This window comes from Streptomyces sp. YGL11-2 (genome assembly GCF_050054615.1).
Taxonomy (GTDB): Bacteria; Actinomycetota; Actinomycetes; order Streptomycetales; family Streptomycetaceae; genus Streptomyces.
In genome coordinates this window covers 21,191-76,608 of the sequence record NZ_JBNHIN010000034.1, presented here as the reverse complement: position 1 = coordinate 76,608, position 55,418 = coordinate 21,191, and the positions used below count along the sequence as shown (strand labels likewise).

Below are 55,418 nucleotides of genomic sequence, written 5' to 3'. Positions count from 1 at the left end.
GGGCGGAATCCCGGTGACGGGTCCGTCGTTCCGCAACCGGTGGCCCCGTCCGGGCGCTGGTCCGGTCTGCGTCAGCCCCTGAACACCGCTGTGGTCACGGCTCGTTGGAGCGCTGCCACGGCCCGCGTCGTCGCCCTGTCACTCGCGGAGATCACCGAGCCAGCGCAGGGCGCTCAGGCTCGGCAGGAAGCAGTACTCGCCGCCCCGGGTGACGACGAACCGAGGCAGGGGCGCAAGGCGGCGGCGCAGTGGCCGCCGGGGAATGGTGTGACCGGTGTCGCCTTCATGGGATCCGGTGACGGGGTCCTTGACGTTGCCCGCACCGAAGAAGACGCCGTCGTTCATCCATTCCGACTGGACGAACTCGAACTGCCGCCCCAGATGGGCGCCGATGAACGCGAACATCAGTCCGCGGTCGGCTCCGTCGTCTTCCATGACCCCGTCGGGCAGCGGTGGGCCGTAAACGGCGCCACGTCTGATCATGCGGTGCAGCCGCACCTCTCCGGCCACCGAGGAGTCGCGGGGGTTGGCTCGCCGGATGTGACAGCCACCGGGCGTGACGAAGCCGGCCGGATCGTCCCGCTCGTACAGGAACGTATTGCGGCGGTGCGGGTCGGCCCCGAGCTCGGGGGCGTCGCTCTCCGGGGCGAGTGCCAGGGGGGCTCCGCTGCGCCAGCGGCCCATGATCTTCGCCGCGATCAGTTCTTCGTCCAGGGGGCCGGTGGAGTTGTCCCTCAGGTAGCGCCTGAATTCGGCGACCTTCTGGTGGAGTTTACGGAAGACCGCGTAACTGCCGTTGCGCCCGAGGGCGGTCGGCTGCGGAGTCTGTACGCCGCCGATCTCGTCCGGATAGCCGAGGACGAACTCACCGCCCTTCAGGGGTACTTCCAGCTGGTTGGATCCAGGGATGCCACTGCCCTCGACGGCCGGATGGCTGACACCGTCGCGATAGCCGAAGTGCTCGGTCTCGGTGGGCAACGCGTAGCAGTCCTGCCGCCAGATCGCGGTCACACCGGGAAGGCGGTCGTAGGCGGGCCGGGCGTGCTCCACGGCCGCCGCCAGGCGCAGGGGGTCGGGTGCGACCGCTGTGATCACCACGTGGACGTCGGGCGTGCCAAGCGGTGCTTCCCAGGTCTCCGGGCTGCTTTCGCCCACGTCGCGCAGCGCTGTGGCGCGCGCTGCCATGCCTTGCCGGAACTCCCACGCGAACGTGTCCAGCGAGGCGCGCGGCACTCCCAGGGCCTCCAGGCCCCAACAGGTGACGGCGGCACTGACCCAGGCGTCGCCGAGGGGGCTCGGCGGGTCGGCGGCAGAGGTCACCACCGCGCTCACCCGCCGCATCAACTCCCGCCCCTGAGACGGGTCGTCGATGCGGAAGACCAGGTACGTCGCCGCGTAGGGGGTCGGCCTCGGGCTGAGGACCCCACGCTGAATGTCGTCGAGTTCCAGTGTGACTTCCGTGGGCACGCTCACGGCCGGCCTCCCTGCGGCATGGCTACGAGACGAGGTTCCGCCAGAAATTCCGCAGGCTCTCGTCGGCGCCGAACAGCGCGCTGAAGATCGTCGAATCGGCGAGCAGTACGTCACCCGCCCGATCACCGCTCGGGGGCATCCACAGGAACATGTTGAACTCGGTGTTCCCGTCCTCGACGAAGGGATGCGGCCTGGACATGTCGATCGGCTGCCGCGCCAGTACGTGGATGCCCTTCGGCTCGTCGGTCGTCACGGCGTAGTGCGGCAGGTGCAGGTGGAAGTTGAAGTTCGTGACCCCTTGCAACCAGCGCTTCTCGTCCAGATCCCGGACCGTGGACAGCGGTGCGATCCGGTCGTCCGCACCCGTCGCGGGGCGCAGTCCGTAGCGATTGACGACCGGCACGCCCAGGCCCTTCATCACGTCCCGGACGTACGTGGCGAACCGCTGCTGACGAGGTACCAGCGGATCGCCGTGGTGGCGGTATTCCATGTCCCGCACCGACGGATCGTCCGATGCACCGACGTCGTGGTGGGGCCCGAGGACGAGGCGGGCGTTCTCCCGGGTGAGGAAGGCGCGCAGGGCCTCGACCTCGCCAGGCCGGGCCTCCTGCTCGGTGATCATGTGGTCCAGGCCGAACACGAACAGGACATCCGTGTCATCGAGTACCCGCTCGTCGAGCGGGGTGGGGAAACCGGCCTGGTCGATGCGCTGGTACACCGGGACCGGGTGCCCGGTGACCTCCTCGACGAAGTCCTGGAACGGGACCCAGGCCCAGAAGAACAGCTCCAGTGACCCCGCGATGCCCTGCTGGAACCGATACGGGTCGGACCACTTGGGGTCCTCGTAGGACGGCCACGCCACCCGCCGCACCTCGGTCATGGTGGAGAAGCGGTTGTCCAACTCCGCCGCGCTCCGGCCCGCTTCGGCCGGATAGCTCCACGAGACGTAGATGCTCACGCGCCGCCCGGCCGGGGTGTATGGGCGGGGGATGTGCCTCTGGTTGTAGGTCCGCGCCGTCCTGACCTCGCTCATCTCAGTCGTCTCCGATCCGCGGTGGAACCCGCGCGGCGGTCCGGTCCCACTGCAGGGCCGGCCCGGCCCTCACTGCATCTGGTCGAGCATCTCCGACAGCGCGCCCTTGATCCGCAACGCCTTCTTGATCTCGTCGGCCGTCACATACGGATACTCTCCGTACTCGATGAAACTCGGGCAGTGGTGTTCACGCACGAACCTGACGAAAGCCTCCGGGTTGGTCCGCCAGTCCTCAGGAAAGCCCTCCAGGTTCTCGAACGCCGTGCTCACGCCGGCCTTCGTGAAGAGTGCGACGGCGTCCTCGGTGTACTTGTCGAAGTCGGTGTCGAAGATCCCCTGGTACATGAAGCGCGTGTCGTCGTCGAAGAGCACCCAGCGCAGATAGTGCAACTTCAACGGGGCGAGAAGGTGGGGATCCTGCTCCAGCGCCTTGGCCAGCGCGTACCCGTACTCGCGCATCGCATCGGCCCGGCCCGGCTTGACCCGCGCGACGATGGTGAACCCGTAACACGCCGGAGTCCTGGGGAACACCGGCCCGTACTTCCCCTGCTCCAGATGGTCGGTCTCTTTGGGGATAACGGCGGCCTGCGGCTTGATCTCCATGTCCGCTCCTCCCGCCACCTGGTGGCCGAGACAGTTCCATCGTTCCACTCGACGACCGAACGTGCCCGCCGAGCAGGAGGGAGCCGATGTCCCGTCCCGAGGACCCTTCCGCCTACCTGCCTGGTCGACGCGAGGGACGTCCAGGGCCGAGGTCCGGACGGGACGGCAGCGGCAGGGCCGTCCGGTCCCTCGCGGCGCGCGGCTCGACGAGGGACATTGGAGAGGCGGTGCCTGAACGGGGAGCGAGGGCCATCGGCATCAGTCCGGAGGGGGTCCATCGGCATCAGTCCGGAGAGGTGACGAGCAATGTCCCCATGGCGGGTTCGTGCGCTGGAGGAAGGCGATCTGGACCAGGTGGTGCGCATCTGGGAGGAGGCACCGGATTCCACCGGGGACCTGGCGGTGAGCCTGGCGGAGGCGGTGAGCGCGCTGCACGCCGAGGCGCCCGCCGTGGTGGCGGTGGTGGGGGAGCAGGTCATCGGCGCCGCGGTGTCCCTGACGACGCAGGAGCGTGCCTGGATCCTGCGGATGGCAGTCGGCCGGGCGTGGCGCGGGCACGGTGTCGGACAGGCACTGCTGGCCGCCCTGGAGGAGCGGCTGGAGCACTCCGGCGTGCGCCGCATCGGGGCGCTGCTGCCGGGCGGGGAGGCCGGGCAACAGGCGTTCACGCGCGCCGGATACGTGAGCCGGCCGGACCTCTGCTACGCCGAGAAACTGCTGACCGCGGACTCCGCCGAAGCCACCTTGCTCGACCAACTCGGCGGCGCCGTGCCGGACGACGGCCTCTGGGACGGCATCGCGGGAATGAGCGCCGAGAAGACGCTGATCGAGCGTCGGCTGGTCCTCCCGCTGGAGCATCCCGAGGTCGCCGGCCAGTACCGGCTGGTGCCGCCCCGCGCGGTGGTGCTCTTCGGCCCGCCGGGCACCGGCAAGACCACCTTCGCGCGGGCGGTCGCCTCCCGCCTGCGCTGGCCGTTCATCGAGGTGTTCCCCTACCAACTCGCCGACGACGCACACGGCGTCGCGGCCGGGCTCCGCCGGCTGTTCGCCCGCGTCGAGCACCTGGAGCAGGCCGTGCTGTTCTTCGACGAGGCGGAAGAGATCGCCTCCGAGCGGCACGACCCGACGACTCTGGCACACCGGGTCACCAATGAACTCCTCAAGCTCATCCCGCAGTTCCGGCGCGGCGACCGCAGGCTCCTGATCTGCGCCACCAACGCGGTGCGCTCCCTCGACCCGGCCTTCCTGCGCCCCGGCCGCTTCGACTACCTCATCCCGGTCGGACCGCCCGACCCCCAGGCCAGACGAGCCATCTGGACCCGCTACATCGGGCCCGACCGCGCGGCCGACATCGAGTTGGAGGCGCTGGTCGAAGCCAGTGACCGCTTCACCCCGGCAGACATCGAGTACGCGGCGCGCACCGCAGCCCAGAGCGCCTTCGAACGCCACCTGGCCTCGGGCGGGCAGGAAGCCGCCGACCCGGCCCGGCTCACCGGCGACTACCTGCAGGCCATCGCGCACACCCGGACGTCCCTGACCGAGGAGGACATCCGGGCCTTCGACCGCGACCTCAGGACCGCCGCCCGGGTGTGAGGAACCCCGATGCGGCCCTGGCGCCGTGGAGGGGTGACCCCATGCGCCGCGCCCCCCGCGCGCGGGACGCCGAGGGCGAGGCGGCAGGGCGGTGCCCTACATGGTGGCCGGCAGCACGTGGTCGCCGAGCTTGTCCGTGCTCAGGCACAGGGAGCAGACGACCGAGTCGTGGGTGGGGCAGGCTGTCAAGTCCGGGCGCTCGTAGGGTTGGTGGCAGACGTGGCAGTCCAGGGTGACCGCGCTCGGGTTGCCGTCCGCGTCCAGCACGGGCTCGTCGATGCCGTCGTCGGTGCGACGGAGGTAGTACCTGCCCTTGGTGGCGATCGCCATCAGCGGGGTCAGGACGAAGGCGATCGCGGCCGCGGCCACGGGCGAGTACGGCTGCAGGGTGTCGCCCAGCAGATGGAAGTACATGGCGATCGACAGGCCGGAGGCCGCGACGAAGGACACGACACCGACCGGGTTGACGGCGTACAGCATGCCGCGACGGAACTCCGGCTGGAGCGGGGACAGTTTGAGCAGGTACTTGTTGACGCCGATGTCGGCGGCGACGGTGACCACCCAGGCGATCGCGCAGTTCGAGTAGAAGCTCAGGATGCTGTTGAGGAAGCTGAACATGTCGGCTTCCATCAGGGCGAGCGCGAAACCCAGGTTGACCAGGACGAAGAGCATACGACCGGGGTAGTGCCTGGAGACGCGGGTGAAGGAGTTGGTCCACGCCAGCGACCCGGAGTAGGCGTTCGTCACGTTGATCTTGATCTGGCTGATGACCACCAGCGCCACGGCCAGCGGGACGACCAGCCAGGACGGCATCATCGCGTCGAAGGCGCCGCGGAACTGCTGGATGGGCTCGGGCGCGGTGGCCGGGCCGACCTTGGCGAGGATGTAGACGGCGAGGAAGACACCGATGGTCTGTTTCAGCGCGCCCAGCACCACCCAGCCGGGGCCGGCCATGACCACGGCCGCCCACCAACTGCGCTTGTTCTCCTCGGTCCTGGGCGGCATGAACCGCAGGTAGTCGATCTGCTCGCCGATCTGCGCGATGAGGGAGAGGCACACGCCGGCGCCGAGCAGCACGGAGGCGGTGTTGACGCCGCCGTCGCCGTCCGTGCCGGCGTAGGAGAGGAAGCGGTCGACCGTGCCGGGGTCGGCGGCGATCAGGTAGACCAGCGGGCCGATCATCAGTAGCAGCCAGATCGGGGTGGTCCATACCTGGAGCTTGCTGAGCGCCTTCATGCCGTAGATCACCAGGGGGATGACCATGAGCGTGGAGGCCAAGTAGCCCAGCCACAAGGGCAGTCCGAGGCCGAGCTTGAGGCCCTGGGCCATGATCGAGCCTTCGAGGGCGAAGAAGATGAAGGTGAAGCTGGCGAAGATGACGCTGGTGAGGACCGAGCCGTAGTAGCCGAAACCGGAGCCGCGGGTGATCAGGTCGAGGTCGATGTTGTAGCGGGCGCCGTAGTAGGCGAGGGGGAGGCCGGTGAGGAAGATGACGACGGCCGCGACGGTGATCGCCACGAGTGCGTTGCCGGTGCCGTGCGCCAGGCCGATGCCGGCGCCGATGGAGAAGTCGGCCATGTAGGCGATTCCGCCGAGCGCCGTGGTCGCCACGACCACGGGGCGCCAGCGGCGGTAACTGCGGGGAGCGAAACGGAGGGTGTAGTCCTCCAGCGTCTCCTTGACGGCCTGGTCGGCCGCGGCCTTTGACGTGCCTGCCGTCTGCGGCCGTGACTCGGTGGTACTCATACCGCGCCTCCCGATGTGCTGGTGCGGGTGCCTCTGTGAAGGGAACCCCGCTTGGCGTCATCGGCAGGACGGGGGAGTCGACGGCTCGTCATGCGCCGCGTACCGCCGTGTCCACGGCTCTGATCCCATGGCCGGTGATGCTAGGAAGCGGTTGTTACCGTCGGCTCCCGCCGTCGTGAACGCGACGTTTCCGGGAACTCACCTGCCACCTCAGGGCCGTTGTCCAGTGCCGGCGGACGGACGCCACGCGGCTCGGCCCGCTCACTCCAGGACGGCGCCCGGCCGACCAGGGCGCCGCCCGAGCCGGCTTCGGTCGGCGTCGATGTCGAGGCGACGAGGCGACGAGGCGCCAGAACAACCGGTGAAGGGTCGAAACAAGCCGGTGAAGAAAGGCCAGTTACCGGGCTACACGCCCTCGTCGGCGAGGACGCGCCGGAGCAGGTCGAGCAAGGCGGCGCGGTCGGCTGCGGACAAGGCGGCGAAACACGAGGCCAGCACCTCGTCGGCCACTCGGTGCCCCTCCTTGAGGACGCGTTCCCCGGTGGGGGTGAGGTGGTGCTCGATCCGCCGCCCGTGTCCCTGCCGGCGCTCGACCAGACCCTGGGCGACGAGGCGGTTGGCGAGCGTGCCGAATGCCTGCTCGCTCTGGAACGTCGTGGCGGCCAGCGCGCGGGCGGACGCCCCGCGCGCGTTACCGATGGCGCGCAGCGCGTCCCACTGGGCCAGGGTCGTACCGACCGTCGCAAGGCGCCGTTCCAGGGCGCGATGCTGTCGGTACTGGGCCTGCTTGACCGCTCTGCCGAGGGTCTGAAGTTCGCCGTACATGGCTCCAGTTTAAGGCCACGACTAAGCTAGCTTATATCAAGAGGTTTAGTTACCGTGAGGGGCGTGTCCTCTCACCGCACGGTCACCGTGTATCCCTCTCCAGACCTGCCTCTCACCCTGTCCGAGGCCGGCACCGGCAGGCCCGTCCTCCTCCTTCACGGTGGCGGAGGCCCGGCCACGGTTGCCGGACTCGCGGAGCACCTGTCCCGCTCCGCGCTCACCCTCACGCCGACGCACCCCGGCTGGGACGGTACCCACCACCCTGGATGGCTGACCGGTGTCGACGACCTCGCCCTCACCTACCTCCATCATCTGCACGACCGCCGACTGCGCGACGTTCTCGTCATCGGGTCATCGTTCGGCGGCTGGGCCGCCGCCGAAATGGCCGTCCGGGACACCGCCGACCTCATCACCGGTCTCGTCCTGATCGACGCCGTGGGCGTGCACATCGAGAACGAGCCGATCCGCGACGTCTTCGCCCTGGACGCCCGGGGCCTCGCCGACCATGCCTGGCACCACTCCGACCGCTACCACGTCGACCCCGCGGACGCCTCCGCCGAGCAACTCGCCGCCTGGCAGGCCGACATGGCCACCCTGCGCACCCTCGCCGGCGACCCCTACATGCACGACCCCAAGCTGCTGCACCGCCTGGGGCGCGTGAGGGTCCCGACCCTCCTGCTCTGGGGAGAGAGCGACCGCATCGTCACCCCGGCCTATGGCGCGGCCTATGCCAACGCCTTTGCCAACGCCCACCTTGAGGTCATCCCCGAGGCCGGCCACCTGCCCCAGATCGAGCAGCCGAAGGCGACCTGCGCCATGATCGACGCGTATTTCCCGGCCTGGGCCGACGCCACCGGCTATGCCGATTGACGCCAGGAGCCGATCCGTGCCGTGGCCTGTCGTCGGTGTGCCTGGCTGAGGTCGGGTCGGCGACGGCCCGTGCAGCAGCCAGAGCGGAGGAGCCTTGCCCGGCACGGGACCCTGTGCCGCTTCCGATGTCTGATTCTCAGTCGGGTCGCCTGGCCATGACGACCACACCCGGCCCGGTGTGCTCGTCTGCGGGGAGCCGAAGTTCGGCGACCGGGTGCAGTCCAGCCTGCTCGATCAGGTCCACGAGTTGTTCCGGCCGCCATTTGTGCGTCGTCCAACGAACGGGTACGCCTCCGTACGCCTCGGTGCGCAGCGCGTCTTCGTCGCCGACGTGTGTTGCGGTGATGAGGTGTCCGCCCGGCTTCAGGGCGCGCGCGAACACGGCGAGCACCTGAGGCAGGACGTCACGGGGGAGGTTGAACAATGACCACCATCCGAGCACGCCGCCAAGGGACGCTTCACCAAGGTCGAGGTCGGTGGCCGAGGCGACGCTGAAGCGGCATCGCGGATGAAGACGGCGCGCGTTCTCGATCATGCGAGGGGAGAGATCGACCCCGGACACGTCGAGGCCGCGTTCGGCGAGGTAGGCGGTCACCGTTCCGGGGCCGCAGCCGACGTCGAGGACAGGCCCCAGCTCGCCCACGGTGTCGGCGAAGGCGTCGATTGACGCCTTGAGCCACGGATGCCTACGGATGTCGCCGATTCCCGTCGTCACCACCATGTGGGCGTAGTTGTCGGCCACGCGGTCATAGGACTCACGGACGACGTCGAGATCGGCTGGGCGGTCGATGTGGTGGGCGCGCATCAGCCAACGATATAGGGGCCCCGCGGGCGGATCGGGGCGACCAGGCTCGCGGTGGTCGGTATGCCGAGGGCGTTGGTCGGATCAGTCGACGGTCCGGGGCAACTCGCCCAGATGCAGGGCGGGTTCATGCCCCCGGCACCTCGTCCTCCGCCTGACGGCAGACGCCTCTCAGGCTCGCATGCCGCCGTCGACCCGGAGGACCGTCCCCGTGACGTAGGAGGAGCGGTCGCTGAGGAGCCAGGCGGCGGCCTGGGCGATCTCTTCCGGATCGGCGGCCCGGCCCAGCGGGGTCTGGGCGTTGAGCTGGTCGATGGTCCCGGGGGACTTCTCGTCCCACTCGTGCAGCATCTCGGTGAGTGTCGTGCCCGGCGCGATGGCGTTGACGCGGATACCTTCCGGGCCGTATGTGGCGGCTGCCGACGCGGTGAGGCTGTTGACCGCCCGCTTCGCAGCGCCGTACGCGGGCAGTTGGGGGTTGCCCATCAGGCTGCCGACACTGGAGGTGTTGACGATGGATCCGTGCTTCGCGGTGGCGCGGATCGCGGCGATCTCGGCGGTCATGGCCAGCCACGGTCCCTTGAGGTTGACGGCGCAGACATGGTCGAAGTCGGCCTCCGTCAGCTGGTCCATCGGGCCGGGCGGCTGGCCTGTCGCGCCGTTGTTGAAGGCCACGTCGAGCCGACCGTACAGTTCCACGCTCCGGTCGACGGCGGCACGGACGCCGACCGGGTCGGCCAGGTCGCACACCACGTAGTCCGCGGTGCCGCCGGCAGTCCGGATCTCCTCGGTCACTTCTTCGAGCTTGGCCTCCGTGCGGGCCGCGAGGAGAACCCGGGCGCCCTCCCGGGCGAACAGCCGCGCTGCCGCGGCGCCGATGCCTCGGCTGGCGCCAGTGATGAAGGCGACCTTGCCGGTCAGCAGCCCTGGGGTCGAGACGGACGTGATCGCTGTGTTGTTCATGCCGACGAGCCTGGGCCCGAACGCCCCGCTCATCCAGGCCCCGGCAGTACCTGGCTGGGCACCCCGGGGCTCGCGCACACTGGGGAGGTGGATCGACGAGTACGACGAGAGCTTGGTGACTTCCTGCGCAGCAGGCGCGAGCGGATCACCCCCGCCGACGTGGGGTTGCCCGCCGGGGCGCGCCGCCGCACCCCGGGCCTGCGCCGTGAGGAGGTGGCGCAGCTGGCGTTCATCTCGACCGAGTACTACACGCGACTGGAGCAGGCCCGCGCTCTCCACCCCTCCCGGGAGGTGCTGGCCCAACTCGCCCGCGCGCTACGCCTGTCCGACGCCGAGCGCGATCACCTCCACCTCCTCGCCGGTGTCCCGCCCTGCCCTCCCCCCGGGCCTTCGCGGGAAGTACGGCAGAGCATCATCGACCTGCTGCAGCGGCTTCCGGAGGCCGCGGCGATCGTCATGTCCGCCACGTACGAGGTCATTGCCTGGAACGACCTGGCCGCCGCCCTGTTGGAGGACTTCTCGGCCCTGTCGCGCCGGGACCGGAACCTCATCCGACGCGCCTTCCTCGGCCCGCACCGGCACGGCCGACGGCTGTACGGCGTCTCGGACGCGGACGAGTTCGCCTGGACCTCGGCCCAGCACCTGCGCGCGGTCGCCGCTCGCTACCCCAACGACCCGGAGGTGACCCGTCTGGTCGAGGAACTCCTCGCCGGCAGCGAGGAGTTCGCCCGGCTCTGGGCCGCCCACGACGTGACCACCCGACCCACCCTCTGCAAGACCTTCGAGCACCCCCTCGTCGGCCCCGTCGCCGTCAGCTGCGACGTCCTGGACATCGCCGACCGGGACCAGCGGGTCGTCATCTACACCGCTGTCCCCGGCTCGCCTTCGGCAGAGGCACTGCGGCTGCTGTCAGTCGTCGGCACTCAGCAGATGGACGTGCCCGGCCGCCGTAGTAGGTCGGGGCCTGATCCACGCTCCCATGGGTGAAGTCAGGCGTACAGGCCCTCGGTTGGAACCATGGGCAGCCCTGAGCGCCAAGTGATGATCTTGCACGGAGTGGGCCCCGCGTGGTGGCTTTTCCGCAGCTCGGGGACGACCGGTCGGTTGCACCGACGTCCCTCTGCCGGAATGGACCGACGACGATCTCAGGCCGTTGGGGCTGCCGGACCACGTCTTCCCGCACGTCCACCTCGCCGGTGCCGCGCACCCGTTGGGTGCTGGGAGCGGAAAGGTTCGCCGGCTCGCGACACCTCCACTCCGCCCCCACGGCTTCACCCAGGGCGAACGCCACTCCCTTCCCCCGGCGCCGCGGATCCCTAGGCTGAAGGGGTGAGCACTCATGCGCCGAACCAAGCCCGCGTCATCCCCCTGCGCCCGCAGACCGCGCCGCCCGGTTCCGGTGGGGCGATCCGCGCCCCGCAGCGACCGGAGGGAGCGCCACAGACACCCGCGCCCAGGGAACCCCTGTGGCGCAATCTGGTCGGCGATGTGCTGCGGCGCGAACGGCTCGCCCAGGAGCGCACGTTGAAGGACGTAGCGGAGGCGGCCCGGATCTCGATGCCGTACCTGTCGGAGCTGGAGCGCGGACGCAAGGAGGCATCCTCCGAGGTGCTCGCGGCCGCCGCCCAGGCCCTCGGGCTCGGCCTCTCCGACCTGCTCTCGCTCGCCCAGGACGAGCTGGCCCGGTACGCCCGGAGCCGGGTGGGCCGGGGCCGCACGTCGTCCACGGCGCAGTACGACGGCCTCTGCCTCGCCGCCTGAGCGAACCGACGGCCGGTACGACGGGGCGCACCACCGCCGTACCGGCCGGCTCGCCGGCCTTCGGCCACGGCCGCGCGGGGTCAGACGAGTGCGAGCCGTCGGCTCAGCACCTCGTCGGCGACCCCGTAGGCGACGGCCTCCTCGGCGGTGAGCACCTTGTCCCGGTCCAGGTCCGCGCGCAGCGTCGCCATGTCGTGATGTGTGTGCCGGGACAGGACCTCCTCCACCTGCGAGCGGATGCGGGCCATCTCCTTGGCCGCGAGGCTGAGGTCGGAGACCGTCCCCTGCCGGCCGCCGCTGGCCGGCTGGCCGAGCAGCACCCGCGCGTGCTGGAGCACGAACCGTCGCCCGGGATCTCCGCCGGCCAGCAGCACCGCCGCCGTCGACGCCGCCTGACCGACGCAGAACGTGGAGATCGGCGCCTGCACGAACGTCATCGTGTCGTAGATCGCCATCAGCGAAGTGAACGATCCGCCAGGCGAGTTGAGATAGATCGAGATCTCCTGCTCCGGGCTCGCCGACTCCAGATGCAGGAGTTGCGCGATGACCACGTTGGCGACCCCGTCGTCGATCTCGGTGCCGAGGAAGATGATCCGCTCGTTCAGCAGCCGGCTGAAGACGTCGTAGGACCGCTCACCCTGTGCGGTCCGCTCGATGACGTAGGGAACCGTGTACGACCCCATGTCACAACCCCATCCGTCGGCGCGACGCGGCCGGGCGGATGTCGGCGAGCGACTCCACCACCCGGTCCACGATCCCGTACTCCCTGGCCTGCTCGGCCGTGAACCAGCGGTCCCGGTCGCCGTCCCGCCTGATCGTCTCCTCGCTCTGTCCGGTGTGCTCGGCGGTGATCCGCTCGACGGCCTTCTTGGTGAACTGGAGGTTCTCCGCCTGGATTTCGATGTCCGCGGCGGTGCCACCGATGCCGGCTGAGGGCTGGTGCATCATGATCCGCGCGTTCGGCAGCGCGAACCGCTTGCCGGGCGCCCCCACGGTGAGCAGGAACTGGCCCATACTGGCGGCGAACCCCATCGCCAGCGTCGCGACGTCGTTCGGGATGAGCCGCATGGTGTCGTAGATGGCGAGACCCGCGGTGACCGACCCGCCGGGGCTGTTGATGTACAGGCTGATGTCGGTGCGCGGGTCCTCCGCCGAAAGCAGCAGCAGCTGTGCGCACACCCGGTTGGCCGACACGTCGTCGACCTGTGTGCCGAGGAGGACGATCCGCTGGGCGAGCAGCTGTGCCGCGAGATGGTCGTCGAAGCGGCTGGGCGGTGTGTCGCCCTCTTCCGCGCGGGGCGGGAGCGTGGTGAGTGGAGTCATCTGGTCTCCTGGTCTCCTTGTCGAGGCAGGGATGCTGTCGACTCCACTCTTGACCTCGGGAGATGCCCGGATGCGGTTTCTCTGCCCGCCGCAGATTCGCCACGGGCAGAGATGACGGCTCAGCCCTTCTCGCGCAGCTGCCGGAAGGACGCTCGTACGTCCCCCACCAGCGGGTCCGGCTCCGCCACGGCCGCGCAGTGCCCGTCCCGCTCGAACTCCGCCCGGCGCACGATGTTCTCCGTCACCGCGGCGGTGGAGCCGCCCCGCCGGAGGTGGCTCCACCGCGTATTTGGGCGGGCGTTTACGCGTGGGCGCTGATCACACCGCCGGTGCTGAGCACGATGTATACGCCGTTGGCGTCGAGCCCGACGTCGTGCTGGTTCGTCTCCAGCGTGGCATCCACCGAGCCCTCGTTGCCGAGGATCTGCGCGCGGTACCGCAGTTCGCCGATCTTCGTGACCTTGGCCGTCCAGCCGCCCGCGAGCTTGAACGTGCCCGGTCCCTGGTGTCCGCCGCCCATCCAGGAATGGACCTGGCCGTCCAGCGTGAGCGTGACGAACATGTCGTTGGCGTCGAGGCCGTCGTCGTGCCCCTTCGTCTCCAGGGTGGCCAGGACCGAACCGCGGCTGACGATCTCGGCGCGGTAGTGCTGGGCGCCGAGCTTGTAGATCTCGGCCTTGCTGCCGTCCGCCAGGGGCTGGGTGCGGGCCGGGGATGTCGTCTTGGCCGTGGCGGCGTGCGAGCTGCCCGACTGCTTGCCCGCAGCGCCCGCCTTGGCGCCGGGACCCGCCTTGGCATCGGAGCCCTGCGTTCCGGCGGAGGAGCCCGCGCCACCGGACTCCGCGGCGGCCGTGCCCATGTCCGTGTGGCCCGCGGACTTCGTGCCGGTGGCGTCCGAGCCGGAGCAGGCAGTCAGCACAAGGGCGGCGGCTGCGGTCAGGGCTGCGGCGGCAACGCGCAGGGTGCGGCGACGCGCGGTGCGGACTGTGGTGCTGGAGCTCATTTCGGGTCCCCCGGGGCAGTTGGTGTCGTGGTCTCCTCGGTACGTCACCCACTTTGATCGGGGCCGCTATCGCAAGGCTGCCGCTCCGCTAACACCCGGCTAACACGGGTGTAGAGGAGTGAAAGGACGCGAAGGAGAACCCGAAGAACCAGGTCGCGGCCGCCAGTTGGGGAAATCGCAGCTGCTTGAGGGAACCAGGGGCATTCCGGGAGGGCAAGGTCTGCTCTCCAGGCACCCCCTGTTTCTTCGCCTTCGGCAGCCTGGTCACCACCATCGCCGACGACCCACACCGCGCGAGGTCAGCGGTAGTGGGTCTCGCCTGCCAGAACTGCCCTGCCGGCACCGCCTGTTGCCGTGGGAGGCCGGTAGCGGAACGCCTTGCTGTGGCGCCCCCCCACGGCGCAACCGCTCTCAGTAACCACTGTTGCGTTCTCCGGCATGGCGCAAAGCGTGGGGTATCTGTCGTTGACGCCCTCCGGCCTGGACTGGAGGGTGGAGGGGTGGAGCAGCGCCGCATCGTTTTTGTGATCTTCGAGGGTTTCCAGCCCCTCGACCTCTTCGGCCCGTACGAGGTGTTCGACCATGCTCACAAGCACACCGGCGGGTACTCCTGCCAGATCACGGCACCGCAGCCGGGAACGGTCCGGTTCGGCAGTGGTCTTTCGGTACACGTTCCCTTCGGCGTGGCCGATGTGGACCCTGCGGGGATCGACACCGTGGTGGTCGCGGGCGGAGGCGGAGTCGACCAGGCCCGGCAGGATCCCGCGCTGACACGTTGGATCGCCGACGCCGGGGCCAGCGCCCGCAGGGTCACCTCGGTGTGCAGCGGGGTGTTCCTGCTGGCTGCCGCGGGATTGCTCCGCGGACGCAGGGTGACCACCCACTGGGCGCGTGAGCAGCAGCTCATACGGGAGCATCCCGAGGCGGTCGTCGACTGTGATCCGATCTTTCTCAGGGACGGGCGGGTGTGGACGTCGGCCGGGGTGACGGCGGGGATGGACCTCGCACTCGCCTTGGTGGAGGACGACTTGGGCCGGGAGGTGGCCCACGCCGTCGCGCAGGAGATGGTGCTGTTTCTGCGCCGCCCCGGCAGCCAGTCGCAGTTCAGCGTGCCGCTGTGGTCCACGCAGCCGACCACCGACCCCATCCGTGCCGTGGTCACGGCGATCCACGCCGATCCCGGCGCCGGCCACGGCATCACCGAACTCGCCTCGCGCGCCGGGCTGAGCCCCCGTCATCTCCAGCGCAGGTTCACGGCCGAACTCGGCGTCCCGCCCGCGACGTATGTCGAGGGCGTACGCATCGAGGCCGCGAAACGGGCGCTCGCCGAGAGCGACCACCCCGTGGAGACCCTCGCACGACGGTACGGCTTCGGCACCGCGGAGACGCTGCGCCGCGCGTTCCACCGGCACGTCGGCGTCGCACCGTCCGACTACCGCGACCGATTCCGATCCACCAGGGAGTACGCATGACCACCTACGGCCTGCTGACCTTCGACGGCGCCGAGGAGCTGGACTTCACCGGGCCGTGGGAGGTGTTCACCGCCTCCTCCATGCTGCGCGACCACATCGACACCGTGCTGCTCATCGCCGAACACCCCGGCGCCGTCCGCTGCAACAAGGGCATGCGGGTCCTGCCGGACCGCACCCTGGACGACCACCCTCCGCTGGACGTCCTGCTGGTCCCGGGTGGCAACGGGACCCGCCGTGAAGTGTCCAACCCCGTGCTCATCGACTGGATCCGCAAGACCGCCGCCGACGCCGCCTGGACCACCAGCGTGTGCACCGGAGCCCTGCTGCTGCACGAGGCAGGTCCGGCACGCGGCCGCCGGGTCGCGACCCACTACCTGTTCGAGGACACCCTGCAGGCCAGGGGCGACCTCACCGTGGTCCGCGACGCCCGCTATGTCGTCGACGGGAACTTGGTCACCAGCCAGGGCGTCTCGGCCGGAATCGACATGGCCCTGTGGCTCATCGGCCGCCTGCACGGCCGCGACCACGCCCGCGCCGTCCGCCGGTACATCCAGTACGAACCCGCCCCGCCCTACCTCGCCGACGAGCCGTTCGCCGCATGACGGTCAGGCCGCCGGAAGACCTGTGTCGGCCTGGCGGCCGCCACGGCTCAGGGGCCGAGGGCAGCGCCGGATGCCCCTCAGCGTGATGCCGGGTGGGCTGTCGACGTCAGCTGGTGGCGTCGTGCTGGCGAGGCTCTGCCGGCCATCCGAGGGCTCGGAAGACGGCGACGGGGTCGAGGTAGTCGCGCCAGTGCGCCACCTGGCGGTCCTTGACGGTGATCACGGAGACGAAGTGGTTGTCGTCGGCACGGCCCGTGTGGACCGCCCGCCCGTGCACGGCGTATTCCAGTACGACCACGGACGTGTGGGGGTCGTGGTGGACGGTCAACTCGTCCGCGCGTTCCAGGGACATGGCGTCGCCGTAGCCGCGGCACAGGTCGGCCACGGCGCGACGCCCCTGGACTCTGCGCGGGTAGCCGGGGACGGAAACCACGTACTCGATGACGATGTCCTCGGCCAGCAGGTCGAAGAAGTGCTCCCCGTCGACGAGGCCCGTGAGGCCCTTCCGGATGATCCGGAAGAACGGGTCCAGCGCGCGCCGTGGCGGGCCCCGGTGCGGGCGCTCAGCCCCCGCTCGGCGAGCCTCTTCGCCAGCAGTGCGGCATTCCCCCCAGCGCTGAACGATCACTGATCACTCATAATGTCCATTATGTGCGGGTTGATCGTGTGGTGCGGTACGCGCCCGCTGCCCCTCGCGGAGCCTGTCACCAATCAGGCCGGTAGCAGTGAGGGCATTCCCGGCGGAGCCTGGGCGGCTGCCGCCGGGGTGCGCAGACTCGCTGGTACGCACCCCGGGCCGGAGCGGGGACTTCCCGCACGGAAAGGGCCCCTCGCGGAGCCTGTCCCCACCAAGAGGGCGAGGCCACCGCGAGGGAGACGGCAGTGCCGACCCACCCCCGCACGGGCCCGTACCGGGGGCCAGGAATTTCAGCAGGGTGTGATCAGGAGGTGTCATCATGACCGAGCAGCAGCACTCCCGGCCGCTGGCCGGACGGACTGCGGTGATCACCGGCGCGGCCAGCGGCATCGGCGCCGCCACCGCCCGAAGACTCGCCGCCGACGGAGCGCGGGTGGCACTGCTGGCCCGTCGCGTGGACCGGCTCGAAGACCTGGCTCAGAAGATCGTGAAAGACGGCGGGGAAGCCCTGGCGGCGGCCGTGGACGTCACTGACTCCACGTCGCTCGACAGTGGCGCCCTCCAGGTGACCGAGACCTACGGCACCGTCGACCTGGTCGTGGCCGCCGCCGGCATCATGACCAACAAGCGGGTCCTGGAGGCCGATCCCGACAACTGGTGGCGCGAGATCGACACCAATTTCCAGGGGGTACTGCGCACCGTGCACGCCTTCCTGCCGTCCCTGGTGTCCGCTGCCGAGGCCGGTGGCCCCGCCGACCTGCTCGCCCTCTCGTCGGTCGCCGGCCGTGTCCCGTTCCCCGCGGCGAGCGTTTACGCCGCCACCAAGGCCGCCGTCGACCATTTCGCCCGCAATCTGCGCCAGGAGGTCGGGCCCCTCGGCGTACGGGTCACCACCGTCGCACCCGGCCTCGTGCAGACCGATATGTCAGGCCAGCAGCTCACCGACCCCGACGCCGTCCAGTGGCGCGACCGGCTCCTGGCCTCGAACCGGGTTCTGTCCGCCGACGACGTCGCCGACCTCATCGCCTACGTCACCAGCCGCCCCCCGCACGTCAGCCTCCCCGACATCGCCGTCATCCCCACCGGCCAGCCCTGAGCCACCGCGCCCAGGATCGTCGTAGGGCCGGCGCCGACGTCGCACCCGCGTACGACCAGCGCGCGGCCTGGCGCAGCGAAACCCTCCCGGACACCGTCCGCCGCCGCACCGCCGGCTGACCTGCCGGTCGTCGTCATCCGGCCAGCGGGACCAGTGGTGCCGGGCTGCCGTCCGTCCATCCGGGGGTGATCGCGGCGAGCGCGTCGCCGACGGCGGCTCCCTGGAGGAAGGCCGAGCGGTGCCCTCCGATGATCCGGGCCTCGGCCCCGTTCCAGGAGACGGGTACCAGTCGCGTGAGGTCCGGGGCGGGCTGCAGGCTCCCCCTGACGGGGGCGTGCGGTAGGGGACCGAGGCCGCGGCCGCACAGCCCGGCGATCAGCGGACCGAGGAGGGTGTGGGCGGCGACCAGAGCCGCGTACGGGTTCCCCGGCAACCCCACCAGCCAGTGCCCGGCGGGGAGTTCGGCCAGCAGCATCGGGTGTCCGGGCCGGCAGGCGACCGTGTCGACGACCATCCGGGCCCCGGCGTCGGCCAGCAGCCGGCGCAGCTGGTCGGTGGCCCCGACGGATGTGGAGCCCGTGACCACGACGATGTCCGTGTCCCGCATCGCGTGTACCGCCTCGGCCAGCAGCCCTGTCGGCCGGTCGGGGACGTGCCGCACCGGGCGGGTCTCGCCGCCGAGCGCGGTGACCAGGTCCGGAAGCAGTGGTCCGAGGGCGTCCCGCACCCGCCCGGGGCCTGGTTGGCCGGTGTGGTCCAGCTCGTCCCCGGTCACCAGTACCCCGACGCGGGGGCGCGTCCGCACCACCAGGTCGTCCTGGCCGCAGGACGCGGCCAGGCCGAGCAGTGCCGGACCGATCCGGGTGCCTGCCGGGGCCAGGGAACTGCCCGCCGGTGCGTCCTCGCCGGCTCGCCGGATGTGGCGGCCCGTCGGCAGGAGAGGGCCGGAGACCCGGTCGCCGTCGCATACCGCAAGTTCCAGCGGCAGCACCGCACTTGCCCCTGAGGGGACCTGACCCCCCGTGGATATCTCAACGCCTTCCCCGGCCCGCAGGCCGCCGCCCCAGGCACTGCCGGCACGGACGGTCCCGCGCACGCGCCAGGGCCCTGCACCTGCCACCGCGTAGCCGTCCATCGCGGCGGTGTCGAACGCCGGAAGCGGATGGCGGGTGCGGAGATCCTCGGCCAGTGCCAGCCCGACGGCATCGGCCAGCGCCACCGTACGGGCGGTCGAAGCCGTGGGCGCGGCGTGCGCCAGGACCCGGGCTCGCGCCCAGGACACCGCCCGCAGTGACTGTGCCGTTCGCGGCATCGGGGCGGGCGGGGCGACAGCGGTCGTCGGAGGCATGCACACGACTGTCGAACGGCGGCATTTCCGGCTGCTGCCGGGAGGGTTGCCGTTGCACTCCGATTCGCTCACGCACGGCGTCGGGTGCCTGTGAACCTCCCGTCCGCGCCGAGGGCCGCGCACGCACGGTGCGCGGCCCTCGTGTGTGACGTGGGGTAAAAAAGGGAGATCGTCAGCCAGAGGGGCGATGAGGCGACCGGGCCGATGCCTCCGCCTCCCTCGGCGGGCTGTCGTCGCTTACGGGGTCGGCCGCGCAACGATCGGGCGGATCACGCACGGGACCGCTTCGTCACCGGCGGCGTCAGGCACCCCGTCACGGCCGTCGCCCCGGATGGAGACAACCCGACTTCGCCGCGGTGCTCGATCACCACGGAACGGAGTCGGCAGGCACCTGGGCCTGTGTGGTGCCGACAGCTCGCCTACCAGCCGATTGCACCGGCCGTGCTGCGAGGGAAGCGGTGGCTGTCGTGTGGCGATACGGCCGGGAGGTGAGGAGGACGGCCGCGATCCTCACGACGATGGGCGCATGCGCTGGATGGCGAGGAGGGCGGCGTCGTCGCCGAGGGAGCCTTCTGTATGGGCGAGGAGGTCCCGCTGGATGTTCTGGACGAGGGAGTCCGGACTGCTCCTGGTCCATTGAGCGACGCGCTCGGTCAGTGGGTAGAAGGCGTTGTTGCGGTCGCGGGCCTCGATGACGCCGTCGGTGTAGAGCAGGAGCGTGTCACCCGTTCGGAAGGCGAATTCGTGCAGGGTGTAAAGGTCCGGGACGAGGCCGCACATGCCCAGTGGGGGTGCGGGCCGGGTGCTCTCGGCTGTGGTGACGCCGCCGTGGCTGACGAGCAGGGGCGGCGGGTGACCACAATGCGTCATGCGGGCCACCGGCTCGTGGTCGGGGATCTCCAGCAACAGCGCGGTGATGAAGTGTTCAGGCGCTTCCGGGTCCGCCTCGGGAAGATGGGTCAGGTAACGGCAGACGCTGCTGTCCAGGGCAGAAGCGAGGGCCGGCAGCGTGGTGTGGTGGTGGGCGGCCTCCTGGAAGGCTCCGAGCAGGGTGGCCGCCTCGCCGACCGAGGCCAGGCCCTTGCCCCGTACGTCCCCGATGATCACGCGGGTGCCGGAATCGGTGCGGGTCACCGCGTACAGATCACCGCCGATACACGCCTCCTTCTCGGCGGCCAGGTACGAGGAGCCGAACCGCAGCGGGCCGAGCCGGTGCGGCACCGGGCGCAGCAGGGCCCGCTGTGCGGCCTCCGAGACCGACCGCACCTGGGCCAGCTCCCGCTTACGACGGTCCCGGAGCAGGCAGACGAGGACGACGAAGACCGAGAGCACGGTGAGCGCGATGATCTGCGCCACGTGGTTGGTGGTGGTCAGCCCGCCATGGAACACGGCGATCACGACCTGGGCGGCCACCGCCAACGCGCCGATCAAACCGGTGGTCCGCGGGCCGCTGAAGGACGCGGTGATGGCAGGCGCGATGACCAGCAAGGGGCCGAGATGGACGTACTGCGGAGATCGCAGGTCCACCACGGTGATCACAATGATCAGCCCAAGGGGAATGCCCACCAGCGCACGGTGGGAACGCCACGACTGCTCAATCCGGGCGAGGTGCCGCCCCAGGTGACCGCTCTGCATGTCTCCAATGTGCACGATGCCAGCGCCACAGGCTGCGCCGAAGTGCCCCTACCAGGCATGGCCGGCAGCGGTGGCCCACTCGGCCGGCAGTGCCTGGCGGGGCTGCCGGCCGGCCGAAGCCCCGCGGATGCGACAGGAGACACCCGGCAGCATGCGGCAATCACGACCTTGCGTAGCAGACGCTGACAGCCACCCATAAAATGGGTACTGCTGCCGCACCGGTGTGCCGGACAGGCACACCAACTGGGTGCGGAAGGGCAATCGACCGGGGACGGGATGCCTAGAGAACAGGCTGCCAGTCCGGCGCGGACCGTCATCCTGACCGTGGACGACGACCCGGGCGTGTCCCGTGCTGTCGCCCGCGATCTACGGCGCCAGTACGGTGCGTCGTACCGCATCGTCCGCGCGGAGTCCGGCGCGTCCGCCCTTGACGCGCTGCGCGAGCTGAAGCTGCGCGGCGCCCCCGTAGCGGTGATCGTCGCCGACTACCGGATGCCGGAGATGAACGGCATCGAATTCCTGGAGCAGGCTCTCGACATCCATCCCGGCGCCCGGCGGGTGCTGCTGACCGCGTACGCGGACACCGGAGCGGCCATCGACGCGATCAACGTCGTCGACCTCGACCACTACCTCCTCAAGCCCTGGGAGCCGCCCGAGGAGAAGCTCTACCCCGTCCTCGACGATCTCCTGTCGGTCTGGCGGGCCACCGACCACCCGCCGGTGACCGTCACCAAGGTCGTCGGACACCGCTGGTCGGCGCGCTCCTCGGCGGTGCGGGAATTCCTGGCCCGCAACCAGGTGCCCTACCGCTGGTACTCGTCCGAGGAGCCGGAAGGCCGGCGGCTGCTGTGCGCGGCGGGGGAGGAGGGGATGCGGCTCCCGCTGGTGATCCCCCCGGACGGCACAGCCCTCGTCGAGCCGGAGGACCGGGAACTCGCCGCCCGGGTCGGCCTCGCGACGACACCGGCAACCGACTTCTACGACCTCGTCATCATCGGCGGCGGGCCCGCCGGATTGGGTGCGGCGGTGTACGGCGCCTCCGAAGGTCTGCGGACCGTCCTCGTGGAACGCTCCGCGACCGGAGGCCAAGCAGGCCAGAGCTCGCGCATCGAGAACTACCTCGGCTTTCCGGACGGAGTCTCCGGGGCACAGCTCACCGACCGGGCCCGGCGTCAGGCGTCGAAGTTCGGTGCCGAAATACTGACCGCGCGCGAGGTGACCGCACTGGAAATCAACGGGGCGTCGCGCGTCGTCCGGTTCTCGGACGGCTCCGCCGTCGCCGCGCACGCCGTGATTCTCGCGACCGGCGTGTCGTACCGGCAACTGGAGGCACCCCACGTGTCCGAGCTGACCGGCTGCGGAGTGTTCTACGGCTCGGCCCTGACCGAAGCGGCTGCCTGCCAGGACCAGGACGTGTACATCGTCGGCGGCGCGAACTCCGCCGGCCAGGCCGCAATCCACCTCGCCCGGAGCGCCAAGTCGGTCACCGTGCTGGTGCGTGAGCCGTCCTTGGCCACGTCGATGTCCCACTACCTCGTCCAGCAGGTCGACGAGACGCCCACGATCTTTGTGCGCGCCAACACGGTCGTCGACTCCGCCCACGGGGCGGGTCATCTGGAACAGATCACCGTCCGTGACACATCGACCGGCCACACCGAACTCGTCGACGCCCAGTGGATGTTCGTCTTCATCGGCGCGGTCCCGCGGACGGACTGGTTGGAGGGCACGGTGCTCCGGGACTCCCGCGGCTTCATCCTGACCGGCCCCGATCTGACCAACGACGGACGCTCGCCCGCCGGTTGGGAGTTGGACCGGCCGCCCTACCACCTGGAAACCAACGTCCCGGGCGTGTTCGTCGCGGGGGACGCCCGCGCCGAGTCCGCCAAGCGTGTCGCTTCCGCAGTAGGCGAGGGAGCCATGGCGGTCCTGCTCGTCCACCGATACCTGGAGCAGTCATGAGCGGTCGGCCGATGCCGTGCAGCCAGGAAGAACTCGGCTCGCTGTTCCTGTTCGAGAAGCTCGCCCCCGAGCAGCTCGCCCGGCTCTGCCGCGAAGGCCGGGTGGAGGAGTTCGCACCCGGGCCCGTGTACGAGGAGGGCGACCCGGCCACGTGCTTCTACGTGCTGCTCGAAGGAACCCTGGTCCTCTCGCGCCGGATCGGGGACTACGAGGTGGAGACCAACCGGAGCTCCAGCCGCGGGGTGTACGCGGGAGCCTTCCAGGCATACCTGGGAGACCGCCTGCGGCAGGTGTACAACAGCTCGCTCCGCGTCCTTGAGCCCACCAGCTTCTTCGTGCTGCCCGCGGAGACCTTCGCAGCGATCATGCGTGAGTGGTTCCCCATGGCCGTGCACCTGTTGGAAGGTCTTTTCTTCGGGGTCAAGAGCGCCCAGGAGGCGGTCGGCCAGCGGGAGCGGCTCCTGGCTCTCGGGTCGCTGTCCGCCGGACTGACCCACGAGCTGAACAATCCGGCCGCCGCGGCCGTGCGCGCCACCTCCGCGCTCCGCGAGAGGGTCGCCGGAATGCGCCACAAGCTCGGCATCATCGCGGCACACCCGTACCGGCGCGACGCCCTGGAGACGCTCGTCGACATCCAGGAACGCACGGCCGAGCGCGTCGCCAAGGCCACCGACCTGAGCGCGCTGGAAGCCGCGGACCGGGAGGACACCCTCTCCGACTGGCTCGACGACCACGGCATCGCGGACGGCTGGCAGCTCGCGCCGACCTTCGTGCAGGCCGGCCTGGACACCGACTGGCTGGACCAGGTCACCGCAGCCGTGGACGACGACACCCTCGAAGGGGCCGTGCGGTGGCTCAACTACACCGTGGAGACAGAACTGCTGATGAACGAGATCGAGGAGTCAACCACCCGCGTCTCGGCCCTCGTCACGGCAGCCAAGCAGTACTCGCAACTCGACCGAGCGCCCTACCAGGTCACCGATATCCATGAACTGCTGGACAGCACCCTGCTGATGGTCTCCGCGAAGATCGGCCCGCGCATCACCGTCGTCAGGGAATACGACCGGAGCCTGCCGAAGATCCCGGCCTACCCCGGCGAACTCAACCAGGTATGGACGAATCTGATCGACAACGCCGCCGCGGCGATGAACAGTACGGACGCCGGCGGCACGTTGACCGTGCGGACCGCTCGCGACGGAGACCATCTGCTCGTCGAATTCCGCGACACCGGTCCCGGAGTCCCCGCGGAGATCCGGGACCGCGTCTTCGATCCCTTCTTCACCACCAAACCGGTGGGCGAAGGGACAGGTCTCGGTCTGGACATCTCCTGGCGCATCATCGTCAACAAACACAACGGGGACCTCAGGTTCCAGTCCGTCCCCGGCGACACCCGCTTCCAGGTACGCCTGCCGCTGGCCTCCGCCGACCCCAGTTCCCCACAGGAGTCCTGATGAGTTCACCGCACGGGATCGACCCCGCGGTCCCACCCAGCGGAACCGGATGCGCCGAGTGCGACGCCAGCGGTGGCTGGTGGTTCCACCTCCGACGGTGCGCACAGTGCGGCCACATCGGCTGTTGCGACGACTCGCCCGCCAAGCACGCGACGGCACATGCCCGGGACACCCGGCACCCGCTGATCCGCAGCTTCGAACCGGGCGAGACCTGGTTCTACGATTACGAGACCTCGCAGATGTCCGACTCGGGCCCGCCCCTGGCTCCCCCCGAGAGCCACCCTGCCGACCAGCCCACCCCCGGCCCCGCGGGACGAGTCCCGGCGGACTGGGCCGACCGCCTGGGATAGGCGGGCCCCGAACTCTCGCCGTGCGGCAGAACGGGCAACACCGTCTCCAAGTGAACACGCTCACAGGGATCTACCCGCGCCTCCGCGCCGTCGATGCCGTGCGCTTGAATGGAGGGATGGATCAGTTGTGGGTGGACCGCCTGGTGCAAGTGACGGGCTGGCAGCAGGAGCGCCAGGAGATCGACTGGGGCCCGGTGGAGGACAGCTTCGGCACCTCCCTGCCCGCCGACTACAAGGAAATCTGCGCACTCTTCGCGCCGGGGAGCTTCTCGGCGTACCTTGAGGTCCTGCGGCCGGTCGGCGGAACCTCGTCGAGCCGCGTGCTGGACACGTGGAAGCGCCACCTGCAGTTGTGTGTGCAGTATCCGCTGGTTCCAAGGACCTACGAGCCTCACGGGCTCTACGGGAGGTCCGAGAAGTCGGGCTTGATCCTCTGGGCTCGTGACCAGACAGAGGGCGATTACTACTGGCTGGCGGACCGCTCGGTGGATCCCGCCAAGTGGCCCGTGATCGCCAAGCGGGACCCGGCCGGGGAGTGGTACCGGTTCGACATGTCCACTTCCGAGTTGATCTACCGGGTGCTTGCGGACCGCGAGTTCACACCGTTCACCGTTGCCGGCCAGATGGGAAAGCCCTTCCTGCTGCCCTACGGTCAACCGCTGCCCATGGTCGGCCGGTGAAATCAGCGCGCGGTTGGCTTCGCGCTCTGTTTCGGGGCGCATCCGACGGGTGATCAGGGCGCGCTGCCGGATCTCGAAGATCGGGAAACGCGATGGCGACCGCGGTGAGGCTGACCACCGGGGCCGTGAAGACGCCGGCGGTGCTGAGGAGTTCCCTGTCGCCATGTCGGCCCGACGTTGAGTGTGATCCGGCGATCTTCACCGGTCAGATGGACGGCGACCGCACCGGTCTGCAGGAGGAGGAACCCGATGGCCGCGGCCGGCGCCGGCCAGGGAGCGGTGCAGGTCAGCGGCGGCAGGATCAGCCCGGTCGCACCGAGTGTCTCGACCGGCCCCAGCGCCCTGATGGCGGCCAGGGGTATGCGGTGGCCCCAGGCCGTCGCCGGTCGGGAGGAGCGCGGCCGGGCCGTCCCGTCGGCTTCAGGCGAAGTCGGTTGCGGGCTCGGTCGCGTAGCGGCTCATCGCGTCGATGTTGGTCTGCGGCGTCAGCGGCCGGCCGCCGGCGAGCACGTCCTGGAGGTCTCGGAAGTACTGCACGTACAGGTCGGGGGTGAACGTGCTGAGCATGACTGCGGGTTGGTCGGTCGGGTTGGCAAAGGTGTGCGGTGTGCCGGGCGGAATCATCACGAACGTGCCCGCGGTGGCGTCGTGGCCCTCGTCCCCGACGGTGAAGCGCACGGTGCCGGAGAGGATGTAGAAGCCCTCGTCGTGCCGGGCGTGGCGGTGCTGCGGCGGTCCCTGGGTGTGCGGGGCGAGAACGGACTCGGCGATCGCGAGGCGGTGCCCGGTGCGGCTGCCGTCTTCGAGGACACGCATGCGCGTGGTGCCCAGGACGATCGTCTCGCCGTCGCCGGGGCCCACCACTGGTACGGAGGGGTCGGTCTGCGGCTCGCTGGTCTTCGCTACTTCGGTCATGCCCACAAGTGCACCGCCAGGGCTCCACGGCTGTCCAAGACCCATCCCGCGACGCCGATACCTCGTGGGTATCGTTGCAGCGTGGAGCTACAGACCTTGCGCTACTTCGTGGCCGTCGCCGAGGAACTCCACTTCGGCCGGGCCGCCGCCCGACTGCACATGAGTCAGCCGCCACTGAGCAGGGCGATCATGCGGTTGGAGGCCGATGTCGGGGCCCGGCTGTTCGCCCGCTCGCCCGCCGGCGTCACGCTCACCCCGGTCGGTACGGTGCTGCTCGACGAGGCGCGGGCCCTGCTCGACCATGCCGACCGCGTCCGCGTACGCGTGAACGCGGCGGCCGGCGTCGCGACCATCACCGTCGGCATCCTGGGTGACGGCACCGACCCGGGAGTGACCAGGCTGGCGGCCGCCTACCGCCGACGCCACCCCGGCATCAACATCCGCATCCGCGACACCGACCTGACCGACCCAACCTGCGGGCTGCACGCCGGGCTGGTCGACGTCGCCCTGACCCGGGCGCCGTTCGACGAGACGGCCCTGACGGTGCGTGCGCTGCGGGCCGATCCGGTCGGCGTGGTCCTGCGCGCCGACGACCCGCTGGCCTGTCGCGACCGGCTACGGCTGGCCGACCTGAGCGACCGCCGCTGGTTCCAGTTCCCGCAGGGGACCGACCCCGTCTGGCAGTCGTACTGGAACGGCGGCCGGCCGCGCGAGGGCCCAGTGGTGCGCGCCGTCCAGGAATGCCTGCAGGCCGTGCTGTGGAACGGCACGGTCGGCCTCGCCCCGCTCGGGCACGATCTGCCCGCGGAGTTGGCCGCGGTGCCGCTGATCGACATGGCGCCGAGCCGAGTGGTGGCGGTGTGGAACGAAGGTGACACCAACCCGTTGGTCCGGTCCTTCATCGAGACCGCGACAGCCGCGTACCGGGGCTGAGCACCGGCAACGGGTGCTGCCACAGCTCGTGAGTCGGCTTCCGCGCGGCCGGCCTGCTTGGGGCCCACCGGGAGGACCGGATTGACAATCAGGGTGCCGGGCCAGGCGCGGCGCAGGCCGATGAGCACCTCCTCGTCCGTTGTCGCTTCCAGGTGGACGTAGGCGAGTTGGAGCCGGGCCAGTTCCCTCAGCAACGCGGTGTTGAGGGCGAGGCGCGGTCACCCATCCCCATACTGCGTGGCTGTCTCGCGCTGTTGGTCCGCTGCGGAGAGTGTGTCCGCTCGGCCTACTTGGACTCGACTCGTCCTGTCGGGTTGGGGCTGGCGGTCAGTGCGTCCCGCGCCGTCTGCCAAGCGGAGTCTCCGGGGTAGAGCTGGGTGCGGAGGTAGGCCCAGGTGAGCCGCCCTAGCGCAGCCACCCGCTCGGGGTTCTCGTCCGTGGTCTCGGCGGCGTCGTATCCGGAGATCCCGCCGAGTCCGTGCCCCGCGTCGAACAGGGTCAGCAGGGTCTTGGGTCCGGGCGCGAGGGTGTAGGGGTCGGTGTGCCAGTCCGGACCCATGTCCGTGAAGTGCCGGGAGTCGTCCTTGTCGCCGGCGACGACCAGCGCGGGTGTGGTCATCGTCGAGAAGTCCGTGGTCCGGGCGAACGACAGGGTTTCGGCCATGGGCCCGTTCAGGGCGTCGCCGCCCCTGCCGGGTGCGGCCAGCAGCACACCGGTCTTGATCCGGGGCTCGACGAGGTTGACTTCCTCTCCGTCGTCGGGGTCGGTGAGCCGGGCCCCCAGCAGGAGGCCGGCGGTGTGGCCGCCGAGCGAGTGCCCGGCAACGGCGACCTTGCTGTGGTCCATGCGTCCGGCGAGCTGCGGCACGGCGGCCTCGATCACGTCGAGCCGGTCGAGGATGTGCTTCATGTCCTCGGCGCGTGAGCGCCAGAACAGGGGCGCTCCGGGGGTGTCGGGGTGCAGGTGGCTCAGTGTCCTGGAGCTGAGGTGGGTGGGCTGGATGACGATGAACCCGTGTGCCGCCCAGAAGTTGGCAAGCGGCGCGTAGCCGTTGAGCGAGGAGAGGTTGTTCGAGGGGCCGTGACCGTGGGAGAGGAGGACGACGGGCAGGTCGGTTCCGGTCGTGGGTGCGGAGACGCGCGCGTGAAGGTCCACGGGACGTCCGGTCACGGGCAGCACCACCGGGCTGAACGAGAGGACGGGAGCGGGAGAGCCGAGGGCGTCGGTCGGGGAAGGTGATTCACTCATGATGCGTATGTCCCTTCGATGGCCTCTTCCGCCGGTCTTGTTCGGCCGGCGGCGGGAGGCGGTCGGGAGCGTCCGGCTTCAGCTACGCTGAGAAGCGGATCACTGTTCCGCTTAACATACGGAACAGCGTTCCGTTTCGTCAACGGTCACGGGAAGGAGGGTGTGGTGTCCACTGCAGGCCAGTCCGGGGAGGTGCCGGCCCGAAGCAAGCGGGCCGACGCGCTGCGCAACCAGCAGACTCTGCTTGCCGCCGCCGCAGAGGTGTTCGTCACCTCGGGTGTCGACGCACCCATCCGTGAGATCGCGGCCAGAGCGGGCGTCGGATTGGGAACGATCTACCGCCACTTCCCGACGCGGGCAGATCTCGTCGTCGCCGTCTACCGCCACCAGGTCGAGGCATGCGCCGAGGCCGGCCCGGGCCTGCTGGCCAGTGCCGACTCTCCGCTCGCGGCACTGCGCCAGTGGATCGACCTCTTCGTCGACTTCCTGGTCACGAAGCACGGCCTCGCCAACGCGCTGCAGTCGGACAGCGGCGGCTTCGCCACGCTGCACACCTACTTCGTCGACCGCTTGGAACCCGTCTGCGCGCAGTTGCTCGACGCGGCAGTCGACACCGGCGAAATCACGCCCGGTACGCAGCCGTACGAACTGATGCGCGGCATCGGCAACCTCTGCATCGGACGTGACAGCGACCCCCGCTACGACCCCCGCCGATTGATCAACCTGCTTCTTCAAGGACTACAGCGACCGCAGCCGTCATGACGCCGACGACACTCAACGGCCCTTTGGCCTCAGCGAGATCACGGTCCGCGCCCCTGGCGCGGTGCTGACATGACCGTGGCCTCCGCGGCGAACTCTTGCTCCACCGGGCCGAATCCCGCCCCTGGCTGCTCGTAGAGCAGGCCAACGACACGGTCCGCTCCGGCGCAGGAAGCCGCAGGGCGCTCACCAGGGCACCGGCGTTCCGTCCCAGGAGAAGAAGCCGCCGGTGGGGCCGTCGTCCGGCAGCAGAGCCAGGCGGAGGGTGCCCTGGGCGGCCTCCGCCGGGTCGCCGCCGGCAGCGGCGGCCCGGGGGTTGAGATCGGTGGCCCGCAAGCCGGGGGCCAGCGCGTTGACCTTGAAACCGTCCTCGGCCAATGCCTGGGCGTAGAGGACGGTGAGGGCGTTGAGGGCGGCCTTGGACGACCGGTAGGCGGCGGCGCCACCGCTTCCCGGGGTGAACTGGGGGTTGGGGGTGGGGCTGGTGCTCCAGGTCAACGATGCGGTGCCACTGGAGAGGTTGACGATGCGCGGGTGCGGGGACCGGCGCAGGGCGGGCAGGAAGGCATTGGTCACCGCCGCCACCCCGAACACGTTGGTCTCGTACGTGCGCCGGTACTCCTCGACGCTGGTGTCGGCCGGCGGGGCGAGGGACGGTGCGATGCCGGCGTTGTTGACCAGCACGTCCAGGCGGTCCACCTGAGCCGCGGCCCGTGCGATGCCGTCGGGATCTGTCACGTCGAGGACCAGCAGGCGGGCGCAGGCACCGATCTCCTCGACGGCCCGCCGCCCGCGCCCGGGGTCGCGGGCGCCCACGTACACGGTGAAGCCCTCGGCGGCGAGCAGCCGGGCGATGTGCCTGCCGATGCCCTTGTTGGCACCGGTGACCAGAGCTGTGCGATTGTTCATGGCGACCACGGTTCCCTGGCTGTGCGCGCCCTGCCAGGGACAGCCTGTACCAGGCAGCGGCAGGAGGCGGCATGGCACGGCAGGAGTTGGCGCACTTCCTCCGGGACCGCCGGGCGGGCCTGAGTCCGCAGGAGATCGGGCTGACGGCGACGGGCACCGCTCGCCGTACGCCGGGCCTGCGCCGCGAGGAGGTGGCAGAGCTCGCCCATATGTCGGTCGACTACTACACGCGGCTGGAGCAGGCCCGGGGACCGCGGCCGTCGGCCCGGATCCTGGACGCGCTGGCCCAGGCGCTGCGGCTCACGCCGGCCGAGCGCAGCCACCTGTTCCGCCTGGCGGGATCGAGCGCGCCACCCGGCATCAGCGCCGAGCGGCGGGTACGCCCGCACGTCGCCCGGATGCTGGAGCGGCTGCCGGAGACCGGTGCCATCGTCACCGACGCGGCGTACGGCGTCGTCGCCTGGAACCCCCTGGCCCAGGCACTGTTCGGCGGTGACCTCCGAGGCGGGACGACGAACCTGGCCCGGCGCCGCTTCCTGGGCCAGGGGCGGATGTACGAGAGCTCCAGCGCCGAGGAGTTCGGGCACATCGTGGCGGCGCGGCTGCGCCGGGCCGGCGACCGCTACCCGCATGACCCGCAGCTGACCGCCCTGCTGGCCGAACTGCACGCGGGCAGCGAGGAGTTCCGACAGATCTGGCAGACGCGTCCGGTCCACGCCCCAGGGCACCGCACCAAGACCCTCGACCACCCGGAGGCCGGCACACTGCGGTTGAACTGCGACGTCCTGCTCGTGCCCGAGGACGACCAGGAAGTCGTCCTGATCACGGCCGACCCCGGATCACCTGCCGCGCGCGCCCTGCGCCGACTGGCCACGCAGGCGGCCTGAACCTCTTTCAGGGCCCTCACGTGAGAGCCGTCGATCGCGGTGTCGTCCATGTCCAGCAGGCCGGCCGCCCGCAGCCCAGCCAAGAGGGCCTCATGCAGGCGGGGCCACGAACCGGCTCCGGTCCAGTCCCGAAGGCGCTGCCAGCCGGTCCCCCCACTGCAGCCGACTCTCTCCGTTGGCACATCGGCCCAGGCCACGCCCTCGCCCAGGGCGTCAACGATTCCTCGCACGGCCGCACGGTCATCCGCCCGACGGCCCCGCTCCGAGGCCGAGGGGTGTGAGGTAAAAGACGCGGATGTCGCGTGCCGTCCGGGCGGCGTAGTCGTCGAAGACCGGGAGGATGCACAGCAGTTGCTGCCGGTACTCGGGGAGCCGGTTGACGGGGAGCAGTTCGGCTGTGACGGGATGGCGTTCCCGGTTCGTGACGACGACGGCGTGGGGGGCGTGGAGCAGGTTGGTACTCCACGCCGGGTGGTGCGGTCGGCCGAAATTGGTGGCGGCGACCAGCCAGCTGCCGTCAGCGAAGCGGTGCGCACACAGCGCCGTGGTGCGGGCCAGTCCGCTGCGGTGGCCAGTGGTGACGAGCATGACGGTCGGGAGCAGGGCCCGGCTGGGCAGCCAGCGGCCACCGGTCAGGCGGTGCGCCGCTCGGTCGACGCGCGGCAGCAGGTGCGGCGCGAGGGTGGTGAAGGCACGCGTCCGGCCGATCCGGGTGACGAGGGGACGGATCGTCATGGGGTCCCTTCAGGTGCAGCGGCTTCGGGCCAGCGGGCGAAAGCGCGCTCTGCCATGGCGGTGATGGTCAGGGAGGGGCTGCCGCCGAGGTTGTGCGCAATGGCCGAGCCGTCGGCGACGTGCAGGGTGGGGTACCCGTGGACGCGGTGGTCGCAGTCGGCGACGGTCTCTGCGGGATCGGTGCCCAGTGGGCATCCGCCGAGCAGGTGTGCGGTGACCGGCAGCCGGGCGGGCAGGCTCCCGGGTCGGCCCTTCCGGTCGCCGATGCTCCTGAGGTGGGGGTATCTCCCATGCCCCTTGGGCATGGGGGAGGGCGGTGTCCTTCGTGTCGAGGCAGCCGGTCAGCGAAAGGATGCCCAGGTCATCGTCGGTCGGGTAGCGCCATGGGAACGTCATGCTCTCTTCGCGTGTTTCACGTGATTCGCGTGTCTCCTCTTTGTGCGGCATCGATGAGGTCAGGTCACAGCGGCACGGTGATCCAGATGGTCTTGCCGCCGCCGTCGGCGTCGGGCCGCACGGTCCAGGTGCCGCCCCACTCGGCGGTGACCTCTGCGACGGTGGCCAGCCCTCCCATGCTCTGCGGGAAGCTCAGCGGGTCGGGCGCGTAGGGGTGGCGGTCGTGGACGGCGAAGGCCAGCACGTCGGAGCCTGCCGCGAAGGTGACGGTGATCTGGGGCGAGGCAGCGGCGGCGTGCCGGACGCTGTTGGTGACCAGCTCGCTCAGCACCAACAAGGCCGGCCCCAGGACAGGATGTCCAGGGGCGACGCCCCAGCCCGCACAGGTCAGCTCGGCTGTTTCGCGGGCCAGCCGGACGGAGGCGGGGACGTTCGGCACGACGAGCACGGAGCGCATCGGCAGGGCAAGGGGCTCAGTGGTCATCGGGACGTGGGCCTTCGCGCGTCGGGTGCTTGAGCGGGGTCGGTGGCGTGGGCGAAGCGGTGGCCGTCGACGGTCTGCGGATGGATGCGCAGCAGTGCGTCGTGCGGGCCGTGGGACCAGCCGACCAGGGTGCGCCGGTAGTGCGCGGCCTCGTCCTCCTGGGTGACGACCTCGGCCAGTCCGGAGGCGGTCACCGCCCAGCCGGTGCCGGTCGTCGGGTCGATGTGGTCGGCGTGGTACGTGACGGCGACCCGCCCGGCCAGGGCGGCAGCCGGGACCGGCGCGCGGACGATCAGGCGCCCGTACTCCAGGACGTGGGAGGCGGGGCGGACGACCGTCACCGCCCGCTGCTCGTACAGCAGCCGTCCCAGCGAAGCGCCTCCGGCCTCCGCCCCGAGCCCGGAGGAGACCCCGAAGCCCAGCGCGAGGGGCAGCGCCACGATCGCGACGGTCAGCCCGGCCAGCAGATCCCGACGCGGATCACGCCCCATCGGCGCCAGATCGGCGCGGTCGGACACGAGGGAACGGACCAGGCCCCACGTCCGGCCCGGCAGCGACATGCTCACCGCGCGGCGACCTCGGCTTCCCGCAGCTCGGCCAACAGCTCGTTCTGCCCGGACAGCATCTGTGTCAGGATCCGCCGCGCGGCCCGCATCAACTCCGCCACATCCCCGCCGGCCAGCTCGTAGACGACGGTGGAGCCCTCGCGCGTGGACGTGACAATTCCTGAGCGGCGCAGCACCGCCAGTTGCTGGGACAACGCCGCCGGCTCGATCTCGATCTCCGCGAGCAGTTCCCGTACCGGCATCGGCCCGTTCTGCAGCAGCTCCAGCACACGGATGCGGACCGGGTGCCCCAGCATCCGGAAAAACTCGGCCTTGGCCTGATACAGCGGGACCAGCACGGAAATCCTCGATCACTCCACACACAGCCCTGCCGAGGGCGGGGCACACCTGAAGCGTCGTGCCCGCGGCTGCCACGGCCACGACCGGTACAGCATGTAGCGAATTGCTAATTTTTGCAATTCACATTGTCGTCACATCGCTGCTGGAGGTGTGTGATGGTGGGGCGGGCTCGCGCATGGGCGCCGGCGGAGCGAGGATGAGGCTATGGCCGACGGTGCGCCTGTGGTGGTGCACCCGCCGATGACCGAGGGTGGCAGGCGGGTGACGATCCGGGGTGAGCACGTGGGCACGGCCTACCACCTGCTCGACCTGATCGAGTTCCTGCAGCGCGCGGATCTGCCGAAGACCGATACGGCGATCGACGACCCGGAGCTGATCGATTGGCTCGGGGGCGGGCCGGACGTCTGGAACGCCGAGCGGTAAGGGGCCGTCACCCCCGACAAATTTTCGACCGGTCTGGCTGCGGCAGCACGCTCTGCCCGCTGCAGCCGCCTCGGCAACGCGCGCAGCCGGCACGCCGGCGGCATCGCGCGCAGCCTGGCCATCGCCAGGTCACAGGTCGTTTTCCGCGTAGGAGCGGTTGAAGCTCTTGTTGGTCAGCGGGAAGTCCGGGACGATCGTGTTCGCCAATGCCACCGGCAGAGCGGGCCAGTTGAAGAAGGACGGATCGACCGGCTTGACCCGGGCCAGGGTTCCGTCCGGGGCGAGTGCGATCCGGACGGCGATGGCGCCGCGTCAGCCCTCCACCAGGCCCACACCCGTACGGGGCCCGCTCCCGACGCCGGCTGGGGTGACGGCGCACCCATGGGGGCCGCCAGCCCGTCGGTGAACTGCTCGATCAGGGCGAGGGAGGCGTCGATCTCCTCGGCGCGGACCAGGAAGCGGGCCAGTGTGGATCCGTTCCGGTTCGAGGAGCAGGGCGCGGGCGCGCTGGGCTCGGTCCGGGACGTCGATGCCGGTGGCCTCCTCGACGGCCAGGCAGTACGCGAGGGCGTGGCCGACCGCGGTGTCGCCGCTGATGCGCTCGGCGAGCGGGAGGCCGGCTGTGGTCGAGCGGCACTGGAAGAGTTTCTCGATGCCCTTGTGGACGAACCAGAGGCGGTCCTTGAGCCTGAGGATGGTCTCGCCGACGATGGAGAAGCGGGAAGTGGCCGGGCTCGATCAACCTGGCGTGCACCGGGCCGCCGGGGATCTCGTAGACGCCGTCGCCCTCCACCTCCAGGAACGGGTAGCGGCCTTCCTGCTCGCCGAAGGCCGGCGGGGAGCCGGCGTCGGGGAGTATCGGGTACCAGCCGCGTGGCCAGTGGAAGTTGAACGCCGCCGCGATCTCGATCTCACACCCGTTGCGGGACCCCGCATCGACGCACCGCACCTGCACCGACCCGCCGAACTCCGTGGCCCCCGGCGGGGCTTCGCCTTCCGGACGCGGCGATGGGGGTCCCCTGTTCGAGCGAAGTCGCGAGCTTGGGGGCGGGCCCGGCCACCCGTCCGGTGTCGCGGATCTCGCACAGCAGGGCCATGAACCCTCCCTGACACGGTGAAGACGTATTCGCAGGTCGCCAACGAGGCACTCTGCAGCCGGAGTAACGGCACTTGTCCTGTGCTTTGCGGACTCTGACGAGGCTTGGTCGCCTGGACACCGTCCCGTCGACGTGGGGGCTGCGTGGTGCAGCGACCGCCTTCCGATGCCGCGGAGCGCTGTCCAGCTCACAGGAGGCGGTCGCCGTTCGAGGGCCGCCGCTACGACGGCGGTTTCGCCTCACCCTGTGCCGCCTTCAGGTCGGCGAGCAGCTCGGCCTGCCCGGCCAGCACGCCGGACAGGATCGTACGGGCGACCCGAAGCAGTTCGGCCACGCGCGGGTCGGTCAGCGAGTAGTACACGGTCGAGCCCTCCTTGCGGGTCGTGACCAGGTTCATCCTGCGCAGGACGGCCAGCTGCTGGGAGAGGTTCGAGGGTTCGACGCCCACCTCCGGCAGCATCTCGGCCACCGCGTGCTCACGCTCGCTCAGCAACTCCAGGACACGGATGCGCACGGGATGACCGAGTGTCTTGAAGAACTCGGCCTTCAGCTGGTAAAGCGGCGTACTCACCGTGCCGTCCCCTTCCCGGCATAACAGCACGGCCCCACGGGCCGGACGTCGGCGCATCGCGTCCACTCACTCGTCAAGAACATGCGGCCATCCTCGCCTGCGGAACCGGCAGCACCGAATCCGCTCCGAGGGTCGAGCCCATGAACACGGCCGTGACGGCCCAAGCAGTTGCAGAGATTGGCAATTCCGTACGTCCTGTGGGCGCCATATGTGAGTCTCGATCGCGCGGTGAGGGCCGAATGCCGTCACCCGTGGCCGTTCCCTTTGGACGCCGCGTCAACTACCCAGGGCTGGGGACCGGCACCCGGCCCCCTGGCCGGCCACCTTTGGAGTGAGCAGCTCCAGTGCCCCTTCCCAGCAGAACCGGTCCGCTCCGCCGCCTGCCTTCGGCTGGTGTGGCTCGTACGAGCCGATGCGGACGCCCATGTCACGCAGCCGTTCCAGGCTCTGGCGGTATGCGGGGTGGGCGGCCTGGGCGGAGTTCGACGGCCCGGCCCCCACACCTACCCGATCGAGCTCTTCAGCACCTGGGATGTCCTGCCGCCGGGCCCTGACCCGTGGATGTACTGGTCGGCCCAGGCGCTGATGATGTGGGCGGCTCGCTGCGCCTGTCCTCGTGCGGTCAGGAGATGGTCCGCTCCTTCGAGCGAGACGAAGCTTCGCGGGTGTCGTGCCTCGCGGAAGATCTCCCCGGCGTTGGCGATGCCGACGGTTTGGTCGGTAGGCGAATGCAGGACGAGCAGCGGCAGGTTCAACTCGCGTATCCGGTCGCGTAGGTGAGCCTGGCGGACGTCTTCGACGAAGGCGCGCTTGAGGACCAGGGTCCTCCCGCCGACGAACCACTCGTGCGAACCTTCACTGAGAACGCGATCCATGACCGCGTCGTACTGTCGCTCGACGTGGCTGGGCTCGACAGGCGCCCCGATCGTGGCGAGCGCGCGGACGCCGGTTGCCTCGGCCGCTGCGGCGAGGGCGGCGGCGCCTCCCCATGAGTGCCCCACCAGCAGGTCCGCTGGAGTTCCTCGCTCCGCCATCAGGGCCGCTGCACGGATCGTGTCCTGGACCTTGACGGTGAAGGAACCGTCCCCCCAGTCGCCGTCGGAGTCCCCGATCCCGAGGTTGTCGTAACGCAGCATCCCGATCCCCTCGCGTGCCAGTTGCTTGCTGACGCGCGAGGCTGCCGGCGAGTCCTTGCCGAGTGTGAATCCGTGCACGAAGATTCCCCAACCTCGGATCTCGCCGTCTGGCAGGTCGATGGCTCCGGCCAGTTCGGGGCCGACGACGCTCCGGAATCTCACTTTTTCGGTCATGTTGCGATCACCTAGGCAGGGACTGTTCGTGGGGCAGGGGGGAGAGGGCGACACCGGCGGGTGCCATGCGCGTGCTCCGAGCGGGAGGGCAGGGGAGCAGTGAGGGCGGTGCTTGCCGCTGTTGGCGCGTCAGACGATCGGCCTCTGTGCGGACGCCGGCTTGGTGGTGAGCAGTGCGGTGATCTCGTCGGCGAGGTGCGGGCCGAGCTCACCCCAGCCGTCCTTGTAGCCGTAGACGCCGGCCAGGGTGCGGGCCTCGTAGTCGCCGTTCATGATCTCGATGTCGGTGGCTGTGATGAGTGCCGGGTGGGCGACGCCGACGGCCGCCGAGACCTTCATCAGCTCCTTGCGCAGGGTGCGCAGGTAGACGGCGGCCCGGGTGGCCTTCGAGGTCGGGTCGAGGCCGCGGGCCAGCCGCGGGTTCTGGGTGGCGACGCCGGTGGGGCACTTGTCGGTGTGGCACTTCTGCGACTGGATGCAGCCGATCGACAGCATCGCCTCACGCGCCACGTTGATCATGTCGGCCCCCAGAGCGAAGGCGACCGCGGCGTTCTCCGGCAGGCCGAGCTTGCCGGAGCCGATGAAGGTCAGGTCGTCGGTCAGCCCCTGCTCGGCGAAGGTGCCGTAGACCCGGGAGAAGCCCATCCGGAAGGGCAGCGACACCGAGTCGCTGAAGATCAGCGGTGCCGCCCCGGTGCCGCCCTCGCCGCCGTCGACGGTCACGAAGTCGACACCACGATCACCACGCGCCATCAGCGTGGCCAGCTCCTGCCAGAAATCCATCTCGCCCACCGCGCTCTTGATCCCGACCGGCAGACCGGTCTCGGTGGCGAGCAGTTCGACGAAGTCGAGCATCGAGTCGACGTCGCTGAACGCGGTGTGCCGCGACGGGGAGGCGCAGTCCTTGCCGAGCGGGATGCCGCGGATCCCGGCGATTTCGGGGGTCACCTTCGCGCCCGGCAGCATCCCGCCCAGTCCTGGTTTGGCGCCTTGGGAGAGCTTGATCTCTATCGCCTTGACCGGGGCGCCGGCGACCACGTCCTTGAGCTTGTCGAGGTTGAAGGTGCCGTCCTCGTTGCGGCAGCCGAAGTACGCCGTACCGATTTGAAGGACGAGGTCGCCGCCGTTGCGGTGGTACGGCGAGAGGCCGCCCTCTCCCGTGTTCTGCATCGTGCCCGCCAGCGCCGCCCCCTTGTTGAGTGCCGTGATCGCCGCGCCGGAGAGCGACCCGAAGCTCATCGCCGATATGTTCACCACGCTCGCCGGCCGGAACGCTTTGGCGCGCCCGCGTGGCCCGCCCAGCACCTTGGCCGAGGGCAGTGGGGCCTGCGGGTCGTGCGCGTCGGGCAGCGCGCCGGCGAACGTGCGTTGCTTCAGGTACGCGTGCCCCTGCATGTGCTCGACGTCGTTGTCGGTTCCGAACCCGAAGTAGTTGTTCTCGCCCTTCGCCGAGGCATAGATCCAGGTGCGCTGGTCACGACTGAACGGGCGCTCCTCGTCGTTGGAGGTCACGATGTACTGCCGCAGCTCCGGCCCGATCGTCTCCAACAGATACCGGGCGTGCCCGATCACCGGGAAGTTCCGGAGCAATGCGTGCTTCTTCTGGACAAGGTCACGAGCGGCCACCAGTGCCAGTGCTGTTGCGGTGGCCGTGGCGATGCTCCGGGCGCGCATGAACGTTCCTCTCCTCGATGCTCGACTCCATCGCCATGCGGTGGACGTCGTCGTGTCGTATCGGGCGTTGGGCGGCGGGCACGACCCAGCGGGCGTCGGCGTCCGTCGGAGAACGCGAAATGATATTAGGGGCTCGCTCGGACAGGTGTGCGGGCAGGGTCGTCGGGTGGGTCGGTCGTCCCGGCGGTGGGTGGTCCGGGCGCGTGGGAAGGGCTACGCACGGTGATGACGGCATCCGCGAGGTCGAAGAAGGCATTGATGACGCTGGTACGAAGACCGGGAGGTGCCGGCGACGATCATCTTCGTGTGGAGGGTGCAGGTGCCCGGACGCGCGCTCAGCAGTCGAACACCGACCAGCAGATGTCGTTCCGCAATCGCTGGTCGTCGATCACAAGCTCGCGAATCGCCTCTGGGAGCCGGCCACGCTGCCACTGGCACTCAAGTCGCCCTGCGGCCTCGCCCTCGCCTTCCGGTGCGGCAGCACGTGCGGCCTTGATCGCATAGGCGGCCGCGCCAAGCTCGTGCGCGGCGACGTGGGCGACGACCGCGGCCTGTCCGGCGGCGTACGCGGCATGCCGTGCTGCGCCACGCAGGTCTCGCGCTGCGCCCATGGCATGGCCGCCCGCCGCGCGGGCCTGCATCATCTTGACCTCGCCACGTACCCAGGCGCGAGCATGCTCGATCGCCTGACGCGGCCGTGGGTCCTCAGGCCGGGCCGACTCGAAGAGGTCAAGGACGTGCTCCGCGCACGATGCAGCCCAGAGAGCAAGGAGATGGTGATCCGCATCGGTGAGGGTCCCACCGCGGCGGATCGTCACGAAGCGAGGGTCCCGGACCTTCGGGAGGATCATGGTTGGCACTCCTTTTGCTGGTATCCGCCCCACAGTTGAGGGCGCGCACCGGTGGCCAGGCACACCCCCGAGCAAAGCCTGCAAACCCGGTGGTCGATCCGCAAGCTCGTCGACCACACCAAGGGCGCAAGCGAGCACGCGGTTCGTGGCTCTCTCGTGCCGAGGGGATTCCCACCAACTGTCGTTCTCGCATCCCACCGTGGGGCGCTCGGCAGGCACCCCGAGCGGCCGGCAGTTGCCTGCCGACCGCACCCACGTCTTGTGCCATCCGTTGCCAGGGTCGATACGCGGTCGGAGGTGCCGCCTCGTGAGGGGTGACCGGTATCGGTTCAGTGGGGGAGGGCGTTCTCCAGTCCGGCGTCGGGCTCCAGGGCCGTGTGGAGTCGGGCGTAGGCGCCTTTCGCGGCCAGGAGTTGGGCGTGGGTGCCGCGTTCGACGATGCGGCCGTCCTCCATCACGAGGATGAGGTCCGCGTCGCGGATGGTGGACAGGCGGTGGGCGATGACGAAGCTGGTGCGCCCCGCGCGCAGCGAGTGCAGGGCGCGCTGGATGAGGGCCTCTGTACGGGTGTCGACGGCGCTGGTCGCCTCGTCGAGGAGCAGGATCGAGGGCCGGGCCATGAACGCGCGGGCGATGGTGATGAGTTGTTTCTCGCCCGCGCTGATGGTGGCCGACTCCTCGTCCAGGACCGTGTCGTAGCCGTCGGGCAGGGTGCGGATGAAGCGGTCGGCGCACGTGGCGCGGGCGGCGGCCACGACGTCCTCGCGGGTGGCGTCGGGGCGCCCGTAGGCGATGTTCTCCGCGATGGTGCCGGAGAAGAGCCAGGCGTCCTGGAGCACCAGGCCGATGTGGGAGCGCAGTTCCTCGCGGGTCAGGGTGGTGATGTCGGTGCCGTCCAGGAGGATGCGGCCCCCGTCCGTCTCGTAGAACCGCATGAGGAGGTTGCCCAGGGTGGTCTTGCCCGCGCCGGTCGGGCCGACGACCGCCACGGACTGGCCGGGTTCGACGGTGAGGGAGAGGTCTTCGATGAGGGGGATGTCGGGGGAGTAGCGGAAGCAGACCTTCTCGAACCGGACGTGTCCGCGGGCCTCGTGGAGGTGCGCGGGGTGCGCGGGGTCGGGGCCCTGTTCGTCGGCGTCCAAGAAGTCGTGGATCCGCTCCGCGGAGGCGAGGGCGGACTGGAGGCGGGCGGCGATGCCGGCGACCTCGACGATCGGATGGCTGAACTGCCGGGAGTAGAGGATGAACGCCTGGACGCCGCCGATGGAGAGGGTCCCGGTGAGCACGCGCAGCGCGCCGACGACCGCCACGACGACATAGCCGAGGTTGGAGACGAACATCATCGACGGTTCGATGCTTCCGGAGATGAACTGGGCGCGCGCGGCGGCGCGGTAGAGAGCCTGGTTGTGCTCGTCGAAGGCCCGCTCGGCCTGCTCGCGCCGCCCGAAGCCCTTGACCAGCGAGTGCCCGGTGTAGACCTCCTCGATGTGCGCGTTGAGCGCTCCGGTGGCGGACCACTGCTGGGTGAACCGCGGCTGTGCGCGCTTGCTGATCCGGGCCGCGAGCACGGCCGACACCGGTACGCAGGCCAGCATGATCAGTGCCAGCAGTGGCGAGATGACGAACATCAGGACCAGCATGGTCAGCACGGAGAACGCCGCCGTGAGCAGCTGACTGAGGCTCTGCTGCAGGGTCTGCTGGAGGTTGTCGACGTCGTTGGTCACCCGGCTGAGCACCTCGCCCGCCGGGTGGCGGTCGAAGTACCACAGCGGCAGGCGGGCGAGCTTGTCCTCCACGGACCGGCGCAGCGCGAAGACCACGCGCTGGACGACGGCCGCGACCAGCCGCCCCTGGAGGAGGGTGAGCAGGGCGGCGGTGCCGTAGAGCGCGAGCGCGATCAGCAGCAGGCGGGCGATCCCGTCGAAGTCGACTCCGCCGGATCCACGGGTGTGCCGGAGGCCGTCGAAGACGAGGTCGGTGGCTCTGCCGAGGAGCATCGGACCCGTCGCGTTGAGCGCGACGCCGCCGATGCCGAGGGCGACCGCCACGGTCACCAGGGCACGGTGCGGGTGCAGTAGCCCCAGCGTGCGGCGGGCGGGGCCGGGCCGCGTGCGGCTAGCGCTGTCCGCCGAGACCATGGACAGCCTCCCGAGGAGTCGTGGCGGCTGCGGCGTCCGGGCCTGCGTCGCCGTAGTGGCCGGTGGTTGCGGTGCGTTGGGACCGGGCGATCTCCCGGTACGTCGTACTGGTGCGCAGCAGCTCCTCATGCGTGCCGGTGGCGGCCACCCGCCCCGCGTCCAGGACCACGATGCGTCGCGCGCGGCGGACGGTGCTGACGCGCTGGGCGACGGTGAGCACCGTCGCCCGGGAGAGCTCGGGCTCCAGGGCGGCTCGCAGCGCGGCGTCCGTGGCGTGGTCCAGCGCGGAGAAGCAGTCGTCGAAGAGATAGATGTCCGGCTTGCGGAGCAGGGTGCGCGCGATCGCCAGACGTTGTCGCTGCCCGCCGGACACATTGGTGCCGCCCTGGGCGATCGGGGTGTTCAGCCCCTCGGGCAGGTGCCGTACGAAGTCGCGGGCCTGGGCGATCTCCAGCACGCGCCAGAGTTCGTCGTCGGTGGCGTCCGGGTCGCCGAAGCGCAGATTGCTGGCGACGGTGCCGGAGAAGAGGTACGGCCGCTGCGGTACGAAGCCGACGGTGCGGCGCAGCACCTCCGCGTCCAGTGCGCGGACGTCGACGCCGCCCACGTGGACGGAGCCGCCGGTGGCGTCGAAGTGCCGCAGCACGAGGTTGAGCAGGGTGGTCTTGCCGCTGCCGGTGCTGCCGAGGATCGCCACCGTCTCGCCCGGCCCGGCGCTCAGGTCGATCCCGCGCAACACCGGCTCCTCCGCTCCCGGATAGCGGAACTCGACGTCATGTAAAGCCAGTTGGCCGGATTCGGGCACGGCGGGCACGGGTTCGTGCGGCGCCGGCACGCTCGGCTGGGTGGTCAGCACCTGCTGGATGCGCTCGGCGGAGACCCGCGCCCGCGGCATCGCCAGGCACACGAAGGTCACCATCACCACCGACATGAGGATAAGCGCCAGATAGCTCAGAAACGCGCTGAGCGCGCCGAACGGAATCGCCCCGGCCTCGACGCGGTGAGCGCCGAACCACAACACGGCCACCATGAACGCATTCAGGGCCAGCAGCACGACGGGGATGACGGCCGCCAGCAGCCGGCCGACGCGCAACGAGATGTCACGTAATTCGGAATTGGTGCGGCCGAATCTCGCGCTTTCGTGGGCGTCGCGCACAAAAGCCCGTACGACACGGACCCCGGTAATGCGTTCGCGCAGCAGCCCGTTGATGCGGTCCAGGTACTCCTGCATACGGGCGTAGAACGGATCGGTACGGCCGAGAATGAGTCCGAAGCATATTCCGAGGACCACTATCAGTGCCACGAGGAGCAGGGAGAGCTCGATGTCCTGCTGGAGGGCGAGCGCGACGCTGCCCAGACACATCAGCGGCGCCGACACGGCGACGTCGAACGCGGACACCGCCAGCATCTGTACCTGCTGTACGTCGTTGATGGTCCGCGTCATCAGCGACGGGGTGCCGAACTGCCCGACCTCGCGGGCGGAGAAGTCCAACACCCGGCGGAAGACCGCCGAGCGGATGTCGCGGCCCATCGCCATGGCCGTACGGGCGCCGAGCGACACCGCGCCCACGGACGCCGCGATCTGGACGAGCGCCACGGCCAGCATGGCCAGGCCGGCCCGGATGATGTAGCCGCTGTCGGCCTTGACCACGCCGTTGTCGATGAGTGCGGCGCCCAGCGTCGGCAGGGCCAACGTGGCGAGGATCTGCGCCAGTTGCAGCAGCCCCAGCACGGCGACGGAGCGCCGGTGGGGCCGCACATGGATTCGCAGGAGTCTGAGCAGCACCGGGCGACGCTCCAGAAGACGGGCAGGTCCGTTCGGCGGGAGGGGCGACGGCGCCGACCGGGGCCTGGGGGGACACCTGGACAGTGCAGCGCACCGCACACCGGAAAATCCCTAGTTTCGCCGGCGGCCGTCCCAACAGGCCGGAAAATCCCGGTGGTTGGACTCGGGAATTCCCTAGTGTGCCCGGAATTTCTTGACACCGCGATCGGCCGCTTGGAAGGTGTGATTACCCAGCGTGTGGACCGCGGCTGTTTTTTGATGCCACAAAAAACATTCGACGCCAAGCGGTCAAGTAGCCGACTCGGCTCTGCGTTTGGGCGCTCTGTTCTGTGCGTAGGAGAGGAATGAGATGTCCAAGCGTGCGCTGATCACCGGAATTACCGGGCAGGACGGCTCCTATCTGGCCGAGCACCTGCTCGCGCAGGGGTACCAGGTGTGGGGCCTGATACGGGGTCAGGCCAACCCCCGCAAGTCGCGGATCAGTCGGCTCGTCTCCGAACTGTCCTTCGTTGACGGGGACCTGCTGGACCAGGCCAGCCTGGTCTCCGCCGTCGACACGGTGCAGCCCGACGAGATCTACAACCTCGGCGCGATCTCCTTCGTGCCGCTGTCCTGGCAGCAGGCCGAACTCGTCACCGAGATCAACGGCATGGGCGTGCTGCGGATGCTGGAGGCGATCCGCATGGTCAGCGGCCTGAACGGCTCGCGCGGCGGCGGCGGCGATGGCGGCCAGATCCGCTTCTACCAGGCGTCCTCGTCGGAGATGTTCGGCAAGGTCGCCGAGACCCCGCAGTGCGAGACCACCATCTTCCGGCCGCGCAGCCCCTACGGCGTGGCGAAGACCTACGGGCACTTCATCACCCGCAACTACCGTGAGTCCTTCGGCATGTACGCGGTCTCCGGCATGCTCTTCAACCACGAGTCCCCGCGCCGTGGCGCGGAGTTCGTGACCCGGAAGATCTCCCTCGCGGTGGCGCGCATCAAGCTCGGCTACCAGGACAAGCTGTCCCTGGGCAACCTCGACGCCGTGCGCGACTGGGGCTTCGCCGGCGACTACGTCCGCGCCATGCACCTGATGCTCCAGCAGGACGAGCCGGGCGACTACGTGATCGGCACCGGCGAGATGCACTCGGTCCGCGACGCCGTCCGCATCGCCTTCGAGCACGTGGGCCTGAACTGGGAGGACTACGTCACCATCGACCCCTCACTGGTGCGTCCGGCCGAGGTGGAGATCCTGTGCGCGGACGCCGAGCGCGCCCGCAACCAGCTGGGCTGGAAGCCCAGCGTCGACTTCCCCGAACTGATGCGCATGATGGTCGACTCCGACCTGCGCCAGGTGTCCCGCGAGCGGGAGTACGGGGACCTGCTGGCCGCCACCTGGTAGTCGGGCGGGCGCACGGGATACCGCCGGCGTGCGGGCCCCCGCCCCGGTGTATCCCGTACGGCTTCTCGACGGGTGGGCAGCCGTCACGCAGAGCACGGAAACTAGGTGATTTCCCGCATTCCTCCCTGTGGAATGGGCGGGTGGACCACAGGAGTCGGTCTCCGGCCGCCGCATCCCGGCGGGACGGTCCGGCGCCATCGCGAGGAGGAGGAATCAGCGCTATGACGAGAACCACGGCGGAAGGGCTCTGGGCCCGGTGCTACCACCCTGCGCCGGACCGCCCGTGCCAGCTCGTCTGCTTTCCGCACGCGGGCGGCTCGGCTTCCTTCTTCTTCCCGGTGTCAGCGCAACTGTCGCCCGTGGCGGAGGTTCTGGCGGTGCAGTACCCCGGCCGTCAGGACCGGCGCACCGAGACCAGCCCCGGCGACATCGGGACGATGGCCGATCATGTCTACGCGGCCCTGCGGGACCGGCTCGGATCGCGGCCGACGGCGTTCTTCGGGCACAGCATGGGCGCCATGGTCGCCTTCGAGGTGGCCCGGCGGCTGGAGGCCGACGGCGGCGAACTGACGCACCTCTTCGCCTCGGGACGGCGCGCGCCCTCGCGCTACCGGGCGGAGAGCGTGCACCAGCGCGACGACGACGGGATCGTCGCCGAACTGAAGCTGCTCTCCGGTACGGACGCCTCGCTGCTGGGCGACGAGGAGCTGCTGCGCATGATCCTTCCGGCGATCCGCAGCGACTACACCGCGGTGGAGACCTACCGCTGCGCTCCCGGGGCGACGATCAGGGCGCCGATCACCGCGTTGACCGGTGACGCCGACCCCAAGACCACGTTGGAGGAGGCCGGGGACTGGCGCGCGCACACCACCGGCGCGTTCGACCTCCGGGTCTATCCGGGCGGCCACTTCTTCCTCGGTTCCCAGGCTCCCGCCGTGCTGGCGCTGCTGCGTGGACACCTCACCGCCGCCGAGGAGTTGACACGCTGAGGCGCGTCCTGGTCAGCGATTCTGTGATCATGTACTCTGACGTACGTCGGACATCACTCTTTCGGGTGATTTGCAGCGTGATGTGGTGGATTCCCGTCATATCGGCTGTATCTCCGAGGTGCGAGGAGCCCTATGGTGCGAGACCGGAGCGCCAATTCCGGTTTAGCCAGCGGCTTGGTCGGCCGAGTCGATGACGTCCGGGCGCTCAACCGCCTTGCCCACGCGGCGCGTCGGGGGTGCGCACGCTCGGCGGTCGTGACCGGCCCCACCGGGATCGGCAAGTCCGCTCTCTTACATGCCTTCCTCAGTGGGGACGCCTGTCGGCACGCGACGGTTCTGCACGGTTCGTGCGAGGAGGGCACCGCGGGCGACTCCTTGGGCGGCGTACGCACCCTGCTCGGGCCGACCGCGCAGGACGCCGCACGGGAAGGCGCGACCCGGTACGCCCGCCGCGCCCTCGTCCCCGGCGCGCTGGCCGGTGAGCCCCCGCACGCCCCCGCCGTCCAGCACGCGTTCCACGGCCTGTATCGGCTCGCGGCGGACGAACTGACCCGCCGCCCGCTGGTACTGGCCCTGGACGACGTCCACCACTGCGACGAACTCTCCCTGCGCTGGCTGGACTTCCTGCTGCGCCGGGCCGACGCCCTCCCCCTGTTCGTCGTCCTCACCCAGCAGACCGAGGCCGCCGCCCTCGCGCACGGCGTTCCGGCCGGCCGCGCCCTGGCGGACCTCATCGCCCACCACCGCACCACGACGCTGCGCCTGCGGCCACTGACCGAGACGGATGTCGCCGAGGCCGTACGGCGGTGCTTCCCGGAGCCTGCCGCCCCCGCCTACGCCACCGGTGCCTGGGCCGTGACCCGCGGCAACCCCCACCTCCTGGACCGCTTGCTGCGCGCGCTACGGGCCGAGGGAGCCGCCCCGGGCGAAGGCGGCGCCGACCGGATCGCCGAGAGCGGCTCCCGCGTCCTGGCGCACTGGGCACGCGATCTCCTGGACCGTCGCCCGCCCTGGGTCGGCGAGGTCGCGCGGGCGGTGGCGGTCCTCGGTGAGCGAGGCGCCGACCGCGTTGGCCCGCTGGCCGCCGTCCCCGCCGAGGTCGTCGAGGACGCCCTGACGGTACTGCGCGAGGCCGGACTGCTGACAGCCGGCGGCAGGGACCTGGTGGACGACGCGGTGCGGGCGGCGGTGCTGGCACCCCTGGACGCCCGGGGGCTGTCGGACCTGCGCACCCGGGCCGCGCTGCTCCTGAGCGACGCGGGCCGGCCCGCCGAGGACGTCGCCGAGCACCTCCTGCCGCTGCCCTGGATCCGCGAACCGTGGATGCCCGGCGTCCTGTTGGAGGCCGCCGCCCAGGCCGAGCGGCGCGGCGCCCCGGAAACCGCGGCCCGCTACCTGTACCGGGTACTGGAAGGGGACCCCGGCAGCGTGGAGGTCCGCGTCCGGCTGGCCGGAGTGCTGGCCGAAACCGACCCGTCCGAGGCCATCCGCCTGCTGCGCGGGGCGCTGGCGCCGAGCGTGGACGTCCGCACCCGGGCGAGGATCGCCGCGCAGTTCGGCACCACCTCCCTGGCCGCGCGCGAGGGCTCCGCCGCCCTGGGCATGCTGGAGGACGTCCTGGGCGCGCTCGACGCCGAACTCGGCCCCGACCCGCTGCCCGCCGACCGCGAACTGCGCACGCTCGTCGAGTCGGTGCTCCTGATCGTCGGCTCGCATGGCCGCAGCACGATCGCCGCGACACGGAAGCGGGCCGCGACGATGACCGTCCCCGAGGGCGACACCCCCGCCCAGCGGCAGAAGCTGGCGGCGATGGCTGTCCTGACGGCACTCGACGGCCAGGCCCCCGAAGTGGCGGTGCAGTGCGCGCAGCGCGTGGCCAGTTTCTCCCAACTCCCCCTGAAGAGCTGGTCCCTGATCAACTCCGCCTTCGTCCTGGGCCTCGCCGACCACACCGACGACGCGCTGCACGAGCTGGACCGTCTCCTGCGGCACGGCCGGGAGAACTCCGCGGTATGGACCTACTCCGTGGCCCTGGCCACCCGCGCCATGCTCCTGCACGGCCTGGGCGCGCTCCCCGACGCGCTCGCGGACGCCAGGACGGCGGTGCAGATCAGCGGCGCGGAACGGTGGGCGGGGACCGTGGTCCTGCCGCGCCTGGCGCTTGCCGGCGTACTGGTCGACCGGGGCGAGGCCGGGCACGCCGAGAAGCTGCTGACCGGCACCGAACCCGTCTGGCGCGACCCGTACATGTGGACCCACCACCGCTACCTCATGGCCCTCGGCCGGACCCGCCACGCCTTGGGGGACGCGGAGGGCGCACTGGCGCTGTTCCGCGAGTGCGGCAGGTCACTGGAGGAGGCCGAAGTGCGCAACGCGGCATACCTGCCCTGGTGGGCGGAGGCGGCCTGCGTGCTCGCGGAACTGGGCCGCGCCGAGGAGGCCGAGGAGCCCGCCGCGCACGGCACCCGGCTCGCCCGGCGCTGGGGTACCTCGCGCGTCCTGGGCCTGGCCGCCCTGGCCCGCGGCGTGGCCACTCCCGGCGAGGAGGGCGTGGAACTGCTCGGCGAGGCGGTGCGGGAGCTGTCCGCCTCACCGGCCCGCGTCGACCACGCCCGCGCCGAACTCGTCCTGGGCCGGTCCCTGTTGGCGGCCGACGACCGCCGCGCCGCACGCGAGCACCTGCGCGCCGCGGCCGACCTCGCCCAGCGCTGCGGCGCCCTCGCGCTGGGGCAGCAGGCCCGCGGCGCCCTGTTGGCGGCGGGCGGCCGCATGCGGAAGATGACCACCTCGCCCCTGGACCTGCTCACCAGCATGGAACGCAAGGTCGCCGGCCTCGCCGCCGGCGGCGCCGGAAACCGTTCGATCGCACAGTCGCTGCACGTCACCGTGCGCACGGTCGAGACGCATCTGACAAGCGTGTACCGCAAATTGGACATCGCCGAGCGCGCCCAGCTCGCCCAGGTCCTCCGCTCCCCGGGCGTCCGCGGGGCTCCGGCGCCACGGCAGGTGCCGCGGCCGCGCGGACAGCGCTGACGACGGCCGGGGGGTGTCCGTGACGAGGCTGACCGATGAGCAGCTATACGCTGGATTCATACGGGCGGGGCGTCGGCGTACCGACCCGCCCCTGCTCGAACGCGAGGAGGAACAGGCGCAGTTGCGGGACGTGGTGGCCGCGCTCGACGAGGGCCGCCCCGCCGTCGTCTCGGTGACCGGCCGCCCCGGTTTCGGCCACAACGCCCTGCTGCGCTGGACCGCCCGCCTCGCCGAGGAGCGCTCGGTGCGCGTGCTGCGCGTCAGCGGGTCCCTGGCCGAGCGCGACCTGCGCCAAGGAGCCGTGACCCAACTCCTCGCCATGCTGAGCGAGCCGGTCGAACCGTCCCTGCGGGCCCTGCGCGGGCACCGCGATGCGGACGGGCTGCCGGGCCTGCCCGAGCTCCTGCACACCACGCGCCGCACCCCCACGCTCGTGACGGTGGAGGACGCGCAGTGGCTGGACGCCGCCTCCCTGGACTGGCTGCAGGCCCTGGTGCGCCGCCTGTCCAGGGGCATCCCCCTCGCACTGCTCATCGGCCGCACCGGCATCGACCCGTACGGACCCGACTGGCTGGCCGACGCCACCCCCTCCGCGCGGCTGACGCGCCACCTCACCGTGCGGCCGCTGAGCCCTCACGCGGTGGCCGCCCTCGTCGAACGGATCTGCGGCACACCCTGCGACGAGGCGTTCGCCGCCGCGGCCGCCCAGGCGTCCCAGGGCAGCCCCGCCGTACTGGACGCGGCCCTGCGCTCCTTCGCCGACGCCGGCCACCGGCCGACCGCCGACCGCCTCCCGCAGCTGTGCAGCCTGATCACCGGCATCATCGGCGACCGCTCCGGGCGCGCCCTGAGGGGACTGACCGACGAGGCCACCGCCGTGCTGCGCGCGCTGGCCGTCGGCGGCGACCTGCTGGACTTCCCGCTGGCCTGTGCGCTGGCCGGGCTGCGCACCGTACCCGAATCGCGGCTGCGCGCGGCGCTGGAGATGGCCGGCTTCACCGCTCCCGACGGCTCCCACGCACGCATCCGCCTGCCCGTCGTCCGGGGCCGCATCCTGGAGGACATGCCCGCCGCCGAACGCGCCGACCTGCACGCCCGCGCGGCCCACCTCGCCTACCGGGCCGTGGCCGACGACGAGGACGTCGCCCGCCTCCTGCTCCAGGCACCCCCCATCGGCGAGCCCTGGGCGGTCCACACCCTGCGCGGCGGCTTCGGCGCCGCCCTGCGCCGCGGCGACTTCGCCCGCGCCGCCAGCTACCTCAACCGCGCCCTCGACGAGCCCCAAGCCCCCCTGGAGCGCGCAGACATCAGCCTCGATCTGGCCGGCGCCGAGGCGGTGGCCGCCCCCGATGCCAGCGACCGCCGGCTCACCGCCCTCCTCCGCACTCCGGGCGAGGGCGATGCCTGGGCCCAACTGCGCGTACGGGCCCTGGACATGGGGCTGGCCCGGGGCGACGACTCCTGGGGCCGCCGCGCCGCCGTCCAGGCCCTCGCCACCGCACACGGCAGCGAGCGGGACGACCTGATCGCCCTGTACTGGTACGCCGCCCAGAACCGGCCCGAGGCCACCGACGTGCCCACCCCCGGCGTCCCCACCCTGCCCGAACACCCCCTTGCCCCCACCCAGGCCGGCATCCGCGCCTGGCAGCTCGTCGCACGCGGCCAGCACCGGACGAAGGCCGCGGAACTGGCCCGCCGCACCCTGGAAGCCGGCAGCGCCGCCCCCGTGATGCCGCGCCTGCTCGCCGCCAGGGCACTGTGGCTCACCGATGCCGCCGCCGAGGCCGAGGACCACCTCGCCGCGATCGTCGCCGAAGTGCGGCGCCGCCACTGCCACCCCGCACTCGCCCGCGCCCTGGTCCTCTCCGCCGAACTGCACCTGCGCGGCGCCCGCCTGGACGCCGCCGAACGTGCCGCGGACGCCGCCCAACAGGTACTGCCCGCCGCCGCCTGGCACCCCTTGGCCGCCTCGCACCTCATGGCCGTGCGCACCGTCATCGCCCTGGAGACCCGCCATCACGACGAGGCCCGTGCCCTGTTCGACGCCCCCATGCCACCCGGCTCCGAATACGGCGCCCACTGGTCCTACCTCCTGTTCGCCCGCGCCCTGGTGGCCGCCGAGGAGGGACGCTGGGCCGTGGCCGTCGAACTGTTCAAGGAGAGCGGACGCTGGCTGCTGCGCAAACACTGGACCAACCCCATCGTGCTGCCCTGGCGTTCGCTGGCCGCCCGGGCCTGTCGCACTCTCGGCGACCAGGAGCAGGCCCAGCGCCTGATCAGCGAGGAACTCACCCTGGCCCGCCGTTGGGGCGCCCCCAGCGCACTGGACCTGGCCCACCTGTGCGCCGGCCCCCTAGACGGCCGGAAACCGTCGGCCGGCGCCGGCGCACCCGCCCCGCGCGAGCTGCCCGCCCGGCTCACCTACGCCTGGGTCCTGGCCGACCTCGCCACCGAGGAACTCACCAGGGGCGACCGCGCCACCGCGGTCCAGCTGCTGACCGAGCTGTCCCGCTTCGCCGTCACCCACACCTCCGGTCGCCTGGCCGAACGCGTACGGTGGCTGATCGCCCAGCTGCAACAGCCCGCCGCCCCCGACGACGACGCCCTCCCCGGGGGGTGGGCGGCCCTGTCGCCGGCCGAGCGGCAGACCGCCGAACTGGCCCGCCGTGGACTGGGCAACCGGGAGATCGCCGAACAGCTCTCGGTGAGCCGACGCACCGTCGAGCACCGGCTGAGCAGTACATACACGAAGCTGCGCATCACCTCACGCAAGGAACTCCGCGCGCGGAGCCGACCGACGGAAGAGGACGTAACCGATGCTGTATGAGCGGGAATCCGAACTGGCCCGCATCGACACCGCAGTGCGCCGGGCGCAGGCGGGCCGTTTCTCCGTACTGCTGCTGACCGGCCCGCTGGGTATCGGCCGGTCGACCCTACTCCAGGAAGCCGACGCCCATCCCCGCGACAGCATACGGGTGTTGCGGGCCAACGCCGCATCCATGGAGCAGGACTTCGCCTTCGGTATCGTCCACCAGCTCCTGGGCCCTGTCATGGCCGGCGACCGCACCGGCCCCGCCGACCAGGACGCGGGCGGCGCCGCCCGGCTGCTACCGCCCGACCGGCTCCCCGCTCCCGGCGGCGAGGGCGCCCCGGCGTCCGAAGCGGTCCTGCACGACCTGCGGTCCCTGCTGGCCGAAGCCTGCGCCACCACCCCCGTACTCCTCCTCGTCGACGACCTGCAGTGGGCCGACCTCCCCTCCCTGCGCTGGCTCGCCTACCTGGCCCGGCGCCCACACGGGCTGCGCGCCACCCTCGTGTGCACCCTGCGGGACGGCGAATCCCGCGCCCAACACCCGCTCATCCGCGACATCGCGGACGCCGCCGACGTCCTGCGCCCCGCCCCGCTCTCCCTCGGCGGCACCCGCGCCCTGATCCAGCACCACTTGGGCGAACCGGCTGACGACGCCTACGCCCATGCCTGCCACGACACCTGCGCGGGCAACCCCCTCTTCCTCCAGTACGTTCTGCGCGACCTGGCGTTGAGCGGCCACCGCCCCACCGCCGAACACGCCGGTCAGGCCCGCGCCCAGCGACCCGCCCAGCTCCGCGACCGCCTGGTCAGCTGCCTGCACGCCCAGCCCGGCCCGGTACGCGACCTGGCCGCGGCCATCGCCGCCTTCGGCGACCACGGCGAACCCGACCTCGTCCGGCGCCATGCGCGACTGGACGCCACCGCCCACCAGCAGGCCCTGCGCACCCTGCACCACCTCGGCCTGCTCGCCCCCCACGACACCCCGCGCTTCGTCCACCGCGTCGTCCGCGACGCCGTCGAGTCCGGCCTCACCGTCGCCGAGCGCGAACGCTCCCGCAACGCCGCGGCCGAACTCCTCCACCAGGCCGGCCGCCCCGCCGCACACGTCGCGGACCTGCTGATGGCCGTCACCGCCACCGATCACCCATGGTCGGTAGGGGTACTGCGGACGGCCGCGGACGCCGCCCTGCGCCGTGGTGCGGCGGACACCGCCGCCCACTACCTGCAACGCGCCCTGCTGGAGAGCACCGTGGGCGACGACGTACGCGCCCGCCTGCTGATCGAATTGGCCAACGCCGAACGCGGCATCGACCTCGCCGCCTGTGAACGCCACATCAGCCAGGCCGTCCGCCTCCTGCCGTCGGCCACCGGCCGGGCCGCCGCCGTTCTGCGCATCCCGCCCAACCTCCTGGGCGAGGCGCCCTCTTCGGCAGTGGACCTGCTGCGCCAGGTCTTCAACGACCTCGACCCCGCGGCACCACACCAGGGGCCGGCCCGCGAGATCGCCCTGCGCCTGGAAGCGCGCCTGTGGCACGCCGGACACGAGAACCCCGCCGAACTGACCAGTGCGGTGACACGCCTGCGCGCGTTGGGCACCCCGCCCCCCTTGGACACCGGCGGCGCCCGCGAACTGGCAACCGTCCTGATCAACGCGGGGGTCCTGTCCAGCGCCTTGTCGGCACCCGAGGTCGCGGACCTGGCCGGACAGATCCTGGAACGCGAGCCGTCGACCTCCGCACGCGCCTGCACCGCACTCCCGCTGCTCTCGGTGGCCCTGTACGCCGCCGACACCGTGGAGGGCATCAACACCCGTCTGTCCTGCGAGCCGCACTCCGACCGTCCGCACGCGGTGGTGCACGCCGAGAACGCCCTCATCCAGCTCGCCTGCGGCCGCCTGACCGAGGCCCGCGACCAGGCCGACCGGGCCGCCGAGTCGGCCGACGCGGACTGGCGCGAGCCGACCGCCGTCGTCCGGGCCGCGGTGGCCATGGAGACCGGCGACGTCCAGCTGATTGAGCGTCTCCTCACGGACGCCGGGCGGAGCTGGCCGCACAGCCTCGCCCCGGCGGCCATGCTGCAACTCCTCAAAGCCTCGCTCGACGCCCGCCGCGGCCGCGCCTCCTCCGCCCTGGAATCCCTCCTGGCGTGCGGCCGCCAACTGGAGGCGGTCGGTTGGCGCAACTCCGCCCTCTTCCCCTGGCGGCCCCGCGCCATCGTCCTCCACCACCGCCTGGGCGAGTCCTGCCCGGCCATGGCCCTGGCGGAGGAGGAACTGGCCTGGGCGCGGCAGTGGGCGGCCCCCGCCGCCCTCGGCCGCGCCCTGCGCCTGAGGGCCCTGCTGCCCGGCGGTGGGGGCGTCCCCGCCCTGCGCGCGTCCGCCGAGATCCTCCGCACCTCCGCCAACCAGCTCGAACTCGCCCGTACGCTCCTCCATTTGGGCCGGTCCATGGAGGGCGGCAAGGAATCGACGGCGGTGCTGCGCGAGGCCGCCGACCTCGCCGCCGCCTGCGGCGCCCCCTGGCTGACCGAACGCGCCCGTGCGGCCCTGGGAACCGACGCCCCCAGCACGGAGACCCCGCTCACCCACAGCGAGCGCAAGGTCGTCTCGCTGGTGGGTCGGGGTCTGACCAATCAGGAAATCGCCGATGAACTGGGTGTGAGTACACGTGCCGTGGAGAAGCGGCTGACTTCGTGTTACCGGAAGTTGGGCGTTGCGGGGCGACGTGAACTGCTGGGCGGCCGGGGGAGCCGGCGTGGTGTCCGTGCCGCACTGAGTATGCCGTGACGCGCGTCACTTTCGTTGCGGCTTACCGTCGGTAAACGGTGCGGAGTGTTCGGGGGGACCGAAAGGGCGGTGCGGGACCGTACCGTGCGGGAGGGTGACCACAGGTTTAGCGGTGGGGGGCAGGGTGGACGTTGACGCTTGTCCGGATAGCTCCCTAGTGTCGATTGCATCGGGGGGATCGGAATTCTTTCCCGGCGGTTGCCGGGAGCTCGGCTTCCCCGCCCTGCTTCATTCTCCGGAATTCTCCTTCTCGCTCGATCTCTCTTGAGTACTGGTTTGCAGACGGGGGTTGGAAAGGATGTCGGTCCCTTGAAGGTTTCTGCTCTGGTGGATTCTCCGCAGATTTCGACAGGTCGGGGTGCGGCCGGCGGGGTCGGTGTGGCGGGACGGCGGGAAGAGTGTTCGTCGTCCGACCAGTCCGGTGTGTGCATGGCCGTACTGGACCCAAAATTGACGGTACGTCAGGCCAACCAGGACTTCTTCCACCACTTCGCCACCGCCGCCGCGGCCTCCGCCGACGTTCTCGACTCGTCCGCCGCATCCGGGTCCTCGACCACGGCGCCCGACGTCTGCGGGCGCAACTTCCGCGATCTGGTGCACCCCAGCGTGCGGCAGCCGCTCATGCGGCAGTTCGAGCGACTGCTGGAGGGCCGGCGGGACCGGTTCGCCGCGCACGTGGTGGCGCTCAGACCGACGGGTGACGCGTTCACCGGCAGTCTCACGGCCTCCGCGGTGCGCGGCTACCACCCCGACCCGACCGCGGTTCTCGTCCTGATGCGGTCGGGAGAGGGCACGGAGGACGACGCGGTGGTGGCGCCGCGGAAGAAATTGCTCAGCGAGATCGACGCGCGAATTCTGGAGGGAGTCGCGGCGGGCCTGTCCACCATTCCGCTGGCCTCCCGGCTGTATCTCAGCAGGCAGGGTGTGGAGTATCACGTCACCGGACTGCTGCGGAAACTGAAGGTGCCCAACCGCGCGGCCCTGGTCTCCCGCGCGTATGCGATGGGGGTACTCACGGTGGGGACCTGGCCGCCCCGTGTCGTGGACGACTTCATCAAGTAGCACACCTGCATTCCCGAGGTTCGTCATGCGGACTCACGGGCCGGGGCCCGCCTTTGAGCCCGGCCGGTGAGCCGAAAGGGAACCACCGCACACAAGGCGCCGGGGG

49 protein-coding genes and 5 pseudogenes are annotated in these 55,418 nt (G+C 70.7%); 21 read left to right on the top strand and 33 right to left on the bottom strand.

Going from position 1 to position 55,418, the window contains the following annotated elements; all coding sequences use genetic code 11:
- Nucleotides 1-138 precede the first annotated feature (138 nt).
- The 3 genes from ACO1BR_RS30325 to ACO1BR_RS30315 form a co-directional block, all read right to left on the bottom strand.
- Nucleotides 139-1,473 carry a Dyp-type peroxidase gene (locus ACO1BR_RS30325; protein WP_426798289.1) on the bottom strand — a complete coding sequence of 445 codons (1,335 nt, stop codon included), beginning with the start codon at nucleotides 1,471-1,473 and terminating at the stop codon, nucleotides 139-141.
- A gap of 22 nt (nucleotides 1,474-1,495) precedes the next feature.
- The gene (locus tag ACO1BR_RS30320; protein WP_426798288.1) at nucleotides 1,496-2,506 is read right to left on the bottom strand and encodes a hypothetical protein; all 1,011 of its coding nucleotides are present in this window, start codon (nucleotides 2,504-2,506) and stop codon (nucleotides 1,496-1,498) included.
- A 69-nt stretch (nucleotides 2,507-2,575) separates the two neighbouring features.
- Entirely contained in the window at nucleotides 2,576-3,109 is a 534-nt protein-coding gene (locus ACO1BR_RS30315; RefSeq protein WP_159506429.1) for a hypothetical protein, read from the bottom strand.
- 306 nt (nucleotides 3,110-3,415) lie between these two features.
- Between ACO1BR_RS30315 and ACO1BR_RS30310 the strand changes: the two genes are divergently transcribed.
- Nucleotides 3,416-4,702 carry an ATP-binding protein gene (locus tag ACO1BR_RS30310; protein WP_426798287.1) on the top strand — a complete coding sequence of 429 codons (1,287 nt, stop codon included), beginning with the start codon at nucleotides 3,416-3,418 and terminating at the stop codon, nucleotides 4,700-4,702.
- Nucleotides 4,703-4,798: 96 nt separating this feature from the next.
- On the opposite strand, the gene ACO1BR_RS30305 is transcribed toward ACO1BR_RS30310, so the two are convergent.
- Both ACO1BR_RS30305 and ACO1BR_RS30300 read right to left on the bottom strand, forming a co-directional pair.
- Nucleotides 4,799-6,448 carry an allantoin permease gene (locus ACO1BR_RS30305; RefSeq protein ID WP_426798286.1) on the bottom strand — a complete coding sequence of 550 codons (1,650 nt, stop codon included), beginning with the start codon at nucleotides 6,446-6,448 and terminating at the stop codon, nucleotides 4,799-4,801.
- 405 nt (nucleotides 6,449-6,853) lie between these two features.
- The gene (locus tag ACO1BR_RS30300) at nucleotides 6,854-7,273 is read right to left on the bottom strand and encodes a MarR family winged helix-turn-helix transcriptional regulator (RefSeq protein WP_426798285.1); all 420 of its coding nucleotides are present in this window, start codon (nucleotides 7,271-7,273) and stop codon (nucleotides 6,854-6,856) included.
- 63 nt (nucleotides 7,274-7,336) lie between these two features.
- On the opposite strand from ACO1BR_RS30300, the gene ACO1BR_RS30295 reads away from it, so the two are divergent.
- A complete protein-coding gene (locus tag ACO1BR_RS30295) occupies nucleotides 7,337-8,143 on the top strand; it encodes an alpha/beta fold hydrolase (protein ID WP_426798284.1) in 807 nt (268 codons plus the stop codon).
- Between the two features lie 136 nt (nucleotides 8,144-8,279).
- On the opposite strand, the gene ACO1BR_RS30290 is transcribed toward ACO1BR_RS30295, so the two are convergent.
- The gene (locus ACO1BR_RS30290) at nucleotides 8,280-8,948 is read right to left on the bottom strand and encodes a class I SAM-dependent methyltransferase (RefSeq protein ID WP_426798283.1); all 669 of its coding nucleotides are present in this window, start codon (nucleotides 8,946-8,948) and stop codon (nucleotides 8,280-8,282) included.
- A 168-nt stretch (nucleotides 8,949-9,116) separates the two neighbouring features.
- Nucleotides 9,117-9,908: an SDR family NAD(P)-dependent oxidoreductase gene (locus ACO1BR_RS30285; protein ID WP_426798282.1), complete on the bottom strand. Its 792-nt coding sequence runs from the start codon at nucleotides 9,906-9,908 to the stop codon at nucleotides 9,117-9,119.
- A gap of 87 nt (nucleotides 9,909-9,995) precedes the next feature.
- On the opposite strand from ACO1BR_RS30285, the gene ACO1BR_RS30280 reads away from it, so the two are divergent.
- Together ACO1BR_RS30280 and ACO1BR_RS30275 are read left to right on the top strand one after the other, a co-directional pair.
- A complete protein-coding gene (locus tag ACO1BR_RS30280) occupies nucleotides 9,996-10,895 on the top strand; it encodes a helix-turn-helix transcriptional regulator (protein ID WP_426798281.1) in 900 nt (299 codons plus the stop codon).
- A 342-nt stretch (nucleotides 10,896-11,237) separates the two neighbouring features.
- Nucleotides 11,238-11,669 (top strand): helix-turn-helix domain-containing protein, encoded by a 432-nt coding sequence (locus ACO1BR_RS30275; RefSeq protein WP_426798280.1) that lies wholly within the window; start codon nucleotides 11,238-11,240, stop codon nucleotides 11,667-11,669.
- 80 nt (nucleotides 11,670-11,749) lie between these two features.
- Here ACO1BR_RS30275 and ACO1BR_RS30270 read toward each other — a convergent pair whose 3' ends face one another.
- The 4 genes from ACO1BR_RS30270 to ACO1BR_RS30255 form a co-directional block, all read right to left on the bottom strand.
- A complete protein-coding gene (locus ACO1BR_RS30270; RefSeq protein ID WP_426798279.1) occupies nucleotides 11,750-12,352 on the bottom strand; it encodes a ClpP family protease in 603 nt (200 codons plus the stop codon).
- Between the two features lies 1 nt (nucleotide 12,353).
- Nucleotides 12,354-12,992, bottom strand: coding sequence for a ClpP family protease (locus ACO1BR_RS30265; RefSeq protein ID WP_426798278.1), 639 nt, complete (start codon nucleotides 12,990-12,992; stop codon nucleotides 12,354-12,356).
- A 119-nt stretch (nucleotides 12,993-13,111) separates the two neighbouring features.
- Nucleotides 13,112-13,237 (bottom strand): hypothetical protein, encoded by a 126-nt coding sequence (locus ACO1BR_RS30260; RefSeq protein WP_426798277.1) that lies wholly within the window; start codon nucleotides 13,235-13,237, stop codon nucleotides 13,112-13,114.
- Nucleotides 13,238-13,293: 56 nt separating this feature from the next.
- The gene (locus ACO1BR_RS30255; protein ID WP_426798276.1) at nucleotides 13,294-13,995 is read right to left on the bottom strand and encodes a hypothetical protein; all 702 of its coding nucleotides are present in this window, start codon (nucleotides 13,993-13,995) and stop codon (nucleotides 13,294-13,296) included.
- A gap of 500 nt (nucleotides 13,996-14,495) precedes the next feature.
- Here ACO1BR_RS30255 and ACO1BR_RS30250 point away from each other — a divergent pair, with 500 nt between their 5' ends.
- Nucleotides 14,496-15,467, top strand: coding sequence for a GlxA family transcriptional regulator (locus tag ACO1BR_RS30250; protein ID WP_426798275.1), 972 nt, complete (start codon nucleotides 14,496-14,498; stop codon nucleotides 15,465-15,467).
- Nucleotides 15,464-16,069: a DJ-1/PfpI family protein gene (locus ACO1BR_RS30245; RefSeq protein ID WP_426798274.1), complete on the top strand. Its 606-nt coding sequence runs from the start codon at nucleotides 15,464-15,466 to the stop codon at nucleotides 16,067-16,069. Before ACO1BR_RS30250 ends, ACO1BR_RS30245 begins: the two co-directional genes overlap by 4 nt.
- A 106-nt stretch (nucleotides 16,070-16,175) precedes the next feature.
- Here ACO1BR_RS30245 and ACO1BR_RS30240 read toward each other — a convergent pair whose 3' ends face one another.
- A complete protein-coding gene (locus ACO1BR_RS30240) occupies nucleotides 16,176-16,697 on the bottom strand; it encodes a nuclear transport factor 2 family protein (protein WP_426798273.1) in 522 nt (173 codons plus the stop codon).
- A gap of 328 nt (nucleotides 16,698-17,025) precedes the next feature.
- On the opposite strand from ACO1BR_RS30240, the gene ACO1BR_RS30235 reads away from it, so the two are divergent.
- On the top strand, nucleotides 17,026-17,802 hold the full coding sequence (locus ACO1BR_RS30235) for an SDR family oxidoreductase (RefSeq protein WP_426798272.1): 777 nt from the start codon (nucleotides 17,026-17,028) through the stop codon (nucleotides 17,800-17,802).
- 133 nt (nucleotides 17,803-17,935) lie between these two features.
- On the opposite strand, the gene ACO1BR_RS30230 is transcribed toward ACO1BR_RS30235, so the two are convergent.
- Together ACO1BR_RS30230 and ACO1BR_RS30225 are read right to left on the bottom strand one after the other, a co-directional pair.
- Complete coding sequence (locus tag ACO1BR_RS30230) at nucleotides 17,936-19,150, bottom strand: molybdopterin molybdotransferase MoeA (protein ID WP_426798271.1); 1,215 nt, start codon at nucleotides 19,148-19,150, stop codon at nucleotides 17,936-17,938.
- A gap of 510 nt (nucleotides 19,151-19,660) precedes the next feature.
- Nucleotides 19,661-20,785 carry a PP2C family protein-serine/threonine phosphatase gene (locus ACO1BR_RS30225; RefSeq protein ID WP_426798270.1) on the bottom strand — a complete coding sequence of 375 codons (1,125 nt, stop codon included), beginning with the start codon at nucleotides 20,783-20,785 and terminating at the stop codon, nucleotides 19,661-19,663.
- Between the two features lie 276 nt (nucleotides 20,786-21,061).
- Here ACO1BR_RS30225 and ACO1BR_RS30220 point away from each other — a divergent pair, with 276 nt between their 5' ends.
- From ACO1BR_RS30220 to ACO1BR_RS30205, 4 genes are read left to right on the top strand one after another with little or no spacing between them, the layout of a single operon-like run.
- Entirely contained in the window at nucleotides 21,062-22,744 is a 1,683-nt protein-coding gene (locus ACO1BR_RS30220) for an FAD-dependent oxidoreductase (protein WP_426798269.1), read from the top strand.
- Complete coding sequence (locus tag ACO1BR_RS30215; protein ID WP_426798268.1) at nucleotides 22,741-24,195, top strand: ATP-binding protein; 1,455 nt, start codon at nucleotides 22,741-22,743, stop codon at nucleotides 24,193-24,195. The genes ACO1BR_RS30220 and ACO1BR_RS30215 overlap by 4 nt, the downstream gene beginning before the upstream one ends.
- Complete coding sequence (locus tag ACO1BR_RS30210; RefSeq protein WP_426798267.1) at nucleotides 24,195-24,545, top strand: UBP-type zinc finger domain-containing protein; 351 nt, start codon at nucleotides 24,195-24,197, stop codon at nucleotides 24,543-24,545. The genes ACO1BR_RS30215 and ACO1BR_RS30210 overlap by 1 nt, the downstream gene beginning before the upstream one ends.
- A 50-nt stretch (nucleotides 24,546-24,595) precedes the next feature.
- Nucleotides 24,596-25,225: a hypothetical protein gene (locus ACO1BR_RS30205; protein ID WP_426798266.1), complete on the top strand. Its 630-nt coding sequence runs from the start codon at nucleotides 24,596-24,598 to the stop codon at nucleotides 25,223-25,225.
- A gap of 170 nt (nucleotides 25,226-25,395) precedes the next feature.
- On the opposite strand, the pseudogene ACO1BR_RS30200 reads toward ACO1BR_RS30205, so the two are convergent.
- Nucleotides 25,396-25,614: pseudogene (locus ACO1BR_RS30200) on the bottom strand (DoxX family protein); the annotation flags it as partial.
- A 31-nt stretch (nucleotides 25,615-25,645) separates the two neighbouring features.
- A complete protein-coding gene (locus tag ACO1BR_RS30195) occupies nucleotides 25,646-26,140 on the bottom strand; it encodes a cupin domain-containing protein (protein ID WP_426798265.1) in 495 nt (164 codons plus the stop codon).
- Nucleotides 26,141-26,221: 81 nt separating this feature from the next.
- Here ACO1BR_RS30195 and ACO1BR_RS30190 point away from each other — a divergent pair, with 81 nt between their 5' ends.
- On the top strand, nucleotides 26,222-27,073 hold the full coding sequence (locus ACO1BR_RS30190; RefSeq protein ID WP_426798264.1) for a LysR family transcriptional regulator: 852 nt from the start codon (nucleotides 26,222-26,224) through the stop codon (nucleotides 27,071-27,073).
- Nucleotides 27,074-27,105: 32 nt separating this feature from the next.
- Here ACO1BR_RS30190 and ACO1BR_RS30185 read toward each other — a convergent pair.
- Both ACO1BR_RS30185 and ACO1BR_RS30180 read right to left on the bottom strand, forming a co-directional pair.
- Nucleotides 27,106-27,279 (bottom strand): annotated as a pseudogene (locus ACO1BR_RS30185) (alkene reductase); the annotation flags it as partial.
- Between the two features lie 80 nt (nucleotides 27,280-27,359).
- Nucleotides 27,360-28,322, bottom strand: coding sequence for an alpha/beta hydrolase family protein (locus ACO1BR_RS30180; RefSeq protein ID WP_426798263.1), 963 nt, complete (start codon nucleotides 28,320-28,322; stop codon nucleotides 27,360-27,362).
- A 165-nt stretch (nucleotides 28,323-28,487) separates the two neighbouring features.
- On the opposite strand from ACO1BR_RS30180, the gene ACO1BR_RS30175 reads away from it, so the two are divergent.
- Nucleotides 28,488-29,084: a TetR/AcrR family transcriptional regulator gene (locus tag ACO1BR_RS30175; RefSeq protein WP_426798262.1), complete on the top strand. Its 597-nt coding sequence runs from the start codon at nucleotides 28,488-28,490 to the stop codon at nucleotides 29,082-29,084.
- Between the two features lie 183 nt (nucleotides 29,085-29,267).
- Here ACO1BR_RS30175 and ACO1BR_RS30170 read toward each other — a convergent pair whose 3' ends face one another.
- A complete protein-coding gene (locus tag ACO1BR_RS30170; protein WP_426798261.1) occupies nucleotides 29,268-29,990 on the bottom strand; it encodes an SDR family oxidoreductase in 723 nt (240 codons plus the stop codon).
- A 71-nt stretch (nucleotides 29,991-30,061) separates the two neighbouring features.
- Here ACO1BR_RS30170 and ACO1BR_RS30165 point away from each other — a divergent pair, with 71 nt between their 5' ends.
- Nucleotides 30,062-30,877 (top strand): helix-turn-helix transcriptional regulator, encoded by an 816-nt coding sequence (locus ACO1BR_RS30165; RefSeq protein ID WP_426798260.1) that lies wholly within the window; start codon nucleotides 30,062-30,064, stop codon nucleotides 30,875-30,877.
- A gap of 5 nt (nucleotides 30,878-30,882) precedes the next feature.
- Here the strand turns inward: ACO1BR_RS30165 and ACO1BR_RS30160 are convergent.
- From ACO1BR_RS30160 to ACO1BR_RS30130, 7 genes and pseudogenes are all read right to left on the bottom strand, one after another.
- Nucleotides 30,883-31,134, bottom strand: a pseudogene (locus tag ACO1BR_RS30160) (transposase); the annotation flags it as partial.
- Complete coding sequence (locus ACO1BR_RS30155) at nucleotides 31,118-31,612, bottom strand: nitroreductase/quinone reductase family protein (protein WP_426798259.1); 495 nt, start codon at nucleotides 31,610-31,612, stop codon at nucleotides 31,118-31,120. The gene ACO1BR_RS30155 and the pseudogene ACO1BR_RS30160, both read right to left, overlap by 17 nt.
- Entirely contained in the window at nucleotides 31,609-31,917 is a 309-nt protein-coding gene (locus tag ACO1BR_RS30150; protein WP_426798258.1) for a GMC oxidoreductase, read from the bottom strand. The genes ACO1BR_RS30155 and ACO1BR_RS30150 overlap by 4 nt, the downstream gene beginning before the upstream one ends.
- Before the next feature lie 155 nt (nucleotides 31,918-32,072).
- A complete protein-coding gene (locus ACO1BR_RS30145) occupies nucleotides 32,073-32,492 on the bottom strand; it encodes an ATP-binding protein (protein WP_426798257.1) in 420 nt (139 codons plus the stop codon).
- The gene (locus ACO1BR_RS30140; RefSeq protein ID WP_426798299.1) at nucleotides 32,489-32,833 is read right to left on the bottom strand and encodes a pyridoxamine 5'-phosphate oxidase family protein; all 345 of its coding nucleotides are present in this window, start codon (nucleotides 32,831-32,833) and stop codon (nucleotides 32,489-32,491) included. The genes ACO1BR_RS30145 and ACO1BR_RS30140 overlap by 4 nt, the downstream gene beginning before the upstream one ends.
- Nucleotides 32,834-32,863: 30 nt before the next feature.
- Nucleotides 32,864-33,052, bottom strand: a pseudogene (locus ACO1BR_RS30135) (sodium-independent anion transporter); the annotation flags it as partial.
- A 2-nt stretch (nucleotides 33,053-33,054) separates the two neighbouring features.
- On the bottom strand, nucleotides 33,055-33,396 hold the full coding sequence (locus ACO1BR_RS30130; RefSeq protein ID WP_426798256.1) for an ArsR/SmtB family transcription factor: 342 nt from the start codon (nucleotides 33,394-33,396) through the stop codon (nucleotides 33,055-33,057).
- A 205-nt stretch (nucleotides 33,397-33,601) separates the two neighbouring features.
- On the opposite strand from ACO1BR_RS30130, the gene ACO1BR_RS30125 reads away from it, so the two are divergent.
- Nucleotides 33,602-33,820 carry a hypothetical protein gene (locus tag ACO1BR_RS30125; RefSeq protein ID WP_426798255.1) on the top strand — a complete coding sequence of 73 codons (219 nt, stop codon included), beginning with the start codon at nucleotides 33,602-33,604 and terminating at the stop codon, nucleotides 33,818-33,820.
- Nucleotides 33,821-35,137: 1,317 nt separating this feature from the next.
- Here ACO1BR_RS30125 and ACO1BR_RS30120 read toward each other — a convergent pair.
- The 7 genes and pseudogenes from ACO1BR_RS30120 to ACO1BR_RS30090 all read right to left on the bottom strand — a co-directional run bounded on the left by ACO1BR_RS30120 (nucleotide 35,138) and on the right by ACO1BR_RS30090 (nucleotide 43,247).
- The gene (locus ACO1BR_RS30120) at nucleotides 35,138-35,488 is read right to left on the bottom strand and encodes an ArsR/SmtB family transcription factor (protein ID WP_426798254.1); all 351 of its coding nucleotides are present in this window, start codon (nucleotides 35,486-35,488) and stop codon (nucleotides 35,138-35,140) included.
- 276 nt (nucleotides 35,489-35,764) lie between these two features.
- A pseudogene (locus tag ACO1BR_RS30115) lies at nucleotides 35,765-35,971 on the bottom strand (hypothetical protein); the annotation flags it as partial.
- 20 nt (nucleotides 35,972-35,991) lie between these two features.
- Nucleotides 35,992-36,798: an alpha/beta hydrolase family protein gene (locus tag ACO1BR_RS30110; protein WP_426798253.1), complete on the bottom strand. Its 807-nt coding sequence runs from the start codon at nucleotides 36,796-36,798 to the stop codon at nucleotides 35,992-35,994.
- 129 nt (nucleotides 36,799-36,927) lie between these two features.
- Entirely contained in the window at nucleotides 36,928-38,472 is a 1,545-nt protein-coding gene (locus ACO1BR_RS30105) for an FMN-binding glutamate synthase family protein (RefSeq protein WP_426798252.1), read from the bottom strand.
- 335 nt (nucleotides 38,473-38,807) lie between these two features.
- Nucleotides 38,808-39,323 carry a putative immunity protein gene (locus ACO1BR_RS30100; RefSeq protein ID WP_426798251.1) on the bottom strand — a complete coding sequence of 172 codons (516 nt, stop codon included), beginning with the start codon at nucleotides 39,321-39,323 and terminating at the stop codon, nucleotides 38,808-38,810.
- 329 nt (nucleotides 39,324-39,652) lie between these two features.
- Nucleotides 39,653-41,461, bottom strand: coding sequence for an ABC transporter ATP-binding protein (locus ACO1BR_RS30095; protein WP_426798250.1), 1,809 nt, complete (start codon nucleotides 41,459-41,461; stop codon nucleotides 39,653-39,655).
- Nucleotides 41,439-43,247 (bottom strand): ABC transporter ATP-binding protein, encoded by a 1,809-nt coding sequence (locus tag ACO1BR_RS30090; RefSeq protein ID WP_426798249.1) that lies wholly within the window; start codon nucleotides 43,245-43,247, stop codon nucleotides 41,439-41,441. The genes ACO1BR_RS30095 and ACO1BR_RS30090 overlap by 23 nt, the downstream gene beginning before the upstream one ends.
- 349 nt (nucleotides 43,248-43,596) lie before the next feature.
- Here ACO1BR_RS30090 and ACO1BR_RS30085 point away from each other — a divergent pair, with 349 nt between their 5' ends.
- From ACO1BR_RS30085 to ACO1BR_RS30060, 6 genes are all read left to right on the top strand, one after another.
- Nucleotides 43,597-44,631: a GDP-mannose 4,6-dehydratase gene (locus tag ACO1BR_RS30085; protein WP_426798248.1), complete on the top strand. Its 1,035-nt coding sequence runs from the start codon at nucleotides 43,597-43,599 to the stop codon at nucleotides 44,629-44,631.
- Between the two features lie 221 nt (nucleotides 44,632-44,852).
- On the top strand, nucleotides 44,853-45,620 hold the full coding sequence (locus tag ACO1BR_RS30080) for a thioesterase II family protein (protein ID WP_426798247.1): 768 nt from the start codon (nucleotides 44,853-44,855) through the stop codon (nucleotides 45,618-45,620).
- A gap of 132 nt (nucleotides 45,621-45,752) precedes the next feature.
- A complete protein-coding gene (locus ACO1BR_RS30075; protein ID WP_426798246.1) occupies nucleotides 45,753-48,653 on the top strand; it encodes an AAA family ATPase in 2,901 nt (966 codons plus the stop codon).
- A gap of 19 nt (nucleotides 48,654-48,672) precedes the next feature.
- Nucleotides 48,673-51,480: an AAA family ATPase gene (locus ACO1BR_RS30070; protein ID WP_426798245.1), complete on the top strand. Its 2,808-nt coding sequence runs from the start codon at nucleotides 48,673-48,675 to the stop codon at nucleotides 51,478-51,480.
- Entirely contained in the window at nucleotides 51,470-54,250 is a 2,781-nt protein-coding gene (locus tag ACO1BR_RS30065; RefSeq protein ID WP_426798244.1) for an ATP-binding protein, read from the top strand. Before ACO1BR_RS30070 ends, ACO1BR_RS30065 begins: the two co-directional genes overlap by 11 nt.
- Before the next feature lie 378 nt (nucleotides 54,251-54,628).
- On the top strand, nucleotides 54,629-55,312 hold the full coding sequence (locus tag ACO1BR_RS30060) for a LuxR C-terminal-related transcriptional regulator (RefSeq protein ID WP_426798298.1): 684 nt from the start codon (nucleotides 54,629-54,631) through the stop codon (nucleotides 55,310-55,312).
- The last annotated feature ends 106 nt before the right edge of the window (nucleotides 55,313-55,418 follow it).

Excerpts from the sequence above, each read along its gene's own strand:
- ACO1BR_RS30110 (WP_426798253.1), bottom strand. The coding sequence starts at position 36,798 with ATGACCGAAAAAGTGAGATTCCGGAGCGTCGTCGGCCCCGAACTGGCC.
- ACO1BR_RS30310 (WP_426798287.1), top strand. The coding sequence starts at position 3,416 with ATGTCCCCATGGCGGGTTCGTGCGCTGGAGGAAGGCGATCTGGACCAG.
- ACO1BR_RS30165 (WP_426798260.1), top strand. The coding sequence starts at position 30,062 with ATGGCACGGCAGGAGTTGGCGCACTTCCTCCGGGACCGCCGGGCGGGC.
- ACO1BR_RS30100 (WP_426798251.1), bottom strand. The coding sequence starts at position 39,323 with ATGATCCTCCCGAAGGTCCGGGACCCTCGCTTCGTGACGATCCGCCGC.
- ACO1BR_RS30305 (WP_426798286.1), bottom strand. The coding sequence starts at position 6,448 with ATGAGTACCACCGAGTCACGGCCGCAGACGGCAGGCACGTCAAAGGCC.
- ACO1BR_RS30065 (WP_426798244.1), top strand. The coding sequence starts at position 51,470 with ATGCTGTATGAGCGGGAATCCGAACTGGCCCGCATCGACACCGCAGTG.
- ACO1BR_RS30265 (WP_426798278.1), bottom strand. The coding sequence starts at position 12,992 with ATGACTCCACTCACCACGCTCCCGCCCCGCGCGGAAGAGGGCGACACA.
- ACO1BR_RS30170 (WP_426798261.1), bottom strand. The coding sequence starts at position 29,990 with ATGAACAATCGCACAGCTCTGGTCACCGGTGCCAACAAGGGCATCGGC.
- ACO1BR_RS30300 (WP_426798285.1), bottom strand. The coding sequence starts at position 7,273 with ATGTACGGCGAACTTCAGACCCTCGGCAGAGCGGTCAAGCAGGCCCAG.
- ACO1BR_RS30320 (WP_426798288.1), bottom strand. The coding sequence starts at position 2,506 with ATGAGCGAGGTCAGGACGGCGCGGACCTACAACCAGAGGCACATCCCC.
- ACO1BR_RS30095 (WP_426798250.1), bottom strand. The coding sequence starts at position 41,461 with ATGGTCTCGGCGGACAGCGCTAGCCGCACGCGGCCCGGCCCCGCCCGC.
- ACO1BR_RS30285 (WP_426798282.1), bottom strand. The coding sequence starts at position 9,908 with ATGAACAACACAGCGATCACGTCCGTCTCGACCCCAGGGCTGCTGACC.
- ACO1BR_RS30105 (WP_426798252.1), bottom strand. The coding sequence starts at position 38,472 with ATGCGCGCCCGGAGCATCGCCACGGCCACCGCAACAGCACTGGCACTG.
- ACO1BR_RS30085 (WP_426798248.1), top strand. The coding sequence starts at position 43,597 with ATGTCCAAGCGTGCGCTGATCACCGGAATTACCGGGCAGGACGGCTCC.
- ACO1BR_RS30290 (WP_426798283.1), bottom strand. The coding sequence starts at position 8,948 with ATGCGCGCCCACCACATCGACCGCCCAGCCGATCTCGACGTCGTCCGT.
- ACO1BR_RS30195 (WP_426798265.1), bottom strand. The coding sequence starts at position 26,140 with ATGACCGAAGTAGCGAAGACCAGCGAGCCGCAGACCGACCCCTCCGTA.
- ACO1BR_RS30145 (WP_426798257.1), bottom strand. The coding sequence starts at position 32,492 with ATGACCACTGAGCCCCTTGCCCTGCCGATGCGCTCCGTGCTCGTCGTG.
- ACO1BR_RS30150 (WP_426798258.1), bottom strand. The coding sequence starts at position 31,917 with ATGCCCAAGGGGCATGGGAGATACCCCCACCTCAGGAGCATCGGCGAC.
- ACO1BR_RS30210 (WP_426798267.1), top strand. The coding sequence starts at position 24,195 with ATGAGTTCACCGCACGGGATCGACCCCGCGGTCCCACCCAGCGGAACC.
- ACO1BR_RS30215 (WP_426798268.1), top strand. The coding sequence starts at position 22,741 with ATGAGCGGTCGGCCGATGCCGTGCAGCCAGGAAGAACTCGGCTCGCTG.
- ACO1BR_RS30245 (WP_426798274.1), top strand. The coding sequence starts at position 15,464 with ATGACCACCTACGGCCTGCTGACCTTCGACGGCGCCGAGGAGCTGGAC.
- ACO1BR_RS30125 (WP_426798255.1), top strand. The coding sequence starts at position 33,602 with ATGGCCGACGGTGCGCCTGTGGTGGTGCACCCGCCGATGACCGAGGGT.
- ACO1BR_RS30075 (WP_426798246.1), top strand. The coding sequence starts at position 45,753 with ATGGTGCGAGACCGGAGCGCCAATTCCGGTTTAGCCAGCGGCTTGGTC.
- ACO1BR_RS30220 (WP_426798269.1), top strand. The coding sequence starts at position 21,062 with ATGCCTAGAGAACAGGCTGCCAGTCCGGCGCGGACCGTCATCCTGACC.
- ACO1BR_RS30270 (WP_426798279.1), bottom strand. The coding sequence starts at position 12,352 with ATGGGGTCGTACACGGTTCCCTACGTCATCGAGCGGACCGCACAGGGT.
- ACO1BR_RS30080 (WP_426798247.1), top strand. The coding sequence starts at position 44,853 with ATGACGAGAACCACGGCGGAAGGGCTCTGGGCCCGGTGCTACCACCCT.
- ACO1BR_RS30315 (WP_159506429.1), bottom strand. The coding sequence starts at position 3,109 with ATGGAGATCAAGCCGCAGGCCGCCGTTATCCCCAAAGAGACCGACCAT.
- ACO1BR_RS30255 (WP_426798276.1), bottom strand. The coding sequence starts at position 13,995 with ATGAGCTCCAGCACCACAGTCCGCACCGCGCGTCGCCGCACCCTGCGC.
- ACO1BR_RS30225 (WP_426798270.1), bottom strand. The coding sequence starts at position 20,785 with ATGCAGAGCGGTCACCTGGGGCGGCACCTCGCCCGGATTGAGCAGTCG.
- ACO1BR_RS30235 (WP_426798272.1), top strand. The coding sequence starts at position 17,026 with ATGACCGAGCAGCAGCACTCCCGGCCGCTGGCCGGACGGACTGCGGTG.
- ACO1BR_RS30155 (WP_426798259.1), bottom strand. The coding sequence starts at position 31,612 with ATGACGATCCGTCCCCTCGTCACCCGGATCGGCCGGACGCGTGCCTTC.
- ACO1BR_RS30230 (WP_426798271.1), bottom strand. The coding sequence starts at position 19,150 with ATGCCTCCGACGACCGCTGTCGCCCCGCCCGCCCCGATGCCGCGAACG.
- ACO1BR_RS30180 (WP_426798263.1), bottom strand. The coding sequence starts at position 28,322 with ATGAGTGAATCACCTTCCCCGACCGACGCCCTCGGCTCTCCCGCTCCC.